This is a genomic window from Sinomicrobium sp. (genome assembly GCA_029266035.1).
In the GTDB taxonomy this organism is placed as follows: Bacteria; Bacteroidota; Bacteroidia; order Flavobacteriales; family Flavobacteriaceae; genus Sinomicrobium.
The window spans coordinates 1-57,671 of record JAJUFH010000010.1 but is presented as its reverse complement, the minus strand read 5'-3'; the positions used below and the strand labels follow the sequence as shown (position 1 = coordinate 57,671).

Below are 57,671 nucleotides of genomic sequence, written 5' to 3'. Positions count from 1 at the left end.
ATTTCAGAATTTTCAACCACACAGCCCGCTCCCAAGGACACAAAAGGACCTATTTTCGCATTTTTAAGCACTACATTCTCCCCGATATAACAGGGGGGTATGATCTCGGAATTTTCCAGCGAAACCGAATCGGACACCAATTTTTGCCCTTCTTCCTGCAAAAAGCCCAGCATTCGGGTATTGGTCTCTACGGTAACTTCCTTATTTCCGCAATCCATCCACTCCTCTACCTTTCCCGGAACAAATTTCATACCTCTCTGCATCATTCCTTTTATACCGTCGTTGATCTGGTACTCCCCTCCGCGAATGACATTGTTGTTTATCACTTTCTGCAGTTCTTCGCGCAACACGGCTCCATCTTTAAAATAATAGATCCCAATAACGGCCAGATCGGAGATGAAATCTGTAGGTTTTTCCACTAGTCCGGAGATTTGATCTCCGTTCAGTTCTACCACTCCATAGGCTTCGGGATTGGCCACCTGCTTTACCCAGATCACACTGTCGGCGCTCTCATCTAAGGTGAAATCGGCTTTAAACAGCGTATCTGCATAGGCAATAACACAGGGGCCGGAAAGAGCCTCTGCTGCACACATAATGGCGTGCCCTGTACCCAGCGGCTTATCTTGGTAGCAAATAGTCCCCTTTGCCCCCAATTTGGCAGCGACAGACAATAGGTGCTTTTCGATATCCGCACCAAAATCGTCTTTGATAATAAAGGCAACCTCTTCTATATCCTGTTTCAACACTCCAGCAATATCTTCTACCAGGCGTTGCACAATGGGTTTTCCAGCAATGGGAATCAGGGGTTTTGGAACTGTAAGCGTATGTGGCCGAAGCCGGGAACCTCGGCCTGCCATCGGTACAATTATCTTCATATTTTTATTTTTTTCCTATTCGGTTTTCTGTGTCTTTGATTGATTTTTACTCACTCCACTTATTCTACAGCATTGTTTATTTTACTCCGGTACTTCCAAAACCTCCGGCACCTCGTTCGGTGGATGAGAGTTCTTCTACTTCTATCCATTCGGCGCGTTCGTGTCGGGCGATAACCATTTGTGCAATCCGCTCTCCGTTTTCTACCACAAAATCTGCATCAGACAGATTGATCAAAACAACTCCCACCTCTCCTCTGTAATCGGCATCTATAGTTCCGGGGGCATTGAGCACCGTAATTCCCTTTTTTAAAGCCAGTCCGCTTCGCGGTCGCACCTGAGCCTCAAAACCCACAGGTAATTCTATAGAGAGTCCCGTAGGGATAAGCGCCCGCTGTAAAGGCTTTAATATTACCGATGCGTCGAGATTAGCTCTCAGGTCCATACCTGCCGATGCTCCGGTTTCATAATGAGGTAACGAATGTTTGGAGTTGTTAATTATTTTTATGGTCATTTTTTTATGTGTTTTAACAATTTATGCCTTTGTATGAGTTGTTTTAGGTATCAACGCTTCCGGGAAGAGAGGAATACATTTTTTAACTGCTGCCTTTCCTGGTAAAAAACCATCGTTAAAAATACGAAAAGTAGCCCCGACCCCGCTAAAAGATTGCCCGGAAAAACATAAAAGGACAAGAGGGAAAAGCCGATAGACACCAGTAGATAAACTGTAATTTTCCTAAGGTTATAGGGTATGGGATAATACTTTTGTCCCAAAACATAAGAGAGTACCATCATACCGGCATAGGCGACCAGAGTGGCAATAGCCGACCCCTTATAACTCATCACAGGAATCAGAACAATATTCAGCACCAGCGTAAGCAAGGCTCCGAAAACGGAGATCCCGGCACCGAATCGCGTCCGGTCGGTTACCTTATACCACACCGAGAGGTTGTGATAAATACCCAAACACAAATTGGCTAGTATGATTAGAGGAACGATATCCAAGCCTTCGTAATACACCGGTTTGCGTAGAATAAAAAGCTTGAGTATATCTATAAAAACAACCACCCCGAGCAAGATACAGGAGCCGAAGATCACAAAATACTGTGTGATAAGGGCATAAGTTTCGGGAGCGTTCTTTTCTTTGGCATAGCTAAAAAAGAAAGGCTCTACTCCCAAGCGAAATGCCGTGGCGTAGAGCGTCATAAAAACAGCCAATTTATAACAGGCCGAATATATCCCCACTTCCCCTCGTGCGATGGGTTCTGGCAACATATTGTCGAGCAGTATTTTGTCGAGGGCTTCATTTACAGTATAGGCAATACCTGCCACAAGTACCGGCCATGCATACCGCATCATTCTCCGCCACAATGCCCTGTCGAACTGCCAGTTGATTTTGAAATAAGTAGGTAGTAATACCAGCAATGTAAGTCCGCTTGCCACTAGATTAGAGATAAAGATATAAGCGAGCTGGAAGTTTTCTACATATATCCGAGACCACAGGCTTTCCGCTCCTCCTCGATCGGCCAATCCGGGAAGTAGCACCAGGAAAAACACATTGAGACCGAGATTTACCGCTACATTTCCCAGTTTTATATAGGTATAGGCCAAGGGTTTTTGAAGTGCTCTAAGTCGTGCAAAAGGAATAATCACTAAGGCGTCCAAAACCAATATCCAAATGGTGTAAACGATATATTCCGTGCCGATATCTGCCCAATGAGCCAGGCGATCGCTAAAAGACAAAGCCACTGTGAGAAATAGTAAAGAGGACAACAAAATGGACATGGCAGAGGTACTCTCTACCTTCTTTTTGTGCTCTTCGAGATTGTAAAAGCGAAAGAAGGCAGTTTCCATACCATAGGCGAGGATTACATTAAAGATCAATATCCAGGTATACACTATGCTGACTTCCCCGTATTCCTCCTCATCGGGCAATAATTGCGTATACAGGGGAACGAGGATAAAGCTGAGCATCCTGGGCAATACCGTCGCCAAGCCATAAATAAACGTATGCTTGAAAAGTTTCTGAAGTGCACCCAAAGGTTTACAGATTTACAGGGTAAAAGTATAGAAAACTAACGACTTTGCCTAACGAGGTGTAAGCCGAAAACACTTGGGTAGAGAAGTGTCAGTTACTTCCGGGTTCGACAAATCTCACTTCCGAAATTTTGAAATACTTCACCTTTCCCTTTGCTGTATATCGGACTACCGCCTCACTGTCTTTAAGATCGAAGGGTATGTCGGAAGAGGTGGAAGACGGCAGATTGCCAAATTCCATTCTCGGATCGGAGTGAACAACCCTGTCGGGTTTACTCGGGGCGGGAAAATCTGCAATATACACGGCATAACTGTCCTTTTCTACCCTTCGAAGCGCTGCGCTCTGTCCTCGGAAATAAAGACTGTCGAGCGAAACCCCTGTCTCTCCCGATTGACTTGTCGGAACAAACACACGTATCACTTTTTCTCCTTGATCATCACTGTACTGCTCAGCTACCGTTTCCTTATCTGCCACAGCTTCCGGAGGGGATGACAACACATATCCGGAACTGCCACACTGCGCGACAAATACCGCCGACAAAAGCACGGGAATAAAAAATATCTTTTTCATCCTTATCAACATTAGTCTTGTAAAGATAGTGTTTTCAGAATTGACCATTTGAATTTTATTTCTCCGTTTGTTTTGTAAGATTGTCCAAACCAACAATAACAGATCTACCTTTTTAACTCTAAAACATTAATTTCGTCGCCCTTGTGAAAAAAACACGCTATCCCCTTCTTTACTGGGATTAGCGTACATCAACAATTTATTCAATACAAATTTGTATCGAATAAATTGTTGAAATATCCTCTGAAAAATTGCCGATCGTACCACGTCAATTCGTCAATGGGGGGAGACGCAAAATTTTGCGTCTCTACGGTGTCTGGAACATATAAATGGTGATTGTTCCTAACAACTACGAACTAATAAACCACAAACTAATAAACCAAAAAAGGACTGCCTTTTCAGACAATCCTTCAGTGATAGTTATATTTTACAACGCAGGGAATTCCCGCTTGTGTTCTATTAGTTATTCAAAGCCTCTGCTCCACCTACGATTTCAAGGATTTCGTTGGTAATTGCTGCTTGTCTCGCTTTGTTGTAGGTGAGTTTGAGTTGATCTCTAAGCTCGGTAGCATTGTCTGTCGCCTTGTGCATGGCAGTCATACGAGCTCCGTGCTCGGAGGCAAAAGAATCTCTTAGCGCCTTGTAAAGCTGTGTTTTTAGAGACTTGGGGATAAGGGTTTCTACAATCTCTTCTTTAGAGGGTTCGAAGATATAGTCGCTAGCCAATTCTACTTCGCCTTCCACGGGGGAAATCGGCAAAAACTGTTCTGTTCTCACAACCTGGTTTCCGGCATTCTTAAAGTGGTTGTACACCAGCACTATCTTATCATAGGCTCCTTCGCTGTACAATGCCATCAGTCGCTCAGCGACAACAGCTACCTCGTCGAAAGCGAGATTGTCAAAAATATGGTTGTGGTTTTCAATTACAGTGTACAGCTTTCCGAGTGCATCATCTCCTTTTTTTCCTACAGTTAGAAAGTCTACTTGTCTTCCTCGGTAGGAAGAAGACACCAATTGCTTAGCCTCTTTGATTACATTACTGTTAAAAGCACCACAGAGTCCGCGATTGGAAGTAATGACTACCGCAAGAACTTTCTGCACCTTTCTATGCGCTGCATAAACGCTGCCGGAATCTCCTTCGAGCGTAGCACTTAGTCCCTGTAAGAGCTCGGTGAGTTTCTCTGCATAAGGGCGCATGGCTGTAATAGCGTCTTGGGCTTTCTTGAGCTTTGCAGCAGATACCATTTTCATGGCACTGGTAATCTGCATGGTTGAAGATACCGACGCTATTCTTCCTCGTATTTCTTTTAAGTTTGCCATTTTCTTTAGTTATAAATCAGGGTTCAGCATTAGAGTTTACACTCAGTTTCCGAACTGACTAATTGTACTTCCCTGACAGGTCTTTTGCTACTGAAGCCAAGGTATCGGTTACCTCATCGGTAAGTTTTCCTTGTTTCAACTGGTCGAGTATATCTCTGTGTTTAGCATTTAAAAATTCGAGATATTCTCTTTCAAACTCCTTAACCTTGTTTACGGGTACATTTCTCAACAGGTTTTTAGACCCGGCATAGATAATCGCCACTTGATCTTCTACGGTATAGGGGTCATTTTGTGCCTGTTTCAGGATTTCCACGTTTCGTTTCCCTTTCTCGATTACATTGAGGGTAGCGGCATCGAGATCTGAACCAAATTTAGCAAAGGCCTCGAGTTCTCTAAACTGTGCTTGGTCGAGTTTGAGTGTACCTGCCACTTTTTTCATCGACTTAATCTGGGCAGATCCCCCTACACGAGATACGGAGATCCCCACGTTGATCGCAGGTCTTACCCCTGAGTTAAAGAGATCAGATTCCAAGAATATCTGTCCGTCGGTAATCGAAATCACGTTGGTCGGGATATAAGCGGATACGTCTCCTGCCTGAGTTTCTATGATAGGAAGAGCTGTAAGTGAGCCCCCTCCTTTTACTTTAGGCTTTAGCGACTCCGGAAGATCGTTCATATTCTTTGCGATATCGTCGTCGGCGATAACTTTTGCCGCACGCTCCAGCAATCTGGAGTGCAGGTAGAAAACGTCACCGGGATATGCCTCACGTCCGGGTGGACGACGGAGTAGCAGCGACACCTCACGATAGGCTACAGCCTGCTTAGACAAGTCGTCATAAACGATGAGTGCCGGTCTTCCGGTATCTCGGAAATACTCTCCGATGGCAGCTCCGGCAAAAGGAGCGTACACCTGCATAGGCGCAGGGTCGGAAGCGTTTGCCGCTACTATGGTAGTATATGCCAAAGCTCCTTTATCTTCAAGGGTTTTGGCGATAGCAGCTACCGTAGATGCTTTTTGCCCTATGGCTACATATATACAATATACAGGCTCACCTGCATCGTAAAATTCTTTCTGATTGAGGATGGTATCGATACAAACCGTAGTCTTTCCAGTCTGACGGTCACCGATTACCAGCTCTCGTTGTCCTCTACCTACCGGTATCATGGCGTCTACCGCTTTGATTCCTGTTTGTAGTGGTTCATTAACCGGCTGGCGGAAGATTACTCCGGGAGCTTTGCGTTCCAGTGGCATTTCGAAGAGCTCGCCTTCAATGCTTCCTTTCCCATCTATTGGATTTCCCAAAGTGTCTACTACACGTCCAACAACGCCTTCTCCTACCTTAACAGAGGCGATACGTTTGGTACGTTTTGCGACAGAACCTTCTTTGATTTCTTTGGAAGGCCCGAGCAATACCACACCCACATTATCTTCTTCGAGGTTAAGTACGATACCTTCAAGACCACTTTCAAACTCTACCAATTCCCCGTATTGGGCATTGGAAAGTCCGTAAATCCTTGCAATACCGTCACCCACCTGCAAAACGGTTCCTACTTCGTCCAGGGAAGCTCCTGACTCGAACCCTGATAACTGTTTCTTTAATATTGCTGATACTTCAGCCGGATTAACTTCTGCCATCTTTATTTTGGTATTTAGTGACCGTGAACATTTCTACCTCTTGGCAGGCCTGTTGTACGGCCTCATTTTTAATTGTACGTATAATTAATTATAGGATATTTTTCGTTTGAGATCGGAAAATCGCTGTGCTACGCTAGCGTTGTATTGCAAATCGCCAATGCGCAGTATAAATCCTCCGATTATACTCTCATCTATCACATTTTTAAGAATAGCCTCTTTACCTGTGAGTTCTTTTACTTTCTGCAATACTCCGGCTTTCAATCTATCTGAAAGCGGTACTGCAGTTGTCACTACGGCTTGTTGTTTTCCGTGGTGCTGATTGTAAAGTGCCATATACTGTCCGGCTACATCAGACAGAGCATCTACGCGGTTATTCTCCACCAGCACTCGTATCAGGTTTCTGGTAATATTCTGCACTCCGGCAAATATTTCGTCTAGTGCTGTTTTCTTAATTTCAGCTTTAACCACCGGGCTTTTAAGCATCAACTGAAGGTCGCGATTAGCGGACACTGTATTTTGTATCAGGTCCATATCCTCGTACACGGCCTTTACGGCATCTTGTTCCCCAGCCAGAGCCAGGGTAGCTTTTGCGTATCGTATCGCTGCTCTCGATCCTGCCATCCTTTCTTAATTTAAGGTACCTGCTTCTCCAAGCATGTTTTCTACCAGCTCCAACTGCTTGTCTTTGTCGGAGAACTCTTGTTTTACCACTTTTTCAGCTATTTCAAGAGAGAGGCTTGCCACCTGATTTTTCAATTCAGATAAGGCTGCTTTTTTCTCGTTTTCGATAGTCGATTTAGCCTGAGCTATAATCTTGTTACCCTGTTCCTGAGCTTCTGTCTTTGCATCGGCAATAATCTGCTCTTTCATTTCGCGGGCCTCTTTGAGCAACATATCTCTTTCGGCACGGGCTTCTTTGAGAATACGCTCATTATCTGCCTTGAGGTTCTGCATTTCTTTACGAGCTTCCTCTGCAGCCGCAAGAGCATCGTTGATAGAAGTCTCCCTGTCTTTTACAGCGCCTAGAATAGGACTCCAAGCATACTTTTTAAGCAGCACAAGCAGGATGACAAATACCAGAACCGTCCAAAATAATAAACTTTCAGGATGCGTAATATTCATTGTATAAGATATTTAAAGTCTTTTTTCTAACAATTAAAAACCACCCCGCAACCAACCGTTGCGGAGTGTGTTTTTCTTTAATTACTTCATCAGGGCTACAACCACTGCAAACAGAGCAACACCTTCTATAAGTGCTGCAGCAATAATCATAGCTGTCTGAATTTTAGAAGCAGCTTCTGGTTGACGTGCGATAGCATCCATGGCAGAACCACCGATTTTACCGATACCGATTCCTGCAGCTATTGCAGCTAATCCGGCTCCTATTCCAGCTAAAACCATAGTTAAAAATTTATAATAGTTAATAAATAAAACTCTTTTTCAATTCTTTTCTAGTGATGATCTTCTACGGCTTGCCCTATAAACAGCGCGGACAAGAGCGTAAACACATAGGCCTGCAATGCCGCTACCAACAGTTCGAGCACAAACATAAACAGTGCAAATGCGATAGACACAGGTGCTACCGCAGCTGTCTTAAATATAAAGATCAAAGAGAAAAGGCTAAGGATAACTATATGCCCCGCGGTAATGTTTGCAAACAGACGCACCATTAGAGCAAAGGGTTTGGTAAACATGCCGAGTACTTCAACCGGTATCATAATCAACAACAAGGGCTTCGGCACTCCGGGAGTGGCAAAGATATGCTTCCAGTAATGTTTATTCCCACTGAATGCAGTGATAAGGAATGTGAACACAGCCAGTACCCCAGTAAATATTATATCGTTGGTAAGGGTTCCGGTAAAGGGGAAGAACGGTATAAGACCGAAAAGGTTTCCAAACCAGATTAAAAAAAATACGGTCAGTAGATAGGGCATGTACTTCTCGTATTTTTTCTTTCCGATATTAGGTATCGCTATGTCGTTTCGCACAAAGAGGATAAGGGGTTCAATAAAACCTGCCAGCCCCTTGGGAGCTCCGCGAACTCTCTTGTAAGAATTAGCTACAGGTATAAACACCAGCAACATAATAGCTGCTGCAAGAAAAAGTGTAAAGACATTCTTGGTAATGGAAAAGTTAAGCGGGCGATCTGCTACGGGGTGGTGATTGTCGTCAAACTTCAATTTTCCGTCACTCCCTGCGTAATATATTTCATCGTGATAACGCGCAAATTTCATTCCCTTGCGCTCTACGATAACCTGTCCGGCATCATCGTGCTGAAATTCACTAGAGATAAATGTTACTAGCCCATTGTCTGTCCACAATATCACCGGCAATCCCAGAGATATGTCCCCAAAAATATGGAATTCATGAGAATCCCTAATGTGGTGCATGATAACTTCTGTAGGGTTGTATTCCTCTTCTTGTTCTTCACCATTGGTATGATGCTCTTGAGCAAACGCTGATGAGACGATCAAAAAAGCTAAAAGAATCAGATTTGTAATTGATTTTCGTGCTAATGCCATATCTCTTTTGTAAAAAATACCAGGTCTCTAAATTTTGGCGCAAAGGTAAAAATTTAATTAACAATTCCCTGTTTACAACTAAAGATTTTTGCCGTTTTTTCCCCCCTTGTCGTTCTGAAGGAGTTTTGTCACATAAAAAACCTCTATTGCTAAAAAAATAAAATAGGGAATAAAAAAAGCCAATACATCGACCACCGGGTCTATATCCTTCTGTATCAAGGGCCACAAGAACAGTACCGATGCTAGCATTCTCAGCACACTCCCAGCCATAAAGGCATTTCCGGTTTGCTGTTTGGCTATGCGGTGTACCAACAGCAAACCACTAAAGATAACGAGGGTGCACAAAAAGTGAAACCCATAAATAGCGGAGGGAGAAATACTAAGACTCAAGGAGGTATCACCGTCGTTTACCACAGCGTATTGTATTGCGTACAACACTGCAGTACATACGACAAGTGTTGTCAAAAAAGCGAAAAAAAGTCTTTTCATCAATAGCGTATATTCTTTGAGTATATCAGGCTGTTTTCCCGACTTTCCCTTTTGCGGTTTTCTCTTGTTCCGGCTGTGCTACATCGCCTGTTTGCATACTGCAACTGGCGTTAAAGGTAGCTCCGGGTTCTACCGATAATCGCCCTGCAATCACCTCTCCTTGTACAAAGGCAGAAGCTTTGAGCGAAAGTTGCTCGGCAACCTTGAGATCTCCTGAAAAGCGCCCTTCTATATCTGCATTGGCGCATTCTATCTTGCCGTCAATACTGCCGTCTTTACCGATCACTATTCTTCCGGACGACTTTACATTGCCTTCTACTTTGCCATCGATACGTATATCGGTACCAGAGGTAATATCACCGGTAATACGGGTGTCTTTTTCAATTCGGTTAGCTTGCGGAAAGGACTCTGTGATGAGTTTTCCTCTTTTAGATTCTGAAAACATTACGGGGTATTTTAAGGGTTAATAGTTTCTGTATTTATAATTATTTCACCTTTTACAAAGTCGTCTAGTTTTTTGTTCACCTGTATGTCGCGATAGTCAGGACTCAGCACGAGAAAATGCTCTTCTTTAATCTCGCATTGATCGTCGGTATCGATAAGTTCTTGGTAGGCCAAGGCATCTTTGCGATTTCTGAGCCCGTGTACTACCAGTAACACAGTGTTTTCGTCGTAGATATCACGAGAAATTACAAGGTTTTTGTAATACGGATATTTGAGCGAAAAGAAATCTATGGTTTCCGCGAGTTCGTTCAATTCTACAGGCTTGACCCTTTCCATCGGGAACACCAATTTCCACCGGCCAGCTCCTTCTCCCAGGCTGTCTTTTTGCAATGTGGAAATCTCTTCCATCCTTTTTTGGGCTTCTTTACCTATCTCGTCGTTGGGATAGTCGAGTGCTATGGTGCTGAGTTCACTTCTGAAGCGTTCCAAACCGTACAACCTTCCAAGGCTTGCGGCTCTGAGCATCTCCATTTTGGGGATGATCTCTTCTCCGCTGTGCGCCTTGATATACTTTTCCGTATCCTGCAATACTTCTTCATATCGCTGTTGTTGAAACTTGTGGTGCAAGGCTGTAAAATAGGTTTCGGGATCGTCGCTGTCACCCGTCAGTACCGCTTCGGGATTGTTGAGTATCTCTGCATAACGCGAGCCTTTGTGATTGCTTACAATATCTTCTTTCAAGCCACTCATACGGGTATCTCCAAGCAACTCGTACAGTCGATACAGATGATATTTAGACGGCAGTATCAGTTTTTCTTCGGGAGAGCTTTGCAAAACGCGTTCGAGTTTTTCTGCTGCAAGCGGATATTCCTTAAACTTCTCCTTGTAAATAAGCCCTAACTGATAGTTGGCAAAATCCCTATCTTTTTTCACACTGTCCAACACCTGTGGCTCAGTAGGGAGGCGATCGAGGTAAAAATTGATATCGTAGCGCTGTTCGGGGGTCACCAAAAGCTCCTCTTCGTCGCGTTTTGCGACTTCTTCCCTCTGAGAGACTTGTTGGCGCGACCACCTCCAGTTGTCGGCCAGCTCTCTACTTCCCCAGGTACGGCGAAAAGAGCTTTCTCCCTGCCCTAGAGCAATGGTATTGTAAAAATAAAATTTGCCTTCTCCTACCCCCTGCATCCCACTTGTTGTGGTGCTAAAGGGATCAAACACCCCACTTTCAGCAGCGGCTGCGGCCTCGGCTTCTTTCTTTTTTTCTTCTTCCGCTTTTAAATCGGCGATATACTTCTCAAAATAGGCGACTCTCTCTTCTTCCGGCAGTCCCGCTAGGTGCAGTATGCTGTCGTTTACGTATACTACATCTTCATACTTGATCACATCTTCTAGATTCTCCCGCTTTCTGGTGATTGTCCTTATCTTTCGCAAATCTTGTGTAAGCTGCGTCAGTGTACTGTCGTAATAAGCTCCGGCATCTTTGTAGTTGTGCTGGTCAAAATTGATCTCCGCCAATTGTTCGTAGCAGATTGCCTTTAGTTTTTGATCGTTGGTATTGGCTCGAAGAGATTTGTTCAGGTATTCTTCTGCCAACGAGATCGAGTCGTTCCCGTAGTGGAAGTCTGCGATATAGTGATATATCACATCCAGATAAGGGCGGTTTTCCCTGTTTTTTTCCATCTTGTCTAAAAACGATCTTCTCAGGGCGATGTCTTCTTCGGTCTCCGCGGGAATATTCCTCATTTTGCGGATAAAGGCTTGGATACGATATGCGCGCGGAACCCTTCTGTTCAGGGCAATCACATGGTCGTAGGCACTGTTGGCACTGTCTATGGCTCCACCCATATCGTAGAGCTGTCCAACTATAAACTGATACCTTCCTTTTTCTTCCTGTTTGCGGGTAAGCTCAGTCGCTATTTTGAGTCGCTGTACCGCACTGTCTCGCCGCTCGAGATTTATATAGGCCTGAGCCATAGCTGCACTGGCATCTGCGTAATCCTGATCTTCGAGCTCCAGATTATACATTAAATCCTTGAGGTTTTCAATGGCGAGTTCTTCACTTTCGAGCCGTATGTTTGTCTTTTCGCGCCATATTCTGGTCTCGGCATACCGCTTGCTGTCCGGGTACCGATCCAGTAAATAATTAAAAGACTCCATAGCCGGAATAAACCGTTGGTCGTAGTATCGGGAAATACCGAGCAGCAAATAGGCTTCGTCCATCTGCGGATTGCGCTCTCTGCCTCGGATATTCATCCCGTGTTTCTGCACAGCCTTAACTGCTTTCTCTTCTGCCTTCTCAAAATTCGGGTTTTGTGCTCCTCCTCCAAGCGATTGCTCTTCTACCACTTCCATGCGCTCTACAGGCAGCACCTCCCAAAAATCGTCAACATAGTTTGCAACCAGTCCTTCCCGCCCTTCCTTAAGCGCCTCATCGCCGTTGTACAGTATGTTGTATCTGGCCGTAAGCGCGTGAAAATTCCTGTTCAGAAAAGCGTCTTCCTGTGTGGAGCAACCTATTGTTGCACACAAGAGAAGTACGCCCGCTACAAAGGGGGCAACAGATATGTTAACCGAGAGTTTCACTGACTATAAGCTGTAATTTACCTGAGTAAAAATACATTTCTTTTTCGATTAAAGAGAGCTTTAGCGGGTTTTATTAAATTCGTTTAATCGGATTCGCCGTCTCCAAAATCCCGTAGTACAGAGGCTCCGGAAAAGAAATATTCCAATTCTTTCAAGGTTTCGGGAGTGGTTTGCAGGTCTTTAATTACCTTTCCTTTGTCTAAGAGGACAATACGCTTGCAAACATCGGTAACGTGAAGTAGATCGTGACTGGAAATCAGCACTGTCATCTCCGGATTTTCTGCCATCCTCTTCACTAATTCCTTTAATCTTATTTGAGTAGACGGATCCAGATTAGCAAAAGGCTCGTCGAGGATTACTACTTTGGGACTGCCGATAAACGCAGCGACAATGCCCACCTTTTTCTGATTTCCCTTTGAGAGGTCTCTCAGGTATTTTTTACGCCCTAGAATTTCTCCGTTAAAGAAAGTCTCGTATTGCTCTAAAAAGACATCTATATCGGCGCGGTTGCAGCCTCTCAGTTCTCCTACAAAGTAAAAGTACTCTTCGGGGGTGAGATATCCTATCAAAAAACTCTCGTCTATAAAAGCAGAGGTATGCGCTTTCCAGCTCTCGGCTTTATCGACTACTATTTCGCTATTGACCACATAGCCGGAGGTCGGTTTTACCAAATCGAGTAAAAGGCTGAACAATGTGGTTTTACCCGCTCCGTTATTACCTACCAGTCCCACACTTTCGCCCGCAGCGATATGAAGTTTGTCGATGTCTAATACCGTATCGGCTTTGTATTTTTTAGTCAGCTGATGTATCTCGATCATACTTTTTTGTTTTTAATTGCGTTTAATTTTCCTTTTCCCTAAAACCGTCGAGTGCAATATACTTGCGTTCTTTATAGAGGCCGGCCAGGTATTTTATGACTACCTTTCTCAGCACAAGCCCTACAAGTCCGAGAATGGCAATAACATACAATGCCACATCTATCGACCAAATGGCTTTACACAGTATCCACAGCAGTAGCGGTATGATAATCAAGGGAATCATAAGAATAAATTGTGCAATCCCTGTTCCTTGATAATTCAAAAAACTGCTCTTATCCATATCTATACACTTCTTGTTGTAGGCACCTGCAAAGAGCAATATAGGGATATTCACTCCTGTATTATACAAAACACAAGCGGCGTTGAGCAACACAATATCCCAACCAAAATAGGCGTAAGGCAGCCCCAGCAGAAACAGTAACAATGTGCTAAAGCTAAGTAGTGAGTACTTAGAAGAAAGGTATTTTTCGAGTGAAACAGGCTGTGCCATCAGCATACCGTAATAGGCACTGTCCCAGGCGGGTATAAACTGTCCGAAATTAATCATAAATATCCCGGAAATAAAGATTCCCACAAAGACATACCAGCCCGACATATTCTCATAGACCGGATTGGCATAAAAGATCAGACCGTAGGTCAAGAAAAACAGAGACATCCACAATGTAGCCTTGGCTCGTTTATTGCGCCAAATAAGTTTGAGGTCGAGTTGAAGAAAAGGAGCCACATCTCCAAACCTTCGCACCCAGCCCATATCGGACACATTTTTATCGGTTTCGCGCGAACTTATGCTTCTGTCCAAGTAAAATGTCGTTCTCATCAAACGGTAATTGAGCCAATACAATACTACGGGTAGTAAAAAGAGGACTAACAGTAAAACCGGGGTAGCGGGCAGTCTTCCCAAAAATTGCCCGAAGACCTTTCGCACCTCCAAAACACCAGTGTATTCCAAAGCAACCAGTCCGAGAACCACAGCCACATAAGGCAATATTGCAGCAAGTCCGGACGAAAAGCGCTGTTTGAGAAAAAAATCGGCGTAGTTTACCACAAATACCAATGCGGTAATAGCTACTGCCCAAATCGCCATATCATACAAACCATAAACGCCCTTAACTACAGTATAAATTGAAAACGGAAGCGCTATAAGCAGTAGAAATAGGTTAAAGACTGAGAAAATGCTTTTCAGCAACAAAAAGTGAATCAACTTCCCCTTTTTCAAAGGTAGTACCAACAGAGGTTTTATGCTAAGCGTAGGTATACTTCGCAAAAAGAAAAGCATTAGTAAATCGGCCATTACAACTTGCAAGACCATTCCGTTTACTATCGTCAAGGGATCCTGACCCGGGTACAGCTCTTCTATCATAGGATACAGCACCACGCCAAGAGCGAGAAAAGACAGCATGAAGTAGGCTGCAAAAAGCCCCATAACGATACGAAGAGCCAGCTCTTTCCCTAAACTCGCCGAGCGGAAAAAAGATTTCCACTGCAGATTGATAAGCGATTTAATCACTGTTTTGTTTATGTTTAATTGTTCAACTTTAGATGTTCATTCAGAGCGCAATCTTGCAAGCTCCTCTACTTTACAACTCCTCCCTTCAGACGAAGGGAGGTGGCATACCGGAGGTGTGACGGAGGGTTTGAAAGCCCAAACCATACCAATATCCCAAATCCTTGGAGCTACTCCAGAAACTCAGGCTGTCAAAACCTTCCCCACTGCGCTGCGCTTGGGTACCTCTCTCCGACTACTCCTTGCTTCAAATTTAATGTTTTAGTCGGAAATAGCTGATTGTTGTGTAATTAAAGTAATCGATGAGCGATAAAACAGCTGCTTACACCTCCTCAAAAGCCTCCCTAAAACAACTATTTTGCGTAAATTTGTGGAAAAATAAGACTATGTCACATTTTCACCCTTTGCGGGTTTCCCAGATAGAACAAAATACCGCTGAATCGGTAACGGTCACTTTCGAAATTCCGGAGGATTTGAAAGATCTCTTCCGTCACAAAGCCGGACAGTACGTCACCGTAAAAAAGGAGTTCGACGGAAAGGAGTTGAGGCGTTCGTACTCCATTTGTTCGCCTCCTTCAGGAATGCACTTATCGGTAGGAATTAAAAAGGTAAAAAACGGCACCTTCTCAAAATACGCCAACGAATCGCTAAAAGTAGGTGATATGCTCGAAGTACACGAGCCCGAAGGGCATTTCACTTTTACCCCCGACGCTTCCAAAACACGTACCATAGGAGCTTTCGCTGCGGGAAGCGGGATTACCCCTATTATGGGGATTGTGAATGCTCTTCTTCGCGAAGAACCCCAAAGTCGCTTTGTGCTGGTATACGGCAACCGAAGCGCTGCCGAGACCATGTTCCAAAATGACATTTCTGCACTGGCTGCTGCTTATCCCGATCGACTCACTGTTTATTACCTCTATTCGCGCAGTGAGGAAGACAACGCGCTATTCGGAAGAATTGAACGGGCTACTGTAAATTATGTGGTAAAAAACAAAGAGAAAGATTCGGTATTTGACGCTTTCTACCTCTGTGGCCCCGAAGATATGATTCACACTGTGTCTGATACACTTCAGGAAAACGGTATAGCTTCAGAAAACATACATTTCGAACTCTTTACCTCATCTGCCGAAGAGGAGCCACTGGATGAAAATCTCAACGGACAGACCAAGGTAAAACTTATTGTAGATGAGGAAGAGTTTGAGTTTACCATGTCGCAGTCGGAGAGAGTTCTGGACGCTGCCTTGGATAGAGACATCGACGTCCCTTATTCCTGCCAAGGAGGAATATGTAGTAGTTGCATGGCCAGGGTTACAGAGGGTGAGGTAAAAATGGTGACAAACCAAATTCTTACCGACAGCGAAATCGCCGAAGGCATTGTACTCACCTGTCAGTCGCACCCGGTGACCGCTACGATCACCGTGGATTACGACGACATTTAATTATTCTATAACTCCGGATTGTTGAGCCTTGCATCACTTGGATATGGCAAGGTGTATCTCGGATCTTCTTGTTGAAGGGTATACACCTCTCCATCAAAGCTGTGCTGTATTTCTTTGCGGTCGCTCCTTCTCAGGTCGAACCAACGGTGACCTTCGAGAGCGAGTTCTTTGCGGCGCTCTTCCAACAGGGCAAGGCCGTAATCTGCTTTGTCCATCTGTTCTATCTCCGTCTTTAAAGTCGGAAAATAAGCCGTGGCATATCTGTTTTCGAGCAATGAGAACAATGCAGTCTTGGAATCTTCCAAACGGTCCAACTGCATCAGTGCTTCCGCTTTGATCAAATAGAGTTCGGAGGTGCGGATAGAGCACTTAAACTCCTGTGCTCCTCCCTTTCCGGTTTTGTACTGTGAACCGCTCGGCACAAAATAAAGCCCAAACCTCAAGTCGTTTGTCGCGTCGTATTCTGCGATCAGTTCGTCGGATATATAAGCTGCGTTGTTTACCGCTGCTTCATATACGTCTTCGAGGGCAAGTATAGACTCGGGCGAATTGTAACTGTTGGGCAATATAGGATTGTCGTTGAGGTTTACCAGAGTATTGTTGTAGCTCAGAGCCTTATCTGCAGCTTCCAACGCCTTGTCCCACTGCTGCATATAGAGGTGTACTCTCGCCTTAAATCCATAGGCTGCTGCAAGTGAAAAACGATAGTTATAACCCGCTTCCCAGCTGTCTTCGGTCAATAGAGAAATAGCCTGATCCAGGTCGGAGAGTATTTGTTCATAAACTTCAGCCACAGGGGAGGGTTTAAACACCTGCTCCAGATCGATTTCGAGTGCCAGTGGCACCCCTTTATCAGTTGCCGACGATTCGCCAAAGGGTTTTCCATACATATTGATCAGGTCGAAATAGGCATAAGCTCGTAGGGCGTATGCTTCTCCTACAAGCTGATCCTTCTCCGCAGAATCTTCTATAGTATTTACTCCCTCATTGATAATGTGGTTTGTGTAGAAAATAGTATTGTAAAACTGTATCCAAGGATAGGCTACGGTTTGCGGATCGGGATTGACGTCTTGCCATCGATACACATCGAGGTAATAGGGCACATCCATACCCAATTCGTCTAACACCAATTCGTCTGTACGGAAAGCCAGTCTCGACTTGTGCTTGGGATAGGCACTGTATGCCGTGGTCATCATGGCTCTGTTCTCTTCGAGGGTTTTTGGGATAACCCTACCCTCTGGTTCTATATCCAGATATTTGTCACAGCTCGCAACTAAAAGCCCGACGGTTAGGAATGCTATAATGTGAAAAAACTTTTTCATTTGTGCTTTTTTAGAATGATACATTAAGGCCCAGCGCCACAGACTTCGCTATGGGCTGTGCGTAGATATTACCATAGGTTTCCGGATCAAAATACCCGTTGTAATTCGAACTGATTACAAAGAGGTTTCGCCCCTCCAGGCTAAACCTTATATTGTCTATATTCAGTTTTGAGGTTACCGATTCGGGCAAGTTGTAGCCCAGTCGGATACTGGATATCCTCAAATAGCTCATTTCATCTACAAAAGTATCGAGGTACGACATCGTACTGATAGGATTCTGATCGGCAAACCACTTATAAGCCATCCACGAATCTCCTGTGCCGGAAGTTTCTCCAACGATACCGGGCAATTGAGATCCGGTATTCTGAGGCGACCAGGCGTTCAATATATCGGTGGTATAATTCTGTCCGCGGTCTACCTGAGTGGAATTGTAGGGAAGGTTTTTCACCACAGTCTGTTTGAGATTGAAACTGGCCGCTACGGTGAGATCAAAATTCTTATAAGAAAAATTATTGATGATTCCCCCGCTGTATTTGGGGTCTCTATCTCCTACATAGGTAAAGAGATTTCTGAACTCTTCGTTGCTAAGGTTGTACTCTGTCATAAACCCGGGCAGGAAATCGGCCCAAGGATCGGAGAGTTTAAAGAAGTCTACAGCACTTACTTTTTCATCTCCTTTCCAGAACATAGGATAGCCATTTTCATCTATCCCGGCTGTTTTCAGAGCAAAGACTGCATTTACCGGAAGTCCTTCACGCGAAGGCAAGAAACTGTTTTCTCTGATCTGTATCTTGTCTACATTACTCTTGTTGTGAGCGATATTAATATTGGTGGTCCATCGGAAATTATCGGTCACAATATTTCGAGTCGTTATAGCCAGCTCAAAACCTTTGTTGGTTACCTGTGCCCAGTTGAGATTGGTAAACTCAAATCCGTTTTCGAGTGGAACAGACCTCATCCCGATCAGGTCGGAGCTCTTTCGTTTGTATATATCGAAAGCCATCGCTATCCTGTTGTTGAACAAGCCTAAATCGGCACCGAAGTTGTAGTTTGCGGTTTTCTCCCATCGCAACTTGTCGTTGGGCGGTGCAGTCACCACTACAGTCTGCTCGCTGTTTCCGGGAAGTATAGATGTTCTGTTGTACTCTCCGATAACATATGGAGAGGTATTTCGGTCTATATTTCCTTGCAAACCGTATGAAGCTCTAAGCCTTAAATTGGAGATCAGCTTACTGTCTTTAAGAAAATCTTCCTCACTTACCAGCCAAGAGGCAGAACCCGACCACAGAGGCAGGTATTTGTATTTGGGGTCTACCCCAAACAGGTTCGACCCGTCGTAACGCACACTTCCAAACACCGTGTACTTTCTGTTGTAAGTATAAGATGCCGTAGCGTAAAACGAAGCATAGGCATTTTCTATGCTATTTCTTTCGTAAGCTCTGTATATGCTTTCGCTGGCGTCGTCTTCGCCCGGAAACATGATAGGAGTGGTAGTAAGCGTTTTTGCGTCGTAGCCAAAACCTTGAGTAGCGATCATCTTCGATTCTGACCTGCGGAGTTCAGATCCGATCATAGCGTCGATTTCGTGTTTTTCTCCTATTCTCGTATTGTATTCTAAAAGGGATTTCCAATTGTACTGGAAGAAGCTCTCCTCCCAGTTTTGTATAATTCCGCCCTCGGGCAAAAAATAGTAATAGTCTCCGGCATCTGAATCATAACGACGGGTTCTCTCCCGCATTTTACGGGTAAAATAAGACTCTGCCGCAGCGTATTTCTCTGTGCTGTTCTTGTCTACTTGAAGTCCTAACTGGGTAGATATCTTCAGGTCGTCGGTAATCTTGTAAGAAGCGTCGATAATGGCTTTAAGCGCATTGTTCTCCAAATTGTAAGAAGTGTTCTTCCTCTCTTCGAGAAAGTTAAACGGCACATATCTTCCTTCAAAGCCTTCTATATCCTGATCGTAACGATACGACCCGCCTTCGTTGTAAGGTGTGAGATAAGGATTGGCATTGCGCGAATAGTTGGACGGATTGGTAAAGGCATCGGTACCGGTCACATAAGACTCTCTGTTGGACTGAGAGGCAAAGAGCGATACACCAACATCGAGTTTATCCGATAGCTGATAGTTGTTTTTCAGCGTAATATTATAGCGTTCAAAACCGGTTCCTACTGTAGTTCCTTCTTCGTCGTAATACCCCAAAGAGAAGTAGTAATCTGAACGCTCTCCACCTCCTGAAATACTCAAGCTATACTGCGTATTGGCCGCTGCGCGGTACAGGAGGTCTCCCCAATCGGTTTGACTTCTTCTAAGCAAGTTTATGGCTTCACGAGTACCTGCTCCCAGTGCTGCAAAACCGTCGTTTCGGAATGTATCCAGTTCTCCTGCAGCTTCGAGTATACGCATCACCTCTCCTTTTTCCGTCCTGAAATCAAGGTCGGTACGTCGGGCAAGTCCGAGCTCAAAATCCACCTTTTCATTGGCATTCATCAGGTTGAGCTTGTCAAAATCAGGCTTCATTGTATAAAAGGTATTTGCGGAAAAATTCACTCTCATCTTTCCTTTTTTCCCTTTCTTGGTGGTTACTACAATAACTCCGTTTGCTGCTCTAGCTCCGTATATGGCAGTAGCTGCGGCATCTTTTAGAATGGTGATGTCCTCTATATCGTCGGGGTTAATTCCGGCGATGGAATAGTTGCGCAGCTGATCGATATTGTCTTTGTCGGTAAAGTCGGGAACATCATTTCCTTCTAGAGGCAATCCATCGACCACCCACAGCGGGTCTTGCGGACCGGACAGCGAGGCTGTTCCTCTTATCCTTATTTTTGCGGGTGCTCCGGGTGCTCCAGTTTGCGGGGTCACTACCACACCGGCCGCCTGCCCTTGCAACAACATATCTGCGCTAGACACTCCTATCTGCCGTGCTTCGTCCATCTCAACTTTGGTCACTGCAGAAGTGAGCTTGCGCTTTTCCACCTTCTGATACCCGGTGACCACCACCTCACCAAGAGCGCTAGTTTCCTCTTCCAAACGGATGGTATAGATCTCTTTGTCGGTTACATAAAGCGTCTGAGACGCATATCCTATATAACTCACTACCAGTCTTTTTGTCCCTTCCGGAATTTCGAGGGAGAACTTCCCGTCAAAATCGGTAACGGTACCAATACCAGTACTTTCAATGATACCACTTACACTGGTTTCATTGGCTACCGACTGCGAATCGACATATACCGAGGCACCGGGTAAGGGCATGCCGTCGGTAGCCGAAAACACTTCTCCTCTTACGCTGCGCATTTGCTGACCAAACCCTACTACAGGTAACAGCAATACGCTTAAAAATATTAGTAAACTTTGTTTCATCAGATCAGGTTTCATTTAAGTCATTAGTTGTTAATAGCTTCTTTGATACGCCCTATCAGGTCTAAATAGTGCATCCGGGTAACACGGTCTCCTCTGTTTTTCTTTTTTTCGAGCAATTGCAGTACTGTGTACAATTCTCCTTTCTTGAAAGACGTCACTTCCGACACTCGCTTGAGTGCCGTAAAATTTATATTTCTAACCGACACCTCACTGTCTTTTACCTGCTTACAGAGCATTGGAATTTGCAAAGATGACGGTATTTGCAGGTTTTTACGCGAGGTTTTCTCAAAAATTTTATTGAGGTCTACGATGAGTACATCTACGTAATTTTTCTGCGCCATTCTCTCGAAGGCACTAAGCGATTGCCCCTTCACCGTTTTTCCGAACAGCTTTTTACTGATGCTTTCGAAGAGCTCATTTACCGTAAAGGTCTTTGTATCCTCAGAAGAATATATTTCCGATTCTAACAAGCGTAACAACCTGTCGTCTTTTAACAGATTGTACATCAGATCGTATTGCAACTCTCTAGCCAAGGTATAAGGGGAGTACTCATAAGGCCCAAGAGGGGAATCTTTCAGAGGATAGGTCTTGTTGATGATGTCGTTTACAAACAGCCATTCGGGCGTGGTAAAGACCTGCTCGTTGAGGTACTGTACAGCTGCCTGTTGTTTTTCGTAGGGAACAGCTATGTACGAAGTTCTCCCATCACCGTGAACAGTGTTGTTGAGATAGATTCCGCCTACATTGTTCATCACGTGATTGTTGTAAAGTTGCCACTGCCCTATTATTCCCATATAGAGTTTTCCCGTACGGTAATAGGTTTCTCCCCCCTCACTCGTCCACTCCAGGGCGTGATCAAGTACCCTTTTCAGGTTTTCTATCCCGTACAGACTCGCTTTTACAGCATCATCTCCTAGATCTTCCGACTGCGACCTAGGGTCGATCACGTCTTTAGGAGGCTGTTGCTCTCCGTAAAAATACAGAGGGTCTCCAGCGTGTTGTTCTACTAGCTTTCTCAGTTGGATCGCTGCGGTTTTCTCTTCCGGAAACCAGCTGTATCCCCATTGAATGGCGTATTTGTCGTATATACCGATTTTCGGAGTTATCGCCTCTACCCCATCTCCGGGCTGAGCCACATAATTATACCTGGCATAGTCCATAATAGAAGGTGCGGTACCTCCCATACGGCTTGTAAAGGTCTTAGAGCGCAGGGAGTCTACAGGAAAAGCATAAGAAGCTCCCATATTGTGTTTGAGTCCGAAGGTATGCCCTACCTCGTGCGACGACACAAAGCGCACTGCTTCTCCCATATGTTGATCGTCGAAGACATTTTTTCTCGCTTTCGGGTCTATGGCTCCGGTTTGTACGCGCATCCAGCTGTGTAACGAGGTCATTACATTGTGCCACCAAATGATATCGGCCTCCAAGATTTCTCCGCTTCTGGGGTCTACTACAGAAGGTCCCATAGCATTCGACTTGGGTGAAGCGGCATAGGTAATCACAGAATAGCGCACATCGTCTATGTCAAAATCCTCGTCTTCATCTCCAGCTTCTTTTGCTATAACTGCATTTTTAAAACCCGCCTGTTCAAAGGCTACCTGCCAGTCGAACACCCCTTGTTTTATATAATTCCTCCATTTTTCGGGAGTGGCAGGGTCTATATAAAAAACGATGGGCTTGGCTGGTTCTACCAACTCTCCTTTCAGATAACGCTCTACATCTTCAGGCTTGGGTTCCAATCGCCATCGTGTAATGAGTTCCTGTTTTTTCATCGCGTGCTGCTCATCGTTAAAATACCAGTGTTTCTCAGTAAAATACCCTACCCTTTTGTCCATAAACCTCGGAGTCATAGGTACCTCCGGAAGCAATACGATATTGCAAGCTACCCCTATAGTAATCGGCACTGCTGCCTCTCCTTCAGATACAGAGGTGGTGAGTTTCGACTTTACCATAAGGTTTTCGGGAAAGGCCTTGACCTCTTCTATATAAGAAAGCGCCGACTTGGCCGACCCTCCGAGTCCGGTATTGCTAAAAACGTCGTTAAAGCTCTTTTCCTTTCCGTCGAATACCTTATTGACCTTTATTACCACGGAAGACGCTTCTTTGTTTTCCGACTTTATGTCGAAAGCTTCTATAATAGACGATGAAAAATTGTCGCGCACCGAACGTGTTATAGCATCTTCTTCGGGAGAGGAAACCATAGGAATGGAAGTTTTTACCCATACCTTTTTCAACAGGCTGTCTTTTTCGAAGGTAACGACCTTGTTTTCAAACTCCATACCTTTATTGAGGCCTGCCTCGTTGAGTTGCAGTGGCACGCTAGATATCTTGTTTACAATAAGAAACTCTCGATCCATCAAGGAGTCCGGAATCTCGAAGTAGTAATCGCCTTTTACCTTTATCACATTAAAGAGCCCCTTCTTCAATGTGCCTTCGCTCACCAGTTCGCTGTACTTTTTTAGCGCAGGGGTTTCAGTAGAATCTTTTTTCGATTTCCCTTCTTCTTTTTTCTTTTCCTGAGCTACTGTAGTATTTAGAAAACAGCATATCAGACAGGTAACAACTATACGGTAAACTCTTATCATACTCCGGTTAACTTTTCGTTAAATTCCGGTTAAAGATCTGATGTGTAATTGTACAGACCAAGAGAAAAGGAGTGGACGGGCAAAAAAACGGAGTGAATGAACGTCTTTTCAGAGCAAGGGGAGCTCACAGTAAAACCAACCGTCGCGAATACTGGTCTCAAAACCGGTCGTCTTGTAAAAATCGTAAATGCCTCTCAGGTATTGCAATCCGAATCGACTTCCCTGTTGCTCTTGTTCTTTGGGCTGGTAGGTATTGCTCACCACAACTCGGTGGCTTTCTACCACAATCTTAATACAAAGCGGATGTTTTTTAGTAGCGACATTGTGTTTAAGGGCGTTTTCGACCAGAGTCTGCAGCGACAGATATGGGATTTTCTTCTGCAGTGCCTGTCGGTTTTGAAGTTCTGTCTCAAAACGCATTCTATCGCCGAAACGTATTCCTTGTAAAAAGAGGTATTGATCAATGAACTCCAGTTCAACTTTTACCCCTGTGATATCCTCTTTGGGCGACTGTATTAGATAGCGATACAGCTTCGACAACTTAAGGGCAAAAGTCTTGGAGAGTTTTGTGTCGTGGTCTATAAGGGTATAGAGGGCATTTAGTGAGTTAAAGAGAAAGTGGGGGTTTATCTGATTTTTGAGCTGCTGCAGCTGTAACAAGGCACTCTCTTTCTGGTACACCTCCTTTTCCAGTGCCAGAGAGGTCTTTTCTTCACGTAGCTGTTCCTGCTTCCGGTACTGTAGGAGTACGGCTCTTGCAAAGTAGTAGAAGACAAAGAGCAACAGCAGTGTAGAGATTAGGTAGATATAAAAACTGTATTGCTTGATTCGGCTGATATCCTGCTCGTTTATACTCTTCGGAAAATTGACCGACAGATAGTAACTGCCTCCTTGTAGTTTCAATCTCCTGATATAATTCACTACATCCAGCTGCAAGTATTCAGATGCCATCACGCGTTGGCTTCCCTCTTCAGCTTTGAGGAGGGTGTCGGACGGACTTATCAGAGAAAATTCGAATACATTCTTACCTATATAAGTTGTGTCGGGATGCAGCATACACAGCCCGTCTGCATCGAAGACATAGGCATAACTCTGAGAGTAAATATCAATATCCCAAAACCGGCGTTGAACAGTGTGTAGATCGAGATCATATCCGTAAAAAACCAGTCCGAAAGGGGTTTCAAAACACACTGTGTTTCGCCACAGCACTCTGTTTTGGTCTCTTATGACCTTTGCTGTGACTCCCAGACTTTCCTCCCACAATATTTCAGTACGGTCACCTCGTAGACGATATATCTCAAGGTTTTTGTCTTTCCTCTTAATGCCGTACCATATGCTCACAACACTGCTATCTGAGCGCTGTATATCGCTCAGTATTTCAAGATGCTGTAATGCCGAAGAGGTATCGGACTGCTTCGCGGTGAGCTCACGGGCGTCAAAAAGCGGTTTTTGAAGAAGCCTAAACTGATCTTGCAGGTTGTCGTTTTTTTTGCGCAAACTGCGGAGTGCAATATCACTGCTCACTTCTTCCACTTCGTCAGAGATCAAACTGTTGAGCGTATAGGTTGCCATAATGGTAACAACTACCACTACAAACAATACGACCATATATAGCTTACCGGAAAGCTGCTGTTTCAGCATATACTGTGAATTGGAATACTGCAAAGATAGGAGAATTAGATCTGCGGTACTTTTCTACAGCAAATTTAGCCTGTATTTGACAAACTATCTATAAGCTCAACTCCTACAATCGACCTACTCCTTTAATCTGGAATCATTACAGCAGAGATAAATTGTTAATATTGAATTAAATGTCTCTATACATTTGTAAAATTCTCTCATAATGCCTAACTTATATACCGTTTATAGAAATTCACTGAATTTTAATCTAAAAATCCAAACATTATGTCACAGCAAACAGGACAAACACTTTTAGCATTATTAACCGGTGCGGCTATAGGAGCCGGCATAGGTATTTTATATGCTCCCGACAAAGGACTTAATACTCGAAAAAAAATACATAAAAAAGCGAAAAAGACTCAAAAAGAACTGGAGCGACAGCTTCAAGTGGCGAAGTCTACACTGTCTGGAAAAGCTACCGATGCTCGGGAAAAGTTTGAGAGTAAACTAGAAGATACGCTTTCATCTATGAGTCATAAGGCCGACGATGTATTACTAGCCCTAGAGGACAAGCTGGAAGAATTGAGGGCAAAAAACGCCAAACTTCAGAAGAATACTACAAAATAGAAACAGGACGAGAAAATATTTGTCCAAATTCAATGCTTTTTCATGTCGCTACATCACATTTCTGAAAACGCCGGAGAACTGCATAAAAGCTCCCGAGAGTTTATAGAAAAAACGTATGAATACTTTAAACTCAGCGTTTTTAAAAAGTTTACCAAAGGAGCCACTTCGATGATTACTTTTATGATCGTTGGAGCAATCCTTTTTGGAGCCATGTTACTGATTACATTTGCAATTGCTCTGTTTATTGGGAAATGGCTAGATAATCTGGGGCTGGGTTTTCTGATTCTAGGAGGCTTTTACATCCTCATTGCCATCGCCATCTATTACGGCTTCCGAAAAACCATAGAACGGAAGGTACTTGTAAAAGCATCGAAGGATTTTCTGGACAATGATTAAGTTGTTTAAAACCCATATGGATGAAAGTATACACCTCCTTTGAAGAAGTAGACAAGGATCTAAAAGCGCTTCGCCTTCAGAAAGATATCGCTCGCGAAGAAATCAAACTGAACTATCACTACCTTAAAGACGATCTGGGTTTTTTGAACCTCCTCGGTAAAACCACCGGAGTCGTTCTAAAAAAAATCCTCACCTTTAAAATAGCAAGGAAACTGTTTGGTTAGAAAACAGACCATTATACCAGAGGAGCAGGCCGTGATGTCCGCTCCTCTTGTGTTTTTCTTGTTTTTCTGAGAGGTTATAACATCGCTTTACACTAAAATCAATTCGCCGACAGAAGATATCTAGGGGATTAAGCGCGAGCTGCGGCATTTTTATTTATATTTGGTAAAAGACCTATCAAGTCATTCCCTTCGTTTATGAAAAACACCTTCAAAAAAAATATTAGCTCCGATATCTCATCTACTCTACTGATGCTGGTATTGATTGTATTTATCTGCTACACGCTACAGAGTATTATTGTGCCCATACTGTTTTCGATCATTTTCTCTGTTCTACTTTACCCCTTATGCCGGAGGCTAGAGAATATAGGTGTGGCTAGAGCCTGGGCTTCTGTTTTCTCACTGATAATAGGTTTATCAGTGGTTCTTGGGGTGGGGTATCTCCTGATATCACAAACCATAAACATAGGCAACAACGCCGCTGACATAGCAAGCAAAATACAAGGTGTGGCCGACAAACTACTCGTCTGGCTTTCCGACAAGCTGCACGTCTCTTCATACGAACTAGTAGCTCAGGGCAAAGAAAAACTGTCCGACAGCATGTCTGGTATTGGGAGTTCACTCACAAAAACGCTGAGTTCCATTGGCAACTCGCTGTCATCGGCCGTTCTGATTCCTATTATGATTTTCTTTTTCCTCTATTACCGCTCCTTTTTCAGGGAATTTTGTTTCCGGGTCTTTTCGTCTACTCCTAAAAAGCTTGTAGAAGAGGGACTGGAAAAGATTTATTTCGTGCTTAAGAGCTATCTGACAGGGCTGGTTACCGTTATGGGTATTGTAGCCATACTCAACACTATAGGTCTGTATATTCTAGGGATAGAATACGCTTGGTTTTTTGGTGTTTTTGCCGCCTTACTGACCATCTTTCCCTATATCGGGATTTTTATAGGGTCTATTATTCCCGCTCTGTTTGCCCTGGCTACCAAAGACAGCAGCTGGTATGCTGCCGGGGTTGTGATATGGTTTCAGATCGTACAGACCTTAGAGGGCAATTTTATAACGCCAAACATTGTAGGGAGCAAGGTGAGTCTCAATCCCTTAGTCTCTCTGCTATCTCTTTTTTTGGGCGGTATGCTCTTCGGTCTGATGGGTATGATACTCGCCCTGCCGCTGCTGGCTATGCTGAAAGTTATTTTCGATATTATTCCACAGGCACAACCCTACGGCTTTCTGCTCAGCGAGCCTGATAAGAGGCATTTACTGACGCTGAGGCAAAAGAAAAAAGCGGAAAAAAAGCTGGAGGAAAACGACGCAGAGGAATCGAAACCTCCTTCCTGACAAATCGAATTTAAACCAGCTTGTGAACTTTTGCTACGACCGACTCCGGACTTATGGTACGCATTACCTCTTCATAGCCTTCAGGAACCGTTTTGCCGTACACCGAAGTAGGAATGAACGGATATGCTTTCCTGTCTGAAAGAAGGGCATTGGTCTCCGCTTGTCCTATGGGATAAAAACCGGTATAAGGGTGTGTAACTCCCCAAAGCGTTATGGTCTTTACTCCGTACATGGCAGCCAGATGCGCATTACCGCTGTCCATAGCTACCATAACATCGAGATTTGAGATGAGTTGTAGCTCCTCTTGAAAAGACAATTTCCCAGCCACATTGACCACATTGCGGTAGCGCTCTTCTAGCTGTCTGAGTATTTTTATCTCTTTCTCTCCCCCTCCGAAAAGCAGTACATTACAACCGTCCTGATTCAGTGTAGCAATCACCTTTTCCATCAAATCCAGAGGGTACATTTTTCCACTAAAAGCAGCAAAAGGAGCTATTCCGATAACTTTATTCCGTTCCATCTCTCTTCCGTTCAAACCCATCTTAGCAAGTACGGCCTCCTTCAGTGTTTCCTTCGATCTGAAAACCACCTGCTCCATATCTATTTCATACCCCAGCTTTCCAAAGACATCAGCATAGCGTTGATGAGTGGTTTTAAGAGGTTTAAAGATCTTGTTTCGAAAACGGGTAAGTGCTTTTTTGTCCTTTCGTCCCTTGTCTATTTGTACTACGGGAAAGCCGGATATGCGAAAAAAGATTTTGAGCACATTACTTCGAAGTACGTTATGGATGTCGGCTACAGCACTGATACCCGTTTTTTTTAGTTCCCGGTACAGGCGGTAAAGTCCGAATACCCCTTTGTGTCTTCCTCTGATATCAGCCTCGTAGAAACTAAGCCTAGGAATCCCTTTAAACAAAGGTTTGAAAAATCCTCTCGAAAGCACGGTGATTTCCAGATCAGGATATTGACGCAACAGACTCATAAGCACTGGTACTGTCATAGACACATCGCCCATAGCCGACATTCTTATGACTAGAAGCCGCGGAGTCTCGCTGTGAGGAGATCTTTTTTTCGGGGGAGACGAGTGCGTATTCACCTTTCGGATTTTTCGGGAAAGTCCTTATTTTTTACCTTGGTACAACACAGGATTAAGCTCCTCGTCGTTGTACATTTTCATCTGTTTGTACACTTTCATATATTTCTTTCCACTGCCAATATCATCCAAAAGCTGATCTATTGCAGTAGAGAGATCTTTTCGTTGTTCCAGCAAGACTTGAAGCTTTTCGCGACATTTCGCCTGGTGTTCTTCGGAGGCATCTTCCCTACGCGCCTCCTCATCCATGTGGTATATTTTGAGGGCTAATATAGACAGCCTATCTATAGCCCAAGCAGGGCTTTCCGAATTGATGGTAGCATTGGGCACAGGGGAAACATTTTTGTATTTGTCTAGGAAATAACTGTCTATGTACTCTACAGTATCGGTACGGTCTTGGTTGGAGGCATCGATTTTCCTTTTCAAGTCAAGGGCATTAACCGGGTCGATATCCGGGTCACGAATGATATCTTCGTAGTGCCATTGTACGGTATCTATCCAGTTTTTGCGATACAACAAATGTTCTATCTTGTCTTTGGGATAGGGGTTTACAAAAGGCTGATATACATCGTCCAGTTCGTGATATTTGTGTATGCTTTCTTCAAAAATGGCATAGGCCAATGCACTGAAATCCATAGTTGTGTTTTTATTCATTAAGAAAACCTCTCATCTCTTTAGGGACACCCTTTTTGAGCGAATTTAATTTCGTTTTTGGGGCAAAGATACACAGAACCTATCAATATGCCTTTTCTTCACCCCTGATGGCGTTGAGAACAGTTTGCCCTATAATTTTTATATCCAGAGCAAGCGACCAGTTCTCTATGTAAAATATGTCAAACTTCACTCGATTTACAATATCCGTTTCCGTTTCAATTTCCCCTCGGTAACCCCTTGTTTGGGCCAAACCGGTAATTCCCGGTTTTACAAAATGACGCACCATATACTTGTCGATTTGTTGGCCGTAAAGATTGGTGTGTTTTACCATATGAGGCCTCGGTCCTACTACCGACATTTGCCCTAGGAAAACATTGTAAAACTGTGGGAGCTCGTCTATACTGGTTCTTCTGATAAACCTACCTACTCTCGTAATCCTCATATCCCCCTTAGTGGCCTGCTTTTTATCGGCATCCTCACCCATGGTCATAGAGCGAAACTTATAGCAGTAGAACTCTCTCGAATTGACGCCGTGCCTGCGCTGGCGAAAAAAAACAGGCCCCTTCGATTCCAGTTTTATGATTAGCGCCAACAGAGGAGTGAGCCAAGAGAGCACACATACGATAACTGCACCCGAAAAAACCAGATCGAAAAAACGCTTTACAAAAGCATTTAGAGTGTCTTCGAGAGGGATGTCTCTCAGCGAAAGTATTGGGATATAATCGTAATATTCAAATTTGAGTTTCTTGGCAAAAATATTCTTGTTGTCAGGTATAAACTTCAGCTGTTTCATGTTGTTGTCGGCAAAATCTATCAACTCCAACATCTCCCTATCGCCTATTTCGGCAACAGAACAATAGATCTCGTCTATATCCTTATCAATCACATAGTTGTAAAGGTCGAATAGTTCATCGCCTCCATCTAGAGAAAATTGTTTTTTAAAATCGTATCCAAACTCCAGTCGAGAGTTAAAGACCTCTATCAATTGCTCTGTTTTCTTATTGTCTCCCAAAACGACCACACGGCGGGTATTTCCTTTAAAAAAGGCACGATATCGCAATAAAAGTATATAGGTAAATATTTTAAGAGCAGATATAACCACAAAATTTAGCGCAAAGAATTCTGCCAAAGTAAGTCGGCTCATATTGGGCTGCTTAAAAAAGCCGATAAAGGCATACAACACAAGAAAAAAGAACACGAATTGCTGAAATATAAGGCTGAGTACCCTGGTGAGTTTAGCGTATCGCTGTACCTCATAAAACTCTGTCTTCAGTGAAATCACTATCCACGACAGACTCAGGTAAGTATGAAAGAGGAAAGGGTTTACAAAATTAATGGGCAATATCATGGCCAACACATTGATAATCGCCAAATCCATTATATAATTTACGGGTTTGATATACATAGAATATCGACCTGCCTTGTATTTCATGTGTTGAGGTTTTACTCTTATTCAAAGATGCCAATCTGCAACTTTCGTTGCGAAGTGCTACCGTTTTATATGTGACGAAAAATCCTTGTGCTCCTTTTTGTACAGTTCTTCGGGTGAGAGTTTTTTAAAGTATTCGTAGGTACGTCGCATACCTTCTACCCTATCTACTTTCGGTTCCCATTGCAATAATTTACGAGCTCTATCAATATCGGGCTGGCGTTGCTTTGGGTCGTCCTTAGGCAATGGGCGATACACTATGCCCTGCCTGGTAGCGGTAAGTTTTACAATTTCTTCGGCAAACTCTTTAATTGTAATTTCCTCCGGGTTCCCTATATTTATTGGATCACTGTAGTCACTGAACAACAAGCGGTAAAGCCCTTCCACCTGATCGTCTATATAACAGAATGATCGGGTTTGCGAACCGTCGCCAAAAACCGTGAGGTCTTCACCTCTGAGAGCTTGTCCCATAAAAGCCGGGATTACCCGACCGTCGTTGAGCCTCATACGGGGGCCATAGGTGTTAAATATTCTCGCTATACGAGTCTCTACCCCGTGAAAGCGATGATAGGCCATGGTCATCGATTCCTGAAAACGCTTAGCTTCGTCGTATACCCCTCTCGGACTTATGGTGTTGACATTGCCGTAATAATCTTCCGACTGCGGATGTACCAAGGGATCGCCATACACTTCGGAAGTCGACGCGATGAGTATTCTGGCCTGTTTGTCTTTGGCCAGTCCGAGCAGGTTGTGAATCCCGAGAGAACTCACCTTTAGCGTTTGTATAGGAATTTTGAGGTAGTCTATGGGACTAGCCGGGGATGCAAAATGCAATATGTAATCGAGGGAACTCGGGATATGGACAAACTTGGTCACGTCGTGATGGTGGAACTCAAAATTCTCCAGCGGAAGCAAATGAGAAATATTTCCCATATCTCCGGTGATGAGGTTATCCATTCCGATGACATAAAACCCCTGCGACACGAAACGGTCACACAAATGCGAACCAATAAACCCGGCTGCTCCGGTAATCAATACTCTTTCCATGGTCAAAATCATTGAACGAACTGCCTGTAACGCCAGATTCTATCTGTTTTTCCAAAGGGTTAAAGATAATCTTTTTGAAAGACTCCACCGAAAATCACTTACTTATATTCTCTGAAATAAGGTTTTGGTTTTAGTACATTTTAAACTTTTATCACAAAACAATGTTTTTTATGCTTCCTTCGTATTTTAAAAAAAACATATCTTTGACCCAATGTGGGCTTCGATAAAAAATATAGCAATGGTTGCGGGCTTGCTGCTCTGTTTTCTGAACACACCCCAGAAACTTCGGGGTAGCGACCACGTACCCCTAGTTAAAAAAAATATCGAGGTCAAGGAATCCCTGGGCAAGCCTAAGCCTACTAAGACGAAGACTCCCTCCCACTGTCATCTGAACGAATACAGAAAAGGAACGGAGCCCTTAACGAGTCGGAAAAACACTTCGGATAAATTCACCTTTGCTGTCTATCCCGAATTTCCGGTTGTTTGTTTGCACTATAACTGCTTTACTTTTGATCGTATAACCGACAAAAGCTACTTGATTACCACCCTGATTTACCCCTATCACATTTTCTGGTGAGTTTTTACTGATTTTTTCGCATACTCTTATACGAAAGGACAAAGCGAGATCGACTTTCGGAAAAAAACAGATGTCCTAACCATATAAAACACTGTCTTAACAAGCTCTATTTTATTGTCTATCAGCACTCTTGCAGAAAAAACTTCTTATCACTTTGGGACATAAGAGATAATCAATTTTTAACATCAAACGGAAGTACTGTTTGTAAAGAAAATAATACTTTAGTCCTCTTGGCAGAAGACAAGAAGGGTCTTGAGCGTATTTCTTCAAAATTTCAGCCGGTATAAAACGTCAAAAAAACATATTGCTATGCATAAAAATATTTTGGACAGGACACTTGCTCCTATTCACAGGTTCTTACATCACGAACACTCCGGAGGCATTATGCTATTTCTCGCAGTGATAGTGGGACTTGTGCTTGCCAACTCCCCTTTAAAACAGCTTTATAACGAATTTTGGGAGACCCCGATAAACATCAGCTTTGCAGATTTCCATCTCAATTATTCCCTTCACGAATGGATTAATGACGGACTTATGGCTATGTTTTTCTTTGTAGTAGGTCTCGAACTCAAACGAGAAATGATAGGAGGAGATCTCGCCTCCTTTGAAAAAGCCCTTCTCCCCTTTGTTGCAGCTTTGGGAGGCATGTTGGTGCCTGCCGCGATTTATGCTTCTATGAATCACGACTTGCCATCTGCAAACGGTTGGGGCATACCTATGGCAACCGATATTGTATTTACTCTTGCCCTTCTCGGAGTTGTAAGCAAGCGGGTTCCTCTTGCTGCAAAGGTCTTTCTGGTAGCTTTGGCTACTGTAGACGACCTCGGTGCCGTTATTGTAATTGCCCTTTTTTACAGTTCTAGCCTGTCGCTGTTACATCTGTTTATTGGACTTGCTATTTTCGGTATACTGCTTATAGGCAATGTTATGGGTGTGAGAAATATTCTCTTCTACATCGTGCTAGGTATAGGCGGTGTATGGCTCACCTTTCTGTTGTCGGGAGTACACGCCACTATAGCGGGAGTATTGGTAGCCTTTACCATTCCGGCTCGCACCAAAGTAGACGAGAACGAGTACTCCAGTCATATCCAAAAATTAATGCAACGGTTTAATCGGGAAATCCCCATAAACGGTCCTTTGACCACCTCGGAACAACACAGTATTATAGAGCGGATAAAGGAAGTGAGCTATGCCGCCCAAACCCCGCTACAAAAGCTGGAGACAGCCTTACACCCTTGGGTGAGCTTTCTTATCATACCCCTTTTTGCTCTTTCTAACGCCGGTGTTACTGTAGGTGGCAATTTCCTTAGCGATATCGCAAACCCCGTAAGTCTCGGTGTTATTGCCGGATTGGTCATTGGAAAATGCCTAGGAATATTCTCCTTTACCTGGCTGAGTTCTAAACTAAAAATCACAAAATTACCTGAAAAAACAGGATGGAAACACATTTTTGGGCTATCTCTTCTCGCAGGTATGGGCTTTACTATGTCGTTGTTTGTAACCAATCTTGCTTTTAGTGACAGCGAAATGATAAACCAGGCCAAATACGGTATTTTACTGGCTTCGTCTATAGCTGCCATACTCGGGGTTTTGGTGCTGAAAACAACCGTAAAAATAAAAGAGGAAGAAGCCGACTGAAAAATAAGGACTCTCGATTAAATATTCCATCGAAAGCCACCGGAAAGGTCTATACGCGTTAAGCTTTCTGTCTCTTCAAGTTTTAATTTTTCATCATATCCATTACCTTTGAAGTTCACTTTCTGGAGAGCTCCCAAATTGAGTGACAATCCCGCTCCAAACCAAAGGTTTCTAGCAAGCTTAAAATCGACTCCTGCACCTATAGAATACCCTAAGGTTCCTCCATTAAGAGTGAATGGTCGCCTAATAAAGCCTTTGTTTTTATATCCTAGATATCCTATTGACGCATCCAAGGAAAAGCAAAATTTCTCATTGCCAGACAGCTGCTTTACATAAACGGCAGGTCCTATATAATTAAGTGAGATAATGTCTTGGAGCGTGCCAAATGACGTGTTTTGAAAGCGTGCAAAGCTGTATTTTAGCCCTAGCCCCACTTCTTCCGATATACTGTAAGACACGTCCGCACCAATGTGATAACCTGATTTGAGCCCCTTAATATGTTCTTTTGCATTTGAAGAAACACCATCATATATCTTTGCTAAACGATAGCTCCAGCCTCCTCGTACCACTAAATTAACTCGATTGAAATTAGCTTCGTATACTTTCTGTCCCGCTTTCCCAACTATGGGTGAAGCATAAAAATCTCTTTTAAAAAACGATATATCATTCCAGAATAGTAGTGTATTTCGTTTCCCTTCTTCTGATTTAAAGCTAAAATATATGCGGTTCTCTTTATCCTTGGATATTTTACCGCTTGTGGAATCTTCTCTTTGAGTTACCACAATATCACTACCCATAAGGGGTGTAATACACCATATCATCAAACAAAGAACGAGTAATTTTTTTCTCATAAATAAGGTTTTGGTCGGTATAAATATAATACTTTATTTATATCTCAAAAATGCGTAGCGAGCAAGGTCACAAAGAAACAAGAATAGTGATTTGGGGTATAGCACAGCGTATCGCTTTACGAGTTTGGGTTCGTCTATGATACGATACAGCCATCGCAAATTGTATTTGTCGTAAAAATGGGGGTAATAATCTATCCCTTTAGCAGTTTGATGTATAAACCCGCCACAGCTATAGCCTAATCCGCTCCAACCTGTATCTTTCAAGTCTGTAAGAAACAGTTCCTGATAGGGAGTGCCCATACCTGCGACTATCACATTCGGGTTTGTGGCACGAATATGCCGAATCACATCTTCTCGCTCTTCTCTTCCCGAAAAATATCCATTCCTATACCCTACAACGTTTAGCTGAGGATAATTTTGTTCAACAACCCTTGCAAACTGACTTATCGCCTCTTCTGTAGAGCCTATAAAATAGATACTCCATCCGTTTTCTACGCATTTCTCGAAAACCTGTGGAGCCATAGAGGTCATATCGAAACTGGCTCGTTTTACACTAAGACCGCACAGTTTAAGCATATAAACCAAACCCACACCATCTACATAGAGTCCGTCGAGCTTTTGAAACAAGGCAAGTTTTTTCCTGAATATCAGATAGCTGTACGGATTTACAAAAGAAAACACCCCTTCTCCAAAAGTGTTTGTACTTCTCAGTTTATCCTTTAATATGTTTATCGGTGTGTTTTTCAAGCTTTTGGATTTTCAACTATATCGCATTTTGGTCGCTGCTTGTTTATTCCCCACAGTACATTTAGGAAAAAGGAAAAAAACATCAAGCCGTGATGTCGTTCTAAAAATGATTCTACGACAAAAATAAACAGTAGGGTTGTCACAAAACCCACGTAGAGGAGGTTTTCGGGAGCCGTTCCTCTGATTCTGAATAGCAGCAACAGAGAAATCACCCCTACCACCAGCACAATTCCTCCTCCTATCGCATACTGAAAATACTGGTTGTGCGCATTGTACTTGTTGATGTATTCCCACGATTTTTCTTCCCTTGCATCTTGCATGGTTTCTAACTCCTTTCCTATCCCGTATCCAAAAATGGGTTTGTCGAAAATTATTTCGCGATTGATATTGTAGTTTCTGATTCTCGACCCTTCTCCGTCCAGTTTTTCGAAAATGCTCTGAGAGGGTTTAAGATAAAGCGCTGCCATTATCAACAGTGGGATTGCCCAGATATAAGGAACTATTTTTGTGTACGAGTGCCACAATAGCGAAGCCCCGATCAGGGCATTGAGCACAACAAAGACGAGCATCCCTCCAACAGATCCGCAGTAAACCATAAGCGGTAAACTGAGTAGAAATACCGGAATGAGTACTACTGACTTTACGCGTTTTTTAAAAATGAGAAATAGCAGTATAAGATAGGCCATATCGATATATACGGCGTAATAAATCTTGTCGATATCGATAATGGAATACTGTTTCCACATATTGTAAAATCCAGGAGCGCTGCCAGCCTCATTCACAAGGTATTCGGTAAAGTTGATTATCCCAGCCGCAAAAACCCCTAATACAAAGAAGAGAAGCATATTGTAAGGATCGATGCGTTTGTAGGCGGTTTGCGTGACTATAAGGAAGAAGAGCAACATCAGTCCGACGAGTTTAAACAGCGGAGTATCCATATTTCCCGATAGCAGTAGTATATTGAGTATGGCGTAAACGAGAATTCCTGCCAGTATTTTTAGCTCCAGAGCCTTTAACCAAGCATTTTTATCGATATTCAGATTAAAAATAGAGACGACAACGAGCAATATAAGCGCTTTGCTACTCCAATGCGGGGCAAAGCTGAGACTAAAAGCAAACAGACAAAGTGCTGCCTCCAAAAATTTTATCTTTATCGATGGTTTCACTCTTTCCCTTTATAAATTAAACATCCATTTGTCTGTTCCCTCCCCTAGAAATGAAGCGGTTTATTCCTCTCATCAACCCCTCCCTATATGTGCTAAATGCCATCTCTCTTCCATCCCTATTGAGAATTAGAAAAAAGCTCACGCCCAGCGCGAAGTATACACTGTTAAAGGAAGAGACCGACAATCCGTTTACCAATGCTATTCCCAATACCACAAGGGCTTGCTTTCTCTTAAACCCAGACAGCACTACCGCGTAGTACACAAATGCGCAGATAAGTAGTAATCCTATAATCCCATGATCAAAAACAGCTCTTAAAATATAAGAGTGAAAAATAACTGAGTAGCACGAGCCGTCTCCACTATAGCTAAAGAGATCTTTGTAATACGCAAGTGCGCCACATCCCTTTGCACTCAAGGGAGTGATTCTGCTCGATCCGAATAAAATTTCGCTTAGTCCCCACGATTTGGTTTCTTCGGCAAAGACCATGAGGAACCTAAACCGATCGGTGTTTTCAAAATTGAGTGTGCCCCCCATTCTGTTGCTAAAAACTGCAAGAACAGCAAGTAACAGAGCGATAAAAGCTGGAAGAATGATATATATCCTTTTGATCAACAGCTTAAAATTTACGACACAGAGCACAAACAGGAGGATGAGCAGTCCTGATTTTGAACCCGACATTAGGAAGAGTACGGAAAGCAGCAACTGATGTTCAAAACTGACTTTCTTTTTGAGGATGTAATACAAGTAAAAAAGCAGTGATAAGAACATCAATTCATAATTGTTTTCGTGAAAGAGTATCGGTCTGGGGTTGTGAAAAACCAACATTGCCAAGGTGTATTTCACGAAGAAAGCTGCTATCAAAAACCTGTAAAAATCGACAAACCAAGACTGGTTGAGAAATTTTTTACCCACGAGAAAAGAGAAGAATACCGCGTAGATAAAAAATTTGTAAATGAGTAGAAAATCTAATATGTGATGTTTTTTGACAAGCACGGCATATATCCCGCTTCCCACCAGATAGACCGTGCTCAACACAAAAGGCACAAATATCTTTCGGTTGATCTTATTGCTTCTCAAAACCACAATCAACACCAAAAACAATTCCAGATAATTGCTGTAAAAACTGGTATACGAATAGGTAAATATTGCCATAATGGCAATCACATAAAGCGTAATAAACAGTTTTCTACTATACATTTTTTTTGATTATCTCCCTAAAAAAGGACACTCTTTCCTTCTCTATATATTCTACATCTACATAACGCATTACCTGCTGTTGAGTGAGGTTAAACTCGTCGCATTTTTCGAGAAAGGATCTTATTTCACCCGTAGACGAAAGTATTTTCTCTTTGTCATTTTCCAGCTTTAGCACCCAATCGGGATAGCCTTTCTGCTCGAAAGCCGTGTCTTTATACGGCAGGATAACCGGTTTACAACAGGCTAGGTATTCTCTCACTTTCAGTGGGCAGGCTTCGTTCATACCGTTTCGGAAAAATGCTAAAGAAGCTACTGTTGCCCTTGCCTTCTCAAACAAAGGTAAATATTCCGACTTATTCAGATATCCGTAAAAATGTACATTATCAGGAACGGTTGATGCAAATTCCGATGCAGATATTCCGATGATATCAAAGTAAACCTCTGGCATTTTGGTTGCCAATTCTACTAATATATCTACTCCATGCCATGGCATTCCCGGCGAACCAATAAATAAAATCCGCTGTTCTGTAGTGCCTTTTTTACATTCTCTATAGCCCCCTACATTGATAGAATTCGGAAAAACACCTGACTTCATGTCTTTGTATTTTTCCTCAATCTCGAAAGTTACAGCAGCTATCCCTGCCACTTTTTTCAAGAGAAGATGATTTGTAAGTATAAAGTAAAGGTATCGGAAAAAGTATCGGAAACTCTGAAGAGCCTGAATTTTATACTCCGAGCTCATATCGGTATTTATTTCCAACACAAGTTTATACTTTACCCCAACCCTTTTGTAAAATGGTTGGTATTGGGTGCTCCTAGTGTACACCAGATCGGGATTGTAATCGTGTAAACGCTCCAAAACCTTTGAAAAAGAAGATTTCAAACCAGCTAGGTCTTTCAGTAAATCTACCGGGAGAAGCCCCTTTTCGCGGGTATAATGAACTTCTACCACTCCTCTCTGATAAAGTGATCCTAAGGCGGTAGTTTCAATAGGTGTATTTCTATTTGAAGTAATAAGAATAATCCTCACTTCCATGCCTGCCTCTATCCAAGCACTAACCTGTGAATCTACCTTATTTAAAACCCCCCCGTATTTTTCTATATTAATCGGAAGCAGATACGCTATTTTCACTGTGGAATCGAATTAAGGTTTCTACTATTTTGAGAGCAGCTTCTCCATCACCATATAAATTTTCAGTATGTTCCATAGGTCGCCGCCACTGAGACTGAACAAGGGACGCTAATTTGTCTATATTCTTTATCAAAGCGTTGTACCCCTTGTCTACTAACTCCAGCCATTCTGTTTCATTTCTCAAAGTAAGGCATGGCACTTTGTGAAAATAGGCTTCTTTTTGCACTCCTCCAGAGTCTGTAATGATTAAGCCAGCTTGCTTTTCGAGCTTTACCATATCGATATAGCCCACAGGATCGATAAAATGTATATCTGTTTTCGCAAAATCAAAATTAAGCTCTTTTAAAGCCTTCTCTGTTCTCGGATGAAGAGGTATAACCAGTCGATAATCACTCGCTATTTTTTCAAGGTTTTTGAAAATGCTTTTAAGCCTTTCCGAAGAATCTGTGTTTTCTGCCCTGTGAACAGTACACAGGATATATTCCTTTTCTCTTTCCCCAATATCTTCCAGGATAGTACTTTTGTCGTCGGCCATCTTCCCATAAAAAAGAGCAGCGTCATACATCACATCTCCAGAATATTTGATCTTGTGTTTATTCACTCCTTCGCTAAGCAGGTTCTTATCGGCTATCTCGGTAGGTGTAAACAAGATTTCTGAAACTTGATCAGTAAGAATCCTATTGATTTCTTCTGGCATTTTTTTGTTGAATGACCTAAGTCCAGCTTCTATATGTGCTATAGGAATATGGAGTTTAGAAGCTGCAAGTGCTCCTGCCAGTGTTGAGTTTGTATCGCCGTAAACCAGTACCCAATCAGGCGCCTGCTCTAAAATAACCTCTTCTAGTTTTATCAGCATTTGCCCGGTTTGCAACCCGTGGGTTCCGCCACCAATTCCCAAATTGTAATCGGGTTTCGGAATATTCATCTCTTCAAAAAAAACATCAGACATATTCGTGTCGAAATGTTGTCCTGTATGAACTATTATCTCCGTTATATCTCTATAGTTTTTTATCGTTCGCGACACTGTAGCCGCCTTAATAAACTGTGGCCTTGCCCCTATTATTGTCAATATTTTCATCAGTCAAATTTTTCTAATATGTTCCGAAACATCTTCTTTTTAAAAGATTCGCGCAAGAAGGAATTATGCCATAATAAAGTAAAATTTCCTCGGTTTACAAACGATTTTCGACGGAGTAAGGCAGCTTGGTTCATAGCAGTGTCAAAATCCAATCCCATATACTTTTTATCGATTAAAGAACAGTCCATTATCAACAGTGGACGTATTTTCAATTTCATGGGTTTTCTGTTTACACAGTCGTAAAAATTGTACTCATGAGAGGTGCCACACCTAAAACCAATATGTTCGGCATAGCCCAATGTAGAGTCGTACGTCAATCCTGCCGCTTCCCAATTTTTTTCCGTCACCCCTGTCTCCCATCTCAAATAATGTTGTCTTCCTCCTGTGATATCATCGGCATTTCCTCCTGCTTTTTCATAGACTTTTTTAAGAAGGGTTACTTCGGCTATTGTTTTTTCAATTTCCTTGTACGAATCATAGCTGGCGTGATAGCCGATTTCGTGACCCCTTTTCATTATTTTTTGCATCAGCTTTATTACCTCATCACTATCTATATCATAATCCCCGTCAATACTTTTTTTGTTATTTTTCGGAATAAAATAAAAGGCCATTTTGAGGTTTTGCTCCTCACAAACATCCATCATCAGGTCGAATGAGTAGAATGGATCGTCGTATTTCTTTTTTAATACGGCCACTTGGTAAAAGGATCTTATCGATTTGAGCACCTCTTTAAGCGACTTCCTGACCAACAGGTCTCCTGCCATTCTTTTTACGATTCCGGGAAAATACGCGCCGGAGTCTTTAAGGTAATCTACATCACAACTGACAAGTGTTTTACCACTCCTTCTTTTCCTCCTGCAATCCGGCCACAGAAAATTTATTGCCCCCCACAATAATTCCGTATACTCGTCTACCACAGGTCGCATTAAAAAGCCTTCTTTATACGCCAGAGATTGTTTTGCTGGAAAGCGCCCGTGTATGTCTTTTTCTTCAATCACCAATTCTTCATACCTGGAAAGCATAAAAAAACACGAACCAAAAATATCTACTCCCAATTTTATGTTTTCTGGAGAAAAATCGTATTCAGTACTTCCGTAAATCACGGGTAATTCTTCTTCGACATCGAGATTTAAAAGACTGAAAGTGTCTTTTTTCAGGTATTTCAACGGTTGTTTGGGCAGAGATTCTTTGGAAAGCCATTGCAAGCTTTTAAATTGATTGAAAAAACTAGAGTTTATCGATAGGCTTTTCTTCTCTTCTTTATATTTTACTACAATCTCAGACAAATCCTCATCGATATACAACTCGTATTCAACTCCTGAGATGTTTCCCAAGATCTGTCGAAAAATATATTGTTTTTCTTCCAAACAATCAGAATTGGTATATACCCTTAACATCAATCTCTGAATTTAATTACTCTTGCGGGGTTTCCCATGGCAACGGCATTGTCTGGAACATCTTTTGTCACTACTGAACCGGCTCCTATAACTACGCCATTTCCCAGTGTAACGCCCTTTAAGATAATAACACCTGCGCCAATCCATACGTCATTGCCTATTACAACTGGCGCTTTTTTGTGCTCCTGCCCATACATCGGCATATCGATTGCCATACCGTGATCTCGTCCCCAAATAATGGTCTTAGGCCCTATCATAACATCGTCTCCAAAGGTGATCTCTCCCAGGAAGTGACAGCCGGAATTTGCATAAAAGTTATTTCCGACCTCAATTTTCGGGTCTCCTATCAGTCTACAATACGGTTCGACTACAGCGGTGCCGCGAAAAGAAATATTAAAAAACGCAGTGTTATTATGTATGATAACCCCTTGCTTTCTCAGTCTGATTTTCTGAATTTTTTGCTTTAATCTGTTGTAAAACGTTTTAGGCATCTTGTCTCCCAATAATCTTTTTTACCATTAATTTTCCGATCTCTTTTACTGTGCCAAACTGATCTATAACAAAAGGAAACATATCCTTTTTATCCCACAACCCCAAGGAGGTCTTTGAGTGCTTTAAATTACTTCTAAAATACCTATAATACCCTTTTCTAAACAATAAATTAATCACTTCGTGTTTTAAATAGCAAAAATGAACGGTTTCCGACACTTGTTTTTCCCTTTTAATCGGAGCATTGACTGCATCACACCACTGTGTGTATTGTAGGTGTACTCCCGACAAATTTCCAACTCTGTGCCACATCATAGATCTCAAATTAATTTCCATTAGCTTGTAAAGTCCGTCTCGGTAATCGTATTTAAATTCCGGTTCGCATATTCCGTACAAATCCATCCCGTTTAGTAGTTTCCTTCCCTGTTCTCTTATAATTTTGGGAGCTTCGTTTGACGCGCTTGAAAAGACACCGTAATCGTCTGGAAATTGGGTCAATTTCCTTCCTGTCCATTCATTTTCTATGTTTTTGCTATTCGGACTTCTGTATCCTGTATACGCATAAATACTTCCGTTGGTGTCTCCTGGAATAATCTCAGAAGCGATAAAGGTCATCCCCTTTTTCACAAATTTCTCTAATTTGTTTTTGTTTTTCTGAAGGCTGCTCTTAGACTCTATTCGAAGTGATCTGAACACTTTTTCCCTTAAATCCTCCCGCTTATTGGGCTTTATTAAAATAGGTAGAGCAATGGTGCTTAATCTTTCCAGATCTTTCACTTCTTTGATGGAAATAGTTTTGGGAAAAGGGACCCCTAATTTTTCACAGAACTCATATTGAACTTTCTTATCTATTACAGTTAAAAGGTTATCGGTATTGAAAGGTAAAAAGCAAAACTCTTTTAGCTGTTCCTTAATGGCGTGAAGGTTTTCAAGCAGCAAATCGTCGGTAGGGAATAAAACGAGTTTGTCATACTTTTTTTTCAGCTCTAGTAAAGCTTGCAACAGCCTTTCTTTATCATTCCCAATAACCAGTTTGTCCGTTAGTTTATTACTGTAACTCGCAATCTGACCCCCATAATGCAAAAGGGCTATGTTTTTAACTTTAAATTGGTATAGTTCCTGAATGATGGAATATCCATTTACATATCCTCCGAGGACAACTGCGCATATATTATCACCCATACTTTCCAATAATTACATTTCGCATTATCCACAAAAGATAAAGATAATATACTGAAAGACAAACCACCATAACAACCAATAAAGAAATTAACGACCAGTTTAACAGCATTGCCGCTACAAATATGCCTACATTAATAAGCAAAAGTCCCAATTGCCATAAAAACGATATTTTTTGATGTTCAAAAACACTGTTTGTCACACTTAAGGGGCTCACTGTAAGTCTAATGTAAAAAAGCGGAATTAAAATCCTCGCATAGTGCCCGGCCATTCTCCACTCTTCTCCGAAAATAAAAACGTATAACTCTTCAATAACAAAAAAAAGAGGTACAAAAAAAACAAGCCCCAATACGCACAACCTCTTCAGAGATTTATAAAAAAAAGACAAAGAGACTTCTCGATCTTCCTTGTTTTCCGACAGTTTTTGAAAGTAGACCTGGCTCACTGAATTTCCAATCAAATTAAGGGGTACTGCCAAATATCTATAGGCGTGTGAATAAAACCCTACTGAGCTTAGTGTGTATACTCGAGAGATAAAAAAATTGGATAGATTGACCGATACTGTATTAAAAAAAATAGCCCCTAGAGAAAACTTGGGGAAATTGACATATCTCTTAGCCAAGTATTTCAAATCCTCCCACTGCGTTTCTCTGATGTGATTTTTCTCTTTCAAAAAGGATTTTAGCATTCTTATATTTCCGAAAAAATGAGACAGCACCTGGCCTATGATCAATCCTCCCGCCGTGTATTTAGCAAGCCCCAGCAGAAGTTGGGTCAAGTTTCCTCCAAAGGATTTAAATATATTTGCTTTTGCTATATCCCTGAATTTCTTCTCTCGTGTATTGTAATAATTCAAAGCGTTAAACGCTCCGATCATCAAAACACTTACCGGAACCAAAAACAACCAGGATGACAGTTTAGGGTCTCCCAAAAATCGGGAAATTTCCTCAGAAAATAACAAGACTCCCAATAGGGAGAAAAATGAAACTCCAACAGTTATCAAAATTGAAATCAGGGTAAGCTGTACTCCTTCTTTTCTTTCTTTAGGCAAAACTATGGCTAGTTCATACCTCCCGTTGGCCGCAGAACCCAAAATCTGCACAATAGACAAATACAGAGCCAATCGCCCAAACTCTGTAGGCGAGTATATCCTGGACAATACGGGTGCTATGAGTAAAGGAATTAATTGAGCCAAAGCAGTGCCGGTCATCAATGTAAGAACATTTCGAAGAAAATCTGACCGAGACAGGCTATTGCTAATATACCTTATTATTTCTTTAATTTTCATTCAGCAATTCGTGATATTCTCCTTTCACACCCACGGGCCTTGTGTTTCTGATATTGTGCACAATCTCGATAGCTGTACGGGCAGCTTCCAGACCGTAACCTCTCCCCTCAAGGATATCGCGGTAAACCATGGTATGCAAGTCTGTAAAGCCTCCACTAAACTCGAGTTCTTCTCCGTCTATAGTTATAGATCTGTAGGTAGTTTGTCCTTTGGCTCTGACTTCTTTAGGCAAGTATTCTCTGTTGATAGAGAGAAACCATCGCACCCGTGCGTTTTCAAATTCGAGATATCCCGCTGCCCTGTCCTCTTCGTGAACATGAACAGTATTTTCCTGTAAATCGCCAAATATCCACGAGAGCATATCGTAAAAATGAACTCCGATATTTGTCGCTATCCCCCCCGATTTGTTCTGATCGCCTTTCCAAGAAGTGTGATACCAATGTCCTCTAGAGGTCAAATAGGTAAGGTCAACCTCAAACTTTTGATCTCTTTTTCCGTTTTTTACTTTTTCTCTCAGGGCAATTATGCTCGGATGTACACGTAACTGAAGAATATTGTACACTTTTTGCCCCGTCTTTTCTTCTACCTTTTGCAACTTGTCAATATTCCAAGGGTTTAGCACCAGAGGTTTTTCGCAAATGGCATCAGCTCCACTGCGAAGTGCAAAACGAATATGGGCGTCGTGAAGATAGTTGGGCGAGCATATACTCACATAATCCAAAAGGATCTTATTATCGTATTTCAGTTTTTCTATATGCCGGTCAAATCGTTCAAATTCGACAAAGAAATCGGCCTCCGGAAAATAGGAATCTATTATACCAACACTATCGCTCTTGTCTAATGCCGCTAGAAGATTATTACCAGTCTCTTTGATCGCTTTCATATGTCTTGGAGCAATGTATCCTGCAGCTCCTACCAAAGCAAAGTTTTTCATCTATTTAAATTATTTTATTCGTTTCACTTTTTGTCCTTGCAGTCGGTATTCCTGTTTGCTTTCCGGACAAATTCCTATCCCTTTGTCGTCAAAATTCAGTCTGTGCCCGTACTCGCTTACCCAGCCTATTTGCTTTCCGGGATTTCCCACAACAAGGGCGTAATCGGGTACCTGCTTAGTCACCACCGTCCCTGCTCCTATTAGGGCAAAACAGCCAATGCTATTGCCACATACAATAGTAGCATTGGCCCCTATGGACGCCCCTTTTTTAACTAGGGTTTCGACGTATTGATCTCTCCTAACTACTGCACTGCGGGGATTGATAATATTAGTAAACACCATAGAAGGCCCTAGAAATACGTCGTCTTCACACACCACCCCGGTATATATGGATACATTGTTTTGAACCTTGACGTTTTTCCCCAGAACAACCCTTGGAGAAACCACTACATTTTGCCCTATATTACACTGCTCACCAATGATGCAATTGGACATAATATGAGAGAAATGCCATATTTTGGTTCCATCACCTATAGAACAGTCTTCATCTATAACAGCGGTTTCATGTGAAAAATACCCTTTGTTTTGCATATTGTTTTTTTTTTTATCAGCCACCTTCTGAATACTTGTCGACAATCGGTTGTACTGTCTTTGAGTAATCCATTCTCTTCAAGACGTTGTCTTTGCAATTTCGTTGCTTATAAAACGGCTCAAATTGCCCACTCTTTCTAATTAATCACGAGCGAACATCGAATTACGACAAATGTACAACAATCCTGAAAGCCTAGCTTCCGAAATCGGCAATAGGGGATTGAGGTCTGACATAATCGGGTTGTCAATTTATAAACAACAATATAAACGGAGCTGCCGCAAAGAGCCACAACAAACCGTCTTTCCACCATATCTTCTTGATTTCCTGAAGGTAATTGGCCGTGAGCACGGCTACCGGGAAAAGCGCGAATATCAGCTCGTCGCTTTCCCTATTATTAGACACAAAAGCCACTCCACAGCCTATAAACATGGCTACAATCACGAGCAGTAGAGACGATTGTACCACCGATGGTTTGGCTTTGTAGTGACGTATAAAGGAGATGATAGACACCAGCCCGATCAAAACAGTGAAGCTCACTGCAGAGATAAAGCCCAAAGTCTTGGTCTTTACACTGTAAAAATCTATTGAAAACAGGAATTTTTCCTCCACCCAATTCATATCTCGCATCCAAATGACATAGGTTAGCAGCAATATTCCCACCACAAAAGCCGAGACCAAAGGCACTAACCAGTTTTTGTAATCTCCCACTCGGTAAACCACTATGGCGGCAAAGACCAACAAGAGAAACAACAGTGTCCACTCGTAGAAAAGAGCTGATACACAAATCCACAGGGAGGCATCGAAGAGTTTTTGTTTGACCTTAATAAACGAGCGAATACTGATTATCCTCCGCAATGCGAGCAAAACAAAAAGGTTAGCTACAACAATTTCAGGACTTACAAATATTTGAGGAAAAAGACTGATAAGTGTTACAAACAGTAGGGAAGAATAGGAATTATTCTCACACAAGGCATTTTTCCTAACGATAAAATTTATCAGAAAAACGCTAAACACCAATACCAGAAATAGTCCAATATAAGTGGTCATTGCCCCAATATTCCACTCTGGTCGATAGAGAAAAAAACGGGAAAGGCAATAAAAAAACGCCATATAGACCACTATAAATAATATGTTTATGGGCTTAGTCCGGTTAAAAAAACTGGAAATCATTTCTTGTTTTTATGGGTTTACGATGTAAATAATGTACATTTGCAGGGTAAATATAGTATAACTTTTACCTAGAAGCGATGAAAGATTTTTTTGAAGGCATTCAATACCTCTTTGAACACGTTCTTTTTGTTCCACTACACGCTCTTCGGGAATTGGAGCTCCAAAGCTGGTGGGCTGCCAATACCCTAAACTGGTTGTTTATCATCATCTGTATGTGCGCCATTGTTTACTGGATACTTCAACTCAAAAAATACAACGAAGAAGGGGCAGAAAACAAAAGTATTACCGCTCATTCATTCCTAAAATAAACGCAAAACCCTCAGAGGTATTGCTACTCTTATAGGCAACACAACAAAAAGCCGCTTCATATAAAATAAGGGCGGCTTTTTGTTTTACTTCCACGCAAAATAAGTTGTGTTCTACTACAAGTCAAATCCTATATCCTTGCGGTAGTACATTTTGTCGAAGTTCAATTTACTCATACTCTCATACGACTGCCTCAGAGCCTCTCTAAAATCTTCTCCATATGAAGTAACAGCGATTACCCGGCCGCCGCTGGTGAGCACCTTATCACCGTCGAGAGCTGTCCCCGCGTGAAAAACCAGGGATTTTTCAACACTGTCGATACCCGTAATCTCCTTTCCTTTTTCATAAGCTTCTGGATATCCGCCAGAGACTGCCATTACTGTAGTGGCAGCCTTGTGATCGACCTCGAGATTTACAGTGTTGAGTGTGCCTTTATGTACTGCCTCAAAGAGTTCTACCAGGTCGTTTTTAACTCTTGGCAGCACCACCTCGGTCTCCGGATCTCCCATACGCACATTGTACTCTATGACATACGGATCGTCACCTACCTTAATCAATCCGATAAAAACAAATCCTTTATAGGATAGCTGATCTTTACGGAAGCCCGAAACAGTTGGTTTTACAATGCGATCTTCAATCTTTCTGACAAACTCTTCATCTGCAAACGGCACCGGCGAAACCGCTCCCATACCACCGGTATTAAGTCCGGTGTCTCCCTCCCCTATTCTCTTGTAGTCTTTAGCCATAGGGAGGGTCAGATAATTTTCTCCATCGGTAATCACAAAACAACTGAGCTCTATTCCGCTCAAGAACTCTTCGATGACTACCTTGGCGCTAGCTTCTCCAAATTTGGCTTCTACCAGCATATTCTTGAGCTCTGCTTTTGCTTCTTCTAGATCTTGCAGTATAAGTACTCCTTTTCCCGCTGCCAGTCCGTCAGCTTTGAGCACATAAGGAGCTTGCAAAGTTTCTAAAAAAGCCTGACCTTCTTTCAATTCTGCAGCGGTAAAACTGCGATATGCCGCCGTAGGTATGCTGTGACGGCTCATAAACTCTTTGGCAAATTCCTTACTTCCCTCCAGGCGTGCGGCTTCTTTCTGCGGACCTATAACAGCGACCCCTCTGAGCTGTTCGTCGTTCAAAAAATAATCGTGTATTCCTTTTACCAACGGATCTTCTGGACCAACAACCACCATATCTATCTGCTTTTCCAGCACCAAGGCTTTTACCGCATCAAAATCCGTTGCCGATATATTTACATTAGTAGCTTCTGCTCCCGAAGCCAGTTTGGTTTTTGCCGTTCCCGCATTTCCGGGGGCTATAAACAATTGCTTTACCTTATCGCTTTGGGCGATTTTCCATGCAAAAGTATGCTCTCTTCCACCGCCTCCCAGTATTAATATATTCATTGTCTCCTCTGTTGATTGATTAATGTGTTTAAATTCAGGCGTTACGAAATACTCTCTCCATTTTCGACGGTTTCATCCGGATTGAGGAATACCAGCTTGCCATCTGCCTGTTGCGTCATCAGTATCATTCCTTGGCTCTCTACACCTCTGAGCTTTCGGGGGGCGAGATTGACTAAAACAGTAACTTTTTTTCCAATTATTTCTTCCGGACTAAAACTCTGTGCAATTCCCGATACTATAGTGCGAACATCTAGCCCGGTATCTACTTTCAGTACGAGCAATTTATCCGCTTTTTTCATTTTTTCGGCTTCCACTATGGTTCCTACTCTCATGTCCAACTTGGCAAAATCGTCGTAACTGATGGTTTCTTTTTGCGGTATTACGGCTTTCTGCACATCGCTTTTATTGTCGGACTTGGTCTTCTCTAAACGCTCTAATTGCCTTTCGATTTCGGCATCTTCAATCTTGGAAAACAGCAATTCGCCCTTACCTATGTGATGCCCGGCAGTCAATTGTTCATCTGCAGTTGCCACAGTTTCCCATGCCACCCCATTCTCCAGCTTTGGAAGTGCCAGCATATTTCTGAGTTTATCGGCGGTAAAGGGGAGAAAAGGTTCACTTAGCACTCCCAAGGCAGCAGCTATCTGAAGCGCAACATACATCACGGTCTGTACTCTTTCTGGATTTTCTTTGACCAATTTCCAAGGCTCTTCATCTGCGAGGTATTTGTTGCCCAGTCTTGCCACATTCATCAGCTCACCTAGGGCTTCTCTAAAACGGTAACGCTCTGTAGAAGAAGCGATAATTTCGGGATATTTACTAAGGGCTTCCAGGGTTTCTCTGTCGTAATCGGTAAAGGTACCGGGATTTGGAACCACTCCGTCGTAGTATTTGTTGGTAAGCACGACTACCCGATTTACAAAATTCCCGAATATGGCTACCAATTCGTTGTTGTTTCTCGCCTGAAAATCCTTCCAAGTAAAGTCGTTGTCCTTGGTCTCCGGAGCATTGGCGGTGAGTGCATATCTCAGCACGTCTTGCTTACCCGGAAAATCTTCCAGGTATTCGTGAAGCCATACTGCCCAGTTTTTTGAAGTAGACAGCTTGTTCCCTTCAAGATTGAGGAACTCGTTGGCCGGTACATTATCAGGAAGGATATAACTCCCTTGTGCTTTGAGCATAGCCGGAAAAATCACACAGTGAAATACGATATTGTCTTTTCCGATAAAGTGAACCAGTTTGGTGTCTTTGTCTTTCCAGTAGGGTTCCCAGTCTTTTCCTTCCCTTTCGGCCCATTCTTTGGTAGAAGAAATATAACCTATGGGAGCGTCAAACCAAACGTAGAGCACTTTGCCCTCTGCCCCTTCTACAGGTACTGGAATTCCCCAGTCCAAATCGCGGGTTACCGCACGGGGTTTCAAGCCGTCGTCGAGCCAGGATTTTACTTGCCCGTATACATTGGGTTTCCAGTCGTTTTTATGCCCTTCCAATATCCACTCTCTGAGGAAACTGTCGTATTGATCGAGCGGGAGAAACCAGTGTCGGGTTTCTTTTAGCACCGGTGCGGTTCCTGTAATGGTCGATTTCGGGTTGATTAAATCGGTAGCGTTGAGCGACGACCCACAGCTTTCACACTGATCGCCATAAGCCTCTTCGTTTCCACACTTAGGGCAGGTTCCTACTACAAAGCGATCGGCCAGGAATTGCCCGGCCTCTTCGTCGTACAACTGCTCTGTGACCTCTTCTATAAACTTATTATCGTCGTATAACTCGCGGAAAAAACCGGATGCCGTTTCGTGATGTACCCGAGCTGAGGTTCGGGAGTAATTGTCAAACGAGATTCCGAATTCTTCAAAAGATTTTTTGATCATTCCGTGATACCGGTCTATGATCTCTTGCGGAGACACCCCCTCCTTTCTCGCTTTCATGGAGATGGCCACTCCGTGCTCGTCGCTTCCACATACAAAAGCGACATCTCTTCCGCGCAATCTCAGATAGCGCACATAAATATCGGAAGGAACATAAACCCCTGCCAGGTGACCAATATGGATAGGACCATTGGTATAGGGCAATGCAGATGTTACGGTATAACGTTTCGGGTATTCTGACATAAAATGTATTTTCTCTAGTTTCAAAAAATCAATTTCCGAAAGGCAACAAAAGTGCCTGTCGCCGCGTTACAAAAACGCAGTCCGCGCAGCAAGTGCAAAAATAAGCATTAGGATGGATTAGACCGTAAAAATCGGCAAATCGTATCATTGTTTTACTGCATATTTGTTAATTTGCCGGTTGTTGTTCACTCTTCTATCTATTTTTTATGTACAAAATCATTGTCCTTCCACTGTTAGTTTTCCAGCTTGTTAGCCTGAACGCACAAGAGATGGTTATTCCTCCTTATTTACAAAAAGGCGATACTGTCGGCATCATTGCCACGGCCAGAAGTTTTCAGCCCGAGGATGCAATTCCGGCCATGGACTTGCTCAAAACGTGGGGACTGCATGTGATATTGGGCAATACTATTGGTCCGGAATACCATCAATTGTCGGGAACAGATCGCAAGCGGGCAGCCGACCTCCAACAGATGTTAGACAATCCGACCGTAAAAGCGGTGTGGATCGCCCGTGGCGGATATGGTACCGTTCGCATAATCGACCTCATCGACTTTGAAGACTTTCGCAAAAAGCCGAAATGGATAGTGGGATACAGCGACGTTACCGTATTGCACAGCCACATACACAATATGGGAATAGCCACCCTTCACGCGACCATGCCTCTCAATGTAAAAAAGAATTCTCCCGAATCTATACAAAGCCTCAAAGACGGTCTATTCGGAAACCCCTTGAGCTATACCGTTTCGGGAAATACACATAACCGAAGTGGAAATGGAGAAGGTGTACTCACCGGCGGCAACCTCTCTATCTTATACAGCTTACTGGGTTCCCCATCGGCTGTAGATACCCAGGGCAAGATACTTTTTATAGAGGATTTGGACGAATACCTCTACCATATAGATCGCATGATGATGAATCTCAAACGCAACGGGTATTTTGACCATATAGAAGGACTGATAGTAGGAGGAATGACCCGAATGCACGACAACAGTATCCCCTGGGGAAAAGACGCTATAGGCATTATTGAGGATATTGCCAGTAAATACAACTTCCCGATCTGTTTCAACTTCCCGGCAGGGCATCTCAAAGACAACAGAGCACTGATTCTCGGACAAAGGGTAAAATTGCAGGTAAGTGACGAAAAAGTAAGCCTTGAATTCAAAGACAAACCCGAAAATTAGAACTCCTTTTTCTTCTAATTACAGTCTTCAGAACAGCAAACAATTCTTTTTTGAAAGAAAAAACTGTATTTTTGACAATCAGTAACTATGGCAACGCACAACGATTTCGGAATAAAAGGCGAGAATATTGCTGCAGACTATCTGCGGGAACAAGGCTACGCCATTATCGAGCGGAATTACACCTTTGCCCGTGCCGAGATAGACATTATAGCCCTAAAAGGAGATATGCTTGCCGCAGTCGAGGTCAAAGCCAGAAGTTCTCCATTATTTGCCCTTCCAAATCAAACCGTAAGCCCAAAAAAGATACGCTTGCTGGTCAAGGCGATGGATCATTATGTAAGGTATCGCAAACTCGATACTGAAGTTCGTTTCGATATTATAACCATAATAGGCGATGAACATAAATACGAACTAAACCACCTTAAAAACGCATTTTTTCACTTCTGATTTTGCAGTTACAGCATTTATTTTCTGAGAGTTTAGGTGCCAAAAACTCCGACCTCCCTCTTGCAAAACTACAATACTGTTAAAAAATAGTAGTTTGTGAATTTATTCTTATTACCCTTTGTTTTAAATCAAACAATTTGTTATTTTAGCGCCTTCAAACCAAAACCATTTCACAATGAAAACGATTTCTTCCGTAGTGGAGAACTACATCAAAACAAAGCCCTTCCTGCAAAATGCTTTGGCTCAAGGGATTATAAACCTAACTTCTTTATCTAGAATCATAGGGCCTGAAATCGAAGAACAATTGGGAAAGGAAGTCAGGAATGGTGCAGTGGTTATGGCTCTTAAGCGCTTGTCTTCCGATATGGAGTTTAGGGCGACGCACAAAATCCTAAAGGTGCTCAAAAACATTGGGGAAATTACGGTGCGTTCGTCTCTTACCGATTACACCTTTTTCCTCTCCGACACCATTCTCAACAGCCAGGCCAGTCTTCTAAAGGAAATAAACAAAAACAAGGACGCCTTTTACACTTCTTCCAGAGGGGTAAACGAAACCAATATCGTAGTGAGCAACACCTTAAACGCCATGGTTGAAGCCTTGTTTAAGGAGGAAAAAATGACTCAGAAAGTTGAGAATCTAGCCTCTATAACCGTAAAGCTTCCGGAGGAAAACGTGATTGTTCCAGGAATCTATTACTTTATATTCCAGCGACTCGCATGGGAGGGAATTATTCTTCACGAGGTTATTTCAACCACTAATGAGTTTACCATTATTGTTGGAGAAGTACAGATAGACAAAGCCTTTAAGGTGATTAAAGACCTCAAAAACCTCTGAGATTAGTGGGAAAATGTGTCTAATTGCAATTGGCTGATTAACACTTCGTACCCGTATTGTCTGTTTCGTACATTAGCTGTATTTTTGCGCTTCAATTGTGTCCTAACTGTAAAAAATGCCGGCAATCCCGGCAAGCTCCACAAATGAAGTACGATCATAAGACTATAGAGGCCAAATGGCAACAATACTGGAAAGAACAACAAAGCTTTAGGGCGAAAAACCCTGGTGCAAAAGGCGCAGAAAAGCCTAAATTTTATGTGCTAGATATGTTCCCTTACCCGTCGGGAGCAGGACTTCACGTGGGGCATCCTCTGGGTTATATCGCATCAGACATCTACGCTCGTTATCAACGCCACAAGGGGTATAATGTGCTCCACCCTATGGGATATGACTCTTTTGGACTACCGGCAGAACAATACGCTATACAAACCGGACAACACCCGGCCATTACCACAGAAACCAATATCAAGAGGTATCGCGAACAGCTGGACAAAATAGGTTTTTCATTCGACTGGAGTCGCGAAGTGCGAACTTCTAACCCTGAATACTACAAGTGGACACAGTGGATTTTTATACAATTGTTCAACTCTTGGTACAACAAAGACACCGACAAGGCAGAAGACATCACTTCGCTCACTACCAAATTTGAAGCTGGAGGCAATGAACATATAAACGCAGAATGCGACAGCGATACCGAAACTTTTACGGCAGCGCAGTGGAATGCCTTTTCGGCCGACGAAAAAGAAAAGATCTTGCTGAAATACCGACTCACCTATCTCGCTGAAACCGAAGTAAACTGGTGTCCAGCTCTAGGAACAGTACTGGCAAACGACGAGATTGTAAACGGTGTTTCCGAACGAGGAGGTCACCCTGTCGTACGCAAGAAAATGACACAGTGGAGCATGCGAATCACTGCCTATGCCGAGCGCTTGCTTGAGGGATTGAACCGCATAGACTGGCCACAAGCCCTCAAAGACTCACAAACCAACTGGATAGGACGATCTGAAGGTGCAGAGGTCGTCTTTAAAGTTAAAAAATCTCCGTATACCATTCCGGTTTTTACCACCCGTCCAGACACCATTTTCGGAGTGAGTTTTATGACGTTGGCACCAGAACACGAACTGGTACCTCTCATCACTACCGAGGCACAGAAAAGCGCTGTGAACGACTATATAGAAGCTACTGCCAAGCGCAGTGAGCGAGAGAGAATGGCCGATATAAAAACCATTTCGGGAGTATTTACAGGAGCTTATGCAGAACATCCGTTTACCGGAGAGGCTGTCCCTATTTGGATAGGTGATTACGTATTGGCCGGTTATGGCACTGGAGCCGTAATGGCCGTGCCTTGTGGTGACCAGCGGGATTACGATTTTGCACGCCATTTTGACCTGCCCATACCCAATATTTTTGAAAATGCAGACATCTCCGAATCCGCTCACAGCGAAAAACAAGGTACCGTAATAGCCAATTCAGGTTTTTTAAGCGGACTTTCTCAAGAGGAAGCTACAGGAAAGGCTATTGCAAAACTAGAAGCTGCAGGAGCGGGAAAAGGGCGTATCAATTACCGTCTCCGCGACGCTGTATTTAGCAGACAACGTTATTGGGGAGAGCCGTTCCCCGTATATTACGTGAACGGCCTACCTAAAATGATAGATGTACAACACCTGCCTATACGACTTCCGGAAGTAGAAAAATACCTGCCTACAGAAACCGGAGAGCCTCCTTTGGGCAATGCGAATAACTGGGCTTGGGACACACAAAACAACGAAGTAACCAGCAACAATCGCATAGATCACAAAACCGTATTCCCCCTCGAATTAAACACCATGCCCGGATGGGCGGGGAGTTCCTGGTATTTTAACCGTTATATGGATGCAGGTAATACTTCAGAATTCGCCTCAAAAGAAGCTTTGGACTACTGGAAAGATGTAGACCTCTATATCGGGGGAAGCGAACACGCTACCGGTCACCTGCTCTACGCTCGTTTTTGGCAGAAGTTTTTGTTTGATCTCGGATTGGTTCCCGTAGACGAATTTGCAAAAAAGCTCATAAATCAGGGGATGATACTGGGTAGTAGCGCTTTTGTATACCGAAAAAAAGGGACTAACACCTTCGTCTCCGCAAATCTTATATCCGAGTACGAAACAGAACCAATCCACGTAGATGTTTCTCTTGTAAACAGCTCCGAAGAACTCGACATAGAAGCTTTTAAGGCCTGGCGTCCCGAGTTTAAGGACGCTGAATTTGTATTAGACAATGGCAAGTATACTGTAGGGCGAGAAGTGGAGAAAATGTCTAAATCCAAATACAATGTCGTCAATCCGGACGATATATGTGAACAGTACGGCGCCGACACCCTTCGTCTTTACGAGATGTTCCTCGGCCCCTTGGATCAGGCCAAACCGTGGAATACTGCGGGAATCACCGGGGTACACGGCTTCCTGAAAAAACTGTGGAAGCTCTATCACTCGGGGGATGAGGAGAGCTTTTATGTCTCAGATGCTCCAGCCTCCGCCGATAGTTTGAAGTCGCTACACAAGGCTATTAAAAAGGTCAATGAAGACATCGAAGGTTTCTCTTTCAACACTTCCGTATCGTCTTTTATGATTGCGGTAAACGAACTTACTGCTCAAAGGTGCAATGCTCGTGAAGTACTGGAGCCCTTAGCCATAATCATTGCCCCCTATGCTCCTCATATTGCCGAAGAATTGTGGCTATTGCTAGGGCATAAAGAATCTGTGGCCTTTGCTCCCTTCCCGCAATTTGAAGAAAAGTATCTTGTAGAGAGCTCAAAGGAATACCCTGTTTCCTTTAACGGCAAAATGCGCTTTAAACTGGAGTTGCCGCTCGACATGAGTAAAGAAGAAATGGAAAAAACCGTGCTGGCACATGAAAAAACCGTAGAACAACTACAAGGCCGCATTCCTAAAAAGGTGATTATTGTTCCCGGAAAAATTATCAATATAGTGGGATAAGGAATTTCTCTTGTTCTGACAAAAGTTCATCTCCTTGTCATCATTTGCTAAAGTTTTCTTAACGACGCACCTGCTTATGAGTGTTTGGTCAGTTTTTTGATTTGTATAAGATCAGATATATTCACCGCTCCGCGAAAAGCAAAAGCAATATTGGAGAAGTATTTTTTGTATTTTTATCACTTTAAAACTGAAAAAGATGGGAGGTTATTTAGGGTATTACATCATTATCGGGCTCATCGCCCTGGTAAGTTGGGTAGTGAGCAACAAGCTGAAGAGCAAGTTTAAGCACTATTCTAAAGTTCATTTACGCAACGGCATGAGTGGAGCTGAAATCGCCGAAAAAATGCTGGCTGATCACGGCATTTACGACGTGAAAGTCATCTCTACTCCAGGTATGCTGACCGATCATTACAATCCGGCAAAAAAGACCGTAAACCTCAGCGAAGGGGTTTATAGCCAACGCAATGCCGCTGCCGCTGCCGTAGCCGCTCACGAATGCGGACATGCCGTACAACACGCTCAGGCTTACCAATGGCTACAAATGCGATCTAAGCTCGTTCCAATAGTAAATGTGTCTTCCGGACTGTCGCAATGGCTCATCATTGGGGGGCTTGTACTTGGGGTAGCCTCTCAATTTGGCTTTATCGTGGCAGTTGCCGGACTGGTACTGATGTCTTTTGCCACTATTTTCAGTCTGGTTACCTTACCCGTGGAATACGATGCCAGTAACCGTGCCCTGGCTTGGCTTAAGAATAAGAATATGCTCAGTCAACAGGAATACAAAGGTGCCGAAGATTCATTAAAATGGGCAGCGCGAACTTATTTAGTCGCAGCCATAGGCTCGTTGGCCATGTTGCTGTATTGGGCCTTGAGAATTATGGGATCCAGAGATTAAAACACTACATCTAAATAGGCACTTTCAGAAGTAAGCTAATTTCCGAAAAAAACAGACAACAAACTCTGGTGATTTTATATGGATCACCGGAGTTTTTTCTTTTTTGAGGATACCTTAGGTGTTTTAGCCGGATTGTCGTACCAAAAAGACATAG

51 protein-coding genes (1 of these 51 running past the window's edge) are annotated in these 57,671 nt (G+C 42.9%); 13 read left to right on the top strand and 38 right to left on the bottom strand.

Annotated features, from left to right (window positions below; all coding sequences use genetic code 11):
• The 15 genes from ACYZZR_RS06765 to ACYZZR_RS06695 form a co-directional block, all read right to left on the bottom strand.
• Positions 1–875 carry the 5' portion of a sugar nucleotidyltransferase gene (locus ACYZZR_RS06765; protein ID WP_461533241.1) on the bottom strand. 133 nt of this gene lie to the left of the window's left edge, so the window shows 875 of its 1,008 coding nt (coding positions 1–875); its start codon is at positions 873–875; the stop codon falls past the left edge of the window.
• Between the two features lie 76 nt (positions 876–951).
• Entirely contained in the window at positions 952–1,386 is a 435-nt protein-coding gene (gene dut, locus ACYZZR_RS06760) for a dUTP diphosphatase (protein WP_461533240.1), read from the bottom strand.
• A gap of 50 nt (positions 1,387–1,436) precedes the next feature.
• Positions 1,437–2,912: an oligosaccharide flippase family protein gene (locus ACYZZR_RS06755; RefSeq protein ID WP_461533239.1), complete on the bottom strand. Its 1,476-nt coding sequence runs from the start codon at positions 2,910–2,912 to the stop codon at positions 1,437–1,439.
• Between the two features lie 88 nt (positions 2,913–3,000).
• On the bottom strand, positions 3,001–3,480 hold the full coding sequence (locus tag ACYZZR_RS06750; RefSeq protein ID WP_461533238.1) for a hypothetical protein: 480 nt from the start codon (positions 3,478–3,480) through the stop codon (positions 3,001–3,003).
• A 456-nt stretch (positions 3,481–3,936) separates the two neighbouring features.
• Positions 3,937–4,797, bottom strand: coding sequence for an ATP synthase F1 subunit gamma (gene atpG, locus ACYZZR_RS06745; RefSeq protein ID WP_461533237.1), 861 nt, complete (start codon positions 4,795–4,797; stop codon positions 3,937–3,939).
• 58 nt (positions 4,798–4,855) lie between these two features.
• Positions 4,856–6,433: a F0F1 ATP synthase subunit alpha gene (atpA, locus tag ACYZZR_RS06740; protein ID WP_461533236.1), complete on the bottom strand. Its 1,578-nt coding sequence runs from the start codon at positions 6,431–6,433 to the stop codon at positions 4,856–4,858.
• Positions 6,434–6,517: 84 nt separating this feature from the next.
• On the bottom strand, positions 6,518–7,054 hold the full coding sequence (gene atpH, locus ACYZZR_RS06735; protein ID WP_461533235.1) for an ATP synthase F1 subunit delta: 537 nt from the start codon (positions 7,052–7,054) through the stop codon (positions 6,518–6,520).
• A gap of 6 nt (positions 7,055–7,060) precedes the next feature.
• Positions 7,061–7,555 (bottom strand): F0F1 ATP synthase subunit B, encoded by a 495-nt coding sequence (locus tag ACYZZR_RS06730; RefSeq protein ID WP_461533234.1) that lies wholly within the window; start codon positions 7,553–7,555, stop codon positions 7,061–7,063.
• 81 nt (positions 7,556–7,636) lie between these two features.
• A complete protein-coding gene (atpE, locus tag ACYZZR_RS06725; protein WP_461533233.1) occupies positions 7,637–7,834 on the bottom strand; it encodes an ATP synthase F0 subunit C in 198 nt (65 codons plus the stop codon).
• 50 nt (positions 7,835–7,884) lie between these two features.
• Positions 7,885–8,955 (bottom strand): F0F1 ATP synthase subunit A, encoded by a 1,071-nt coding sequence (gene atpB / locus ACYZZR_RS06720; protein ID WP_461533232.1) that lies wholly within the window; start codon positions 8,953–8,955, stop codon positions 7,885–7,887.
• 78 nt (positions 8,956–9,033) lie between these two features.
• Positions 9,034–9,444, bottom strand: coding sequence for a DUF6168 family protein (locus tag ACYZZR_RS06715; RefSeq protein ID WP_461533231.1), 411 nt, complete (start codon positions 9,442–9,444; stop codon positions 9,034–9,036).
• Positions 9,445–9,469: 25 nt separating this feature from the next.
• Positions 9,470–9,889 carry a bactofilin family protein gene (locus ACYZZR_RS06710; RefSeq protein WP_461533230.1) on the bottom strand — a complete coding sequence of 140 codons (420 nt, stop codon included), beginning with the start codon at positions 9,887–9,889 and terminating at the stop codon, positions 9,470–9,472.
• 11 nt (positions 9,890–9,900) lie between these two features.
• Entirely contained in the window at positions 9,901–12,471 is a 2,571-nt protein-coding gene (gene porW, locus ACYZZR_RS06705; protein WP_461533229.1) for a type IX secretion system periplasmic lipoprotein PorW/SprE, read from the bottom strand.
• Between the two features lie 83 nt (positions 12,472–12,554).
• Positions 12,555–13,289: an ABC transporter ATP-binding protein gene (locus ACYZZR_RS06700; RefSeq protein ID WP_461533228.1), complete on the bottom strand. Its 735-nt coding sequence runs from the start codon at positions 13,287–13,289 to the stop codon at positions 12,555–12,557.
• 22 nt (positions 13,290–13,311) lie between these two features.
• Positions 13,312–14,796 (bottom strand): DUF5687 family protein, encoded by a 1,485-nt coding sequence (locus tag ACYZZR_RS06695; RefSeq protein ID WP_461533227.1) that lies wholly within the window; start codon positions 14,794–14,796, stop codon positions 13,312–13,314.
• 10 nt (positions 14,797–14,806) lie between these two features.
• Between ACYZZR_RS06695 and ACYZZR_RS06690 the strand changes: the two genes are divergently transcribed.
• Positions 14,807–15,058, top strand: coding sequence for a hypothetical protein (locus tag ACYZZR_RS06690; RefSeq protein WP_461533226.1), 252 nt, complete (start codon positions 14,807–14,809; stop codon positions 15,056–15,058).
• A 121-nt stretch (positions 15,059–15,179) separates the two neighbouring features.
• Positions 15,180–16,232 (top strand): 2Fe-2S iron-sulfur cluster-binding protein, encoded by a 1,053-nt coding sequence (locus ACYZZR_RS06685; RefSeq protein WP_461533225.1) that lies wholly within the window; start codon positions 15,180–15,182, stop codon positions 16,230–16,232.
• 5 nt (positions 16,233–16,237) lie between these two features.
• Here ACYZZR_RS06685 and ACYZZR_RS06680 read toward each other — a convergent pair whose 3' ends face one another.
• The 4 genes from ACYZZR_RS06680 to ACYZZR_RS06665 all read right to left on the bottom strand — a co-directional run bounded on the left by ACYZZR_RS06680 (position 16,238) and on the right by ACYZZR_RS06665 (position 25,138).
• A complete protein-coding gene (locus ACYZZR_RS06680) occupies positions 16,238–17,554 on the bottom strand; it encodes a RagB/SusD family nutrient uptake outer membrane protein (RefSeq protein ID WP_461533224.1) in 1,317 nt (438 codons plus the stop codon).
• Between the two features lie 10 nt (positions 17,555–17,564).
• The gene (locus ACYZZR_RS06675; protein WP_461533223.1) at positions 17,565–20,912 is read right to left on the bottom strand and encodes a SusC/RagA family TonB-linked outer membrane protein; all 3,348 of its coding nucleotides are present in this window, start codon (positions 20,910–20,912) and stop codon (positions 17,565–17,567) included.
• Between the two features lie 23 nt (positions 20,913–20,935).
• Positions 20,936–23,497: a zinc-dependent metalloprotease gene (locus tag ACYZZR_RS06670; RefSeq protein ID WP_461533222.1), complete on the bottom strand. Its 2,562-nt coding sequence runs from the start codon at positions 23,495–23,497 to the stop codon at positions 20,936–20,938.
• A gap of 108 nt (positions 23,498–23,605) precedes the next feature.
• Positions 23,606–25,138, bottom strand: coding sequence for a histidine kinase (locus ACYZZR_RS06665; RefSeq protein WP_461533221.1), 1,533 nt, complete (start codon positions 25,136–25,138; stop codon positions 23,606–23,608).
• A 264-nt stretch (positions 25,139–25,402) separates the two neighbouring features.
• Between ACYZZR_RS06665 and ACYZZR_RS06660 the strand changes: the two genes are divergently transcribed.
• From ACYZZR_RS06660 to ACYZZR_RS06645, 4 genes are all read left to right on the top strand, one after another.
• Entirely contained in the window at positions 25,403–25,744 is a 342-nt protein-coding gene (locus tag ACYZZR_RS06660) for a YtxH domain-containing protein (RefSeq protein ID WP_461533220.1), read from the top strand.
• A 42-nt stretch (positions 25,745–25,786) separates the two neighbouring features.
• The gene (locus ACYZZR_RS06655; protein ID WP_461533219.1) at positions 25,787–26,140 is read left to right on the top strand and encodes a phage holin family protein; all 354 of its coding nucleotides are present in this window, start codon (positions 25,787–25,789) and stop codon (positions 26,138–26,140) included.
• A 20-nt stretch (positions 26,141–26,160) separates the two neighbouring features.
• Positions 26,161–26,364 carry a hypothetical protein gene (locus tag ACYZZR_RS06650; RefSeq protein ID WP_461533218.1) on the top strand — a complete coding sequence of 68 codons (204 nt, stop codon included), beginning with the start codon at positions 26,161–26,163 and terminating at the stop codon, positions 26,362–26,364.
• Between the two features lie 195 nt (positions 26,365–26,559).
• Positions 26,560–27,699 (top strand): AI-2E family transporter, encoded by a 1,140-nt coding sequence (locus tag ACYZZR_RS06645; RefSeq protein WP_461533217.1) that lies wholly within the window; start codon positions 26,560–26,562, stop codon positions 27,697–27,699.
• Between the two features lie 10 nt (positions 27,700–27,709).
• Here the strand turns inward: ACYZZR_RS06645 and ACYZZR_RS06640 are convergent, their stop codons facing one another.
• The 4 genes from ACYZZR_RS06640 to ACYZZR_RS06625 all read right to left on the bottom strand — a co-directional run bounded on the left by ACYZZR_RS06640 (position 27,710) and on the right by ACYZZR_RS06625 (position 31,922).
• Entirely contained in the window at positions 27,710–28,795 is a 1,086-nt protein-coding gene (locus ACYZZR_RS06640) for a glycosyltransferase family 9 protein (protein ID WP_461533216.1), read from the bottom strand.
• 24 nt (positions 28,796–28,819) lie between these two features.
• Positions 28,820–29,428 (bottom strand): DUF4254 domain-containing protein, encoded by a 609-nt coding sequence (locus ACYZZR_RS06635; RefSeq protein ID WP_461533215.1) that lies wholly within the window; start codon positions 29,426–29,428, stop codon positions 28,820–28,822.
• Positions 29,429–29,528: 100 nt separating this feature from the next.
• Positions 29,529–30,878 (bottom strand): undecaprenyl-phosphate glucose phosphotransferase, encoded by a 1,350-nt coding sequence (locus tag ACYZZR_RS06630; RefSeq protein ID WP_461533214.1) that lies wholly within the window; start codon positions 30,876–30,878, stop codon positions 29,529–29,531.
• Between the two features lie 57 nt (positions 30,879–30,935).
• Positions 30,936–31,922: a UDP-glucuronic acid decarboxylase family protein gene (locus ACYZZR_RS06625; RefSeq protein ID WP_461533213.1), complete on the bottom strand. Its 987-nt coding sequence runs from the start codon at positions 31,920–31,922 to the stop codon at positions 30,936–30,938.
• A gap of 886 nt (positions 31,923–32,808) precedes the next feature.
• On the opposite strand from ACYZZR_RS06625, the gene nhaA reads away from it, so the two are divergent.
• Positions 32,809–34,137 carry a Na+/H+ antiporter NhaA gene (nhaA, locus tag ACYZZR_RS06620; RefSeq protein WP_461533212.1) on the top strand — a complete coding sequence of 443 codons (1,329 nt, stop codon included), beginning with the start codon at positions 32,809–32,811 and terminating at the stop codon, positions 34,135–34,137.
• Positions 34,138–34,154: 17 nt separating this feature from the next.
• On the opposite strand, the gene ACYZZR_RS06615 is transcribed toward nhaA, so the two are convergent.
• From ACYZZR_RS06615 to ACYZZR_RS06555, 13 genes are all read right to left on the bottom strand, one after another.
• Positions 34,155–34,988, bottom strand: coding sequence for an outer membrane beta-barrel protein (locus tag ACYZZR_RS06615; RefSeq protein WP_461533211.1), 834 nt, complete (start codon positions 34,986–34,988; stop codon positions 34,155–34,157).
• A 33-nt stretch (positions 34,989–35,021) separates the two neighbouring features.
• Positions 35,022–35,735, bottom strand: coding sequence for a WecB/TagA/CpsF family glycosyltransferase (locus tag ACYZZR_RS06610; protein ID WP_461533210.1), 714 nt, complete (start codon positions 35,733–35,735; stop codon positions 35,022–35,024).
• A complete protein-coding gene (locus ACYZZR_RS06605) occupies positions 35,732–36,901 on the bottom strand; it encodes an O-antigen ligase family protein (protein ID WP_461533209.1) in 1,170 nt (389 codons plus the stop codon). The genes ACYZZR_RS06610 and ACYZZR_RS06605 overlap by 4 nt, the downstream gene beginning before the upstream one ends.
• 16 nt (positions 36,902–36,917) lie before the next feature.
• Complete coding sequence (locus ACYZZR_RS06600) at positions 36,918–38,099, bottom strand: hypothetical protein (RefSeq protein ID WP_461533208.1); 1,182 nt, start codon at positions 38,097–38,099, stop codon at positions 36,918–36,920.
• Entirely contained in the window at positions 38,092–39,231 is a 1,140-nt protein-coding gene (locus ACYZZR_RS06595; protein ID WP_461533207.1) for a glycosyltransferase, read from the bottom strand. Before ACYZZR_RS06595 ends, ACYZZR_RS06600 begins: the two co-directional genes overlap by 8 nt.
• Entirely contained in the window at positions 39,203–40,309 is a 1,107-nt protein-coding gene (gene wecB / locus ACYZZR_RS06590; protein WP_461533206.1) for a non-hydrolyzing UDP-N-acetylglucosamine 2-epimerase, read from the bottom strand. Before wecB ends, ACYZZR_RS06595 begins: the two co-directional genes overlap by 29 nt.
• Positions 40,309–41,706, bottom strand: a complete 1,398-nt coding sequence (locus ACYZZR_RS06585) for a polysaccharide deacetylase family protein (protein ID WP_461533205.1) — start codon at positions 41,704–41,706, stop codon at positions 40,309–40,311. The genes wecB and ACYZZR_RS06585 overlap by 1 nt, the downstream gene beginning before the upstream one ends.
• Positions 41,706–42,197: a DapH/DapD/GlmU-related protein gene (locus tag ACYZZR_RS06580; protein ID WP_461533204.1), complete on the bottom strand. Its 492-nt coding sequence runs from the start codon at positions 42,195–42,197 to the stop codon at positions 41,706–41,708. The genes ACYZZR_RS06585 and ACYZZR_RS06580 overlap by 1 nt, the downstream gene beginning before the upstream one ends.
• Positions 42,190–43,377 carry a carboxylate--amine ligase gene (locus ACYZZR_RS06575; protein WP_461533203.1) on the bottom strand — a complete coding sequence of 396 codons (1,188 nt, stop codon included), beginning with the start codon at positions 43,375–43,377 and terminating at the stop codon, positions 42,190–42,192. Before ACYZZR_RS06575 ends, ACYZZR_RS06580 begins: the two co-directional genes overlap by 8 nt.
• The gene (locus ACYZZR_RS06570; protein ID WP_461533202.1) at positions 43,370–44,662 is read right to left on the bottom strand and encodes an oligosaccharide flippase family protein; all 1,293 of its coding nucleotides are present in this window, start codon (positions 44,660–44,662) and stop codon (positions 43,370–43,372) included. Before ACYZZR_RS06570 ends, ACYZZR_RS06575 begins: the two co-directional genes overlap by 8 nt.
• A complete protein-coding gene (locus tag ACYZZR_RS06565; protein WP_461533201.1) occupies positions 44,652–45,596 on the bottom strand; it encodes a Gfo/Idh/MocA family protein in 945 nt (314 codons plus the stop codon). The genes ACYZZR_RS06570 and ACYZZR_RS06565 overlap by 11 nt, the downstream gene beginning before the upstream one ends.
• Positions 45,597–45,605: 9 nt before the next feature.
• Positions 45,606–46,187 carry an acyltransferase gene (locus tag ACYZZR_RS06560; protein WP_461533200.1) on the bottom strand — a complete coding sequence of 194 codons (582 nt, stop codon included), beginning with the start codon at positions 46,185–46,187 and terminating at the stop codon, positions 45,606–45,608.
• Between the two features lie 244 nt (positions 46,188–46,431).
• A complete protein-coding gene (locus ACYZZR_RS06555; RefSeq protein ID WP_461533199.1) occupies positions 46,432–47,358 on the bottom strand; it encodes a DUF6427 family protein in 927 nt (308 codons plus the stop codon).
• A 77-nt stretch (positions 47,359–47,435) separates the two neighbouring features.
• On the opposite strand from ACYZZR_RS06555, the gene ACYZZR_RS06550 reads away from it, so the two are divergent.
• Positions 47,436–47,666, top strand: coding sequence for a DUF6341 family protein (locus ACYZZR_RS06550; protein ID WP_461533198.1), 231 nt, complete (start codon positions 47,436–47,438; stop codon positions 47,664–47,666).
• A 114-nt stretch (positions 47,667–47,780) separates the two neighbouring features.
• Here the strand turns inward: ACYZZR_RS06550 and purD are convergent, their stop codons facing one another.
• Entirely contained in the window at positions 47,781–49,073 is a 1,293-nt protein-coding gene (gene purD / locus ACYZZR_RS06545; RefSeq protein ID WP_461533197.1) for a phosphoribosylamine--glycine ligase, read from the bottom strand.
• A 41-nt stretch (positions 49,074–49,114) separates the two neighbouring features.
• Positions 49,115–51,184, bottom strand: a complete 2,070-nt coding sequence (metG, locus tag ACYZZR_RS06540; RefSeq protein ID WP_461533196.1) for a methionine--tRNA ligase — start codon at positions 51,182–51,184, stop codon at positions 49,115–49,117.
• A 206-nt stretch (positions 51,185–51,390) separates the two neighbouring features.
• On the opposite strand from metG, the gene ACYZZR_RS06535 reads away from it, so the two are divergent.
• From ACYZZR_RS06535 to ACYZZR_RS06515, 5 genes are all read left to right on the top strand, one after another.
• Positions 51,391–52,365 carry a S66 peptidase family protein gene (locus ACYZZR_RS06535; RefSeq protein ID WP_461533195.1) on the top strand — a complete coding sequence of 325 codons (975 nt, stop codon included), beginning with the start codon at positions 51,391–51,393 and terminating at the stop codon, positions 52,363–52,365.
• An 87-nt stretch (positions 52,366–52,452) separates the two neighbouring features.
• A complete protein-coding gene (locus ACYZZR_RS06530; RefSeq protein ID WP_461533194.1) occupies positions 52,453–52,812 on the top strand; it encodes a YraN family protein in 360 nt (119 codons plus the stop codon).
• Between the two features lie 175 nt (positions 52,813–52,987).
• Positions 52,988–53,647 carry an aspartate kinase gene (locus tag ACYZZR_RS06525; RefSeq protein WP_461533193.1) on the top strand — a complete coding sequence of 220 codons (660 nt, stop codon included), beginning with the start codon at positions 52,988–52,990 and terminating at the stop codon, positions 53,645–53,647.
• A 143-nt stretch (positions 53,648–53,790) separates the two neighbouring features.
• Positions 53,791–56,622, top strand: coding sequence for a leucine--tRNA ligase (leuS, locus tag ACYZZR_RS06520; protein ID WP_461533192.1), 2,832 nt, complete (start codon positions 53,791–53,793; stop codon positions 56,620–56,622).
• 196 nt (positions 56,623–56,818) lie between these two features.
• The gene (locus ACYZZR_RS06515) at positions 56,819–57,517 is read left to right on the top strand and encodes a zinc metallopeptidase (RefSeq protein WP_461533191.1); all 699 of its coding nucleotides are present in this window, start codon (positions 56,819–56,821) and stop codon (positions 57,515–57,517) included.
• The last annotated feature ends 154 nt before the right edge of the window (positions 57,518–57,671 follow it).

Bases quoted from the DNA above. Each gene is read 5' to 3' on its own strand.
- ACYZZR_RS06675 (WP_461533223.1), bottom strand. From the start codon at position 20,912: ATGAAACAAAGTTTACTAATATTTTTAAGCGTATTGCTGTTACCTGTA.
- ACYZZR_RS06685 (WP_461533225.1), top strand. From the start codon at position 15,180: ATGTCACATTTTCACCCTTTGCGGGTTTCCCAGATAGAACAAAATACC.
- ACYZZR_RS06645 (WP_461533217.1), top strand. From the start codon at position 26,560: ATGAAAAACACCTTCAAAAAAAATATTAGCTCCGATATCTCATCTACT.
- ACYZZR_RS06550 (WP_461533198.1), top strand. From the start codon at position 47,436: ATGAAAGATTTTTTTGAAGGCATTCAATACCTCTTTGAACACGTTCTT.
- ACYZZR_RS06525 (WP_461533193.1), top strand. From the start codon at position 52,988: ATGAAAACGATTTCTTCCGTAGTGGAGAACTACATCAAAACAAAGCCC.
- ACYZZR_RS06575 (WP_461533203.1), bottom strand. From the start codon at position 43,377: ATGGGTGATAATATATGCGCAGTTGTCCTCGGAGGATATGTAAATGGA.
- leuS (WP_461533192.1), top strand. From the start codon at position 53,791: ATGAAGTACGATCATAAGACTATAGAGGCCAAATGGCAACAATACTGG.
- ACYZZR_RS06710 (WP_461533230.1), bottom strand. From the start codon at position 9,889: ATGTTTTCAGAATCTAAAAGAGGAAAACTCATCACAGAGTCCTTTCCG.
- ACYZZR_RS06660 (WP_461533220.1), top strand. From the start codon at position 25,403: ATGTCACAGCAAACAGGACAAACACTTTTAGCATTATTAACCGGTGCG.
- ACYZZR_RS06635 (WP_461533215.1), bottom strand. From the start codon at position 29,428: ATGGATTTCAGTGCATTGGCCTATGCCATTTTTGAAGAAAGCATACAC.
- ACYZZR_RS06750 (WP_461533238.1), bottom strand. From the start codon at position 3,480: ATGAAAAAGATATTTTTTATTCCCGTGCTTTTGTCGGCGGTATTTGTC.
- ACYZZR_RS06715 (WP_461533231.1), bottom strand. From the start codon at position 9,444: ATGAAAAGACTTTTTTTCGCTTTTTTGACAACACTTGTCGTATGTACT.
- ACYZZR_RS06585 (WP_461533205.1), bottom strand. From the start codon at position 41,706: ATGTTAAGGGTATATACCAATTCTGATTGTTTGGAAGAAAAACAATAT.
- ACYZZR_RS06690 (WP_461533226.1), top strand. From the start codon at position 14,807: ATGTTTAATTGTTCAACTTTAGATGTTCATTCAGAGCGCAATCTTGCA.
- atpB (WP_461533232.1), bottom strand. From the start codon at position 8,955: ATGGCATTAGCACGAAAATCAATTACAAATCTGATTCTTTTAGCTTTT.
- ACYZZR_RS06665 (WP_461533221.1), bottom strand. From the start codon at position 25,138: ATGCTGAAACAGCAGCTTTCCGGTAAGCTATATATGGTCGTATTGTTT.
- ACYZZR_RS06600 (WP_461533208.1), bottom strand. From the start codon at position 38,099: ATGTATAGTAGAAAACTGTTTATTACGCTTTATGTGATTGCCATTATG.
- ACYZZR_RS06700 (WP_461533228.1), bottom strand. From the start codon at position 13,289: ATGATCGAGATACATCAGCTGACTAAAAAATACAAAGCCGATACGGTA.
- ACYZZR_RS06615 (WP_461533211.1), bottom strand. From the start codon at position 34,988: ATGAGAAAAAAATTACTCGTTCTTTGTTTGATGATATGGTGTATTACA.
- atpG (WP_461533237.1), bottom strand. From the start codon at position 4,797: ATGGCAAACTTAAAAGAAATACGAGGAAGAATAGCGTCGGTATCTTCA.
- wecB (WP_461533206.1), bottom strand. From the start codon at position 40,309: ATGAAAATATTGACAATAATAGGGGCAAGGCCACAGTTTATTAAGGCG.
- ACYZZR_RS06565 (WP_461533201.1), bottom strand. From the start codon at position 45,596: ATGAAAAACTTTGCTTTGGTAGGAGCTGCAGGATACATTGCTCCAAGA.
- dut (WP_461533240.1), bottom strand. From the start codon at position 1,386: ATGACCATAAAAATAATTAACAACTCCAAACATTCGTTACCTCATTAT.
- ACYZZR_RS06560 (WP_461533200.1), bottom strand. From the start codon at position 46,187: ATGCAAAACAAAGGGTATTTTTCACATGAAACCGCTGTTATAGATGAA.
- ACYZZR_RS06650 (WP_461533218.1), top strand. From the start codon at position 26,161: ATGAAAGTATACACCTCCTTTGAAGAAGTAGACAAGGATCTAAAAGCG.
- ACYZZR_RS06530 (WP_461533194.1), top strand. From the start codon at position 52,453: ATGGCAACGCACAACGATTTCGGAATAAAAGGCGAGAATATTGCTGCA.
- ACYZZR_RS06570 (WP_461533202.1), bottom strand. From the start codon at position 44,662: ATGAAAATTAAAGAAATAATAAGGTATATTAGCAATAGCCTGTCTCGG.
- ACYZZR_RS06535 (WP_461533195.1), top strand. From the start codon at position 51,391: ATGTACAAAATCATTGTCCTTCCACTGTTAGTTTTCCAGCTTGTTAGC.
- purD (WP_461533197.1), bottom strand. From the start codon at position 49,073: ATGAATATATTAATACTGGGAGGCGGTGGAAGAGAGCATACTTTTGCA.
- atpE (WP_461533233.1), bottom strand. From the start codon at position 7,834: ATGGTTTTAGCTGGAATAGGAGCCGGATTAGCTGCAATAGCTGCAGGA.
- atpA (WP_461533236.1), bottom strand. From the start codon at position 6,433: ATGGCAGAAGTTAATCCGGCTGAAGTATCAGCAATATTAAAGAAACAG.
- ACYZZR_RS06630 (WP_461533214.1), bottom strand. From the start codon at position 30,878: ATGAAATACAAGGCAGGTCGATATTCTATGTATATCAAACCCGTAAAT.
- ACYZZR_RS06670 (WP_461533222.1), bottom strand. From the start codon at position 23,497: ATGATAAGAGTTTACCGTATAGTTGTTACCTGTCTGATATGCTGTTTT.
- atpH (WP_461533235.1), bottom strand. From the start codon at position 7,054: ATGGCAGGATCGAGAGCAGCGATACGATACGCAAAAGCTACCCTGGCT.
- ACYZZR_RS06580 (WP_461533204.1), bottom strand. From the start codon at position 42,197: ATGCCTAAAACGTTTTACAACAGATTAAAGCAAAAAATTCAGAAAATC.
- ACYZZR_RS06555 (WP_461533199.1), bottom strand. From the start codon at position 47,358: ATGATTTCCAGTTTTTTTAACCGGACTAAGCCCATAAACATATTATTT.
- ACYZZR_RS06655 (WP_461533219.1), top strand. From the start codon at position 25,787: ATGTCGCTACATCACATTTCTGAAAACGCCGGAGAACTGCATAAAAGC.
- ACYZZR_RS06680 (WP_461533224.1), bottom strand. From the start codon at position 17,554: ATGAAAAAGTTTTTTCACATTATAGCATTCCTAACCGTCGGGCTTTTA.
- nhaA (WP_461533212.1), top strand. From the start codon at position 32,809: ATGCATAAAAATATTTTGGACAGGACACTTGCTCCTATTCACAGGTTC.
- ACYZZR_RS06625 (WP_461533213.1), bottom strand. From the start codon at position 31,922: ATGGAAAGAGTATTGATTACCGGAGCAGCCGGGTTTATTGGTTCGCAT.
- ACYZZR_RS06730 (WP_461533234.1), bottom strand. From the start codon at position 7,555: ATGAATATTACGCATCCTGAAAGTTTATTATTTTGGACGGTTCTGGTA.
- metG (WP_461533196.1), bottom strand. From the start codon at position 51,184: ATGTCAGAATACCCGAAACGTTATACCGTAACATCTGCATTGCCCTAT.
- ACYZZR_RS06515 (WP_461533191.1), top strand. From the start codon at position 56,819: ATGGGAGGTTATTTAGGGTATTACATCATTATCGGGCTCATCGCCCTG.